This is a genomic window from Methanosarcina thermophila TM-1, from assembly GCF_000969885.1.
Taxonomy (GTDB): domain Archaea; phylum Halobacteriota; class Methanosarcinia; order Methanosarcinales; family Methanosarcinaceae; genus Methanosarcina; species Methanosarcina thermophila.
In genome coordinates, this window is the sequence record NZ_CP009501.1 from 2,479,876 (window position 1) to 2,537,546 (window position 57,671).

Sequence of the window (57,671 nt, forward strand, 5' to 3'; positions counted from 1 at the left end):
AGAGTTCTTGATTTAAAAAATACAATTCTTAATATCAAACAGGAGTTTTCAGAATATTTTAAAGAACGAGATGCTGAAATCAATGGGTCTCTTCTTGCACTCCTTTCCGGTGAACATATCCTCTTACTGGGACCTCCCGGGACTGCAAAGACCCTGCTTGCAAACAAAATCTGTGAAACCATTGAAGGGGGGAAATTTTTCCATTATCTTCTGACCCGTTTTTCGACGCCTGAAGAGGTGTTTGGACCGCTTTCCCTTAAGGCGCTTGAGAGGGACGAGTTCAGCAGGCGGATAGAGGGCTACCTTCCAACTGCCCATATAGCCCTGCTTGATGAGATCTTCAAGGCAAACAGCTCCATCTTAAACAGTCTGCTGACTGTGCTAAACGAGAGGAAGTACCATAACGGCAAGGAACTTGTGGATGTGCCTCTTTTTTCCGTTTTCGGAGCTTCAAATGAGCTGCCTGAAGAAGATGAAAGCCTCGAAGCGCTTTACGACCGTTTTCTGTTCAGGTATAAGGTGGATTATATCCAGCATGAGGAGAACCTTGAAGATCTTATCTTTAAAAACACCGATGATTTCGTACCCCGTACAAAACTCAGTATAGAAGACATAAAGGAAGTCCAGAAACGTGCAAGAGATCTACCCGTTGACCCCGAGGTTCGGGCAATTATAAAGGCGCTCAGAAGAGAACTTAAGAACTCCAATATTTTTGTCTCAGATAGGCGCTGGAAGAAAATTGTGAATATTCTCAGGGTAGCCTCAGTGGTAAACGGGCATTCCAGTGTAAACCGGATGACAGCAGTCCTGCTACAGCACATGCTCTGGGATGTGCCTGAACAGAGGGAAGCGATCAGGAAGATCATTCTGGATAGAGTTGTGTCAGGGGGAACGGATACAGGCAAATTAAAACTTGATATTCTTGACCTGAAAAATTCCATCTACAACTGCCTGCAGCAGGAACTCCCAGATCTCGTAACCTGTAACAAATGCTATGAAGAAGACCGCAAGACAACAGGCGGCCTGAAAAGTTCAAGGTTTTCAGGAGTCAAGATCCAGAGAAACCTCACATTTGACAATGCTCTCGACCTGCTGAAGCATCATACCGAGTTTCCAACTCACACTTACAGCTTCGGGCTTGACTACAGCAACCTGAACGGTTCACTGAATTTCGAATCCCTGGCAGAGCAATTCCGCAGGAAATACGGATTTGAGTTTAAGATTAGCCTCGATTACGGTGATAAGAAACTCTATGAGAAAGAGTACGAAAATCTGGAAGAGAAGGTGAACTATTTCAGAAGGCAGATCCAAGAAGAGGAAAAAGCACTTGAGGCCACATTAAGGGAAAACATCTGGGTCTCAGAGCAGGACAGCCAGGAAATTCTTATGAAATACCGATCGAAAAACACAGATATTTACGAGATTGTAAGCGCTTTGAACGAAATTAGGATTCTGCTGGAAAAGCCCAGGATATTTGATGTTGCGGTTGAAAAAGCAGGAGAAGTAGCCTGAAATTGATAATTTTTTGAGAAACAAAGATAACTGAAATAAAATCTCTAAAAGCTCATGAAAGTCTCTTAAGTAGGGAAATTTTTCGAAAAGGAGAAGTATGCAGGAATTAAAAAATCGAAAGAAAGGTTTTGAAGGCATTTCCGGGCAAGGCTCATCTCTACCATTTAGCCATGCTTTTAATCCTTCCACAATATTAAATATTGAGCTAAGGGACGTTCTGGCAACTCCAAGAAGAATTCCGAGGCAAATTAGGGAAGAAATAGCTGAAATCCTTGTTTACGAGCTATTCTTAGAGGATGGATATAAGATAAAAGATGAAAAGCTCTTTATGAGCAAATTCGGAGCTTTTTATCCGATCCTTCTGGGTTTGAGAGATTTCAGGATCTGGAGCGAAATAAAAGCTCTTGCCGGGACTAATCCCCTGGCAGGTGTTTTTATCCTTAGAACCCTGCTTGAGGAACTTTTTACACTTCTAGATAATTATGGAGCAAAAGAATCAAAGTTTTCAAAAAAGTCTGCAAAAACGCTCGAAAGAGGTCTTAATGCTCTAAGAAACCTGATCGATGAAACCCTAACCATATGGGAAAGAAACAGAATAACAAATTCGGAGAATAATTTCCTGCTGCAAGAAAATCTGAATGTGCCCGCTCAGCAGGCAATTGAAAACGGAAAACCGGAGTACGCTTTTCAGCAGGAAAAATCTATCAAACAGGATAACTCCTTCAAACCGGAAAACTCCCTTGAAGAAGCGGAATACGAGATCAGAAAAGATCCATATCAAGAGGCTGGAAAAGCTTCAGGGTCAGAGAAACTCGCCTCAATGACTCAGAAGTTCATGTCAACAGAAAAGGCAGGAGAGGCACTGGAGTCTGTTATAGAAGAGAGTGTGATTGCAAAGCTTGAAGAGCTTATTCCTGTTCTTGAAGACCATCTCGAAGTACTCGAGATTCTTTCAATGCTCTTTCCGGGCAGAGCCTGGGATCACTCCTTGAGGGCTCTTCACAGGGAATATTTCGGAAACCTTGAGAAATATGCCTCATTTCTCAGGAAGAGTTCCGATCTTCACAAGATTCTTGAACAGGTAGGCAGGATAGAGCTTGAATACGGCTCAAAAAAGATGAATCTCTCACCGTACAGTAGAAGTGAGGTTCACTCGGTTACCTTTTCAGGTGATATCCGGACGCTGCTGCCGGCAGAAGCCGTAAAGCTGAGAAATCCTCTCCTGAGGCGTAAATTCTATGCTGATATGCTTGAAGGAAAACTCCTCACGTACCAGTTAAAAGGGGAAAACTGGAATTCAGATACTGCAGGAAAAAAGAGAAAAGGACCTGTGATCGCTCTGGTAGATACCTCGGCATCAATGCGGGGAATTTCCGAGCGTCTTGCAAAAGCCGTGCTTCTTGCAGTGACAAAAAGAATGCTGAAGGAAAATAGAGACGTTAAAGTAATCCTCTTTTCCTCGAAGTGGCAGACTGTTGAATTTGAACTTACAAATAAAAAGCGTATGGGCAAAGAGTTTTTGGAATTTCTAAAATTTACTTTCGGCGGCGGCACCGATTTCAATACTGCACTTCACGCAGGTCTCAGAACTATGAAGAAGGAAAAAGCCTTTGAGGGGGCTGATCTCCTTTTCATTACCGATGGAATTTCCGAACTTTCAGAAAGGCCACTTATCCGAGAATGGAATGAGATAAAAGCCGCAAGAAGAGCCCGGATATTTTCCCTGATAATCGGAAACTGCGATGCTGGTGGCTTGGAACAGGTTTCTGATTACACATATCTCGTAAAAAACTCCGAAAATTGGAATGTTGTAGAAAGCCCTGCAAGTTTTGTGAAAGCTATAAGTAAACCTTACAGGTTTTAATTCCTCTGAGTTTTAATTTCCTGAAAAATTAATTTCATAAGATATCGGATTCCAGAGTATTTTAGACATCCGTTCTTCATATTTTTGTTATGATTCAGCGCCCTCGCTTGAAAATTTTCTGCAGACCTTCTGCGAAATCCTCCAGGTCTTTTCTTGCTGGGGTTTGATGCCTGGATATACTCGACATGACCGCAAAAGCTGCCCGTTTACTCCGGCTTGCTCCTTTGAGCAGTCCGATTTCAATCATAGCAATTATCAGTTCGGAAATGATTTTGCGGTCTCTTGGACTCAGGTTATTCCATTTTTCATTGAACTTTTTTGAGGAATCCATTATTGATTCTTTACCGCAGGATGCTATTGAAGAAGCCATTGAGGAAGCGGTTTTTGAGGCGCTTACTATGTGCTTCCTTCCGTAGGAAGCCATTTCCAGAAAAATTTTGAGAGCATCCTTTGAGATTTCTTTTATTCTTGCTCTTTGATTTATAGGGATCTCCTCTCCCGACGCATCCCGGAAATTACTTTCAGAACCTCTGCTTTCCAGAATTTTACGGACTTCCTCAAAGATCTCTGAAATTTCCTCACGCGATATTGTTCTAAGGTACTCTATGAAATTTTTCAATGTTTCTGAATCAATTGATTCTGAACCCAGTTCCGAAGATGAATCCGGATTACGGGAAAAATCCTCATCTATCTCAACAAAATCAGCATCAATTATAGGGCTGGACCCAAAAGGAGATTCGTAGAATAAAGCCTTTCTGGATTCCGATTTCTTCCTTACTCTGAGACCTGCATCTGAAAGCCTGTCAAATACTTTCTCTTTAAGCAAGAAAAACGCACTCCTTCATGAAAACAAATGACTTCCTTCTTAAAACAAAAAATTTTGTTTGCTCGGAGTAATTCGTATTTCAAGTAACTTTAGTATCAACTCGCTGTTACATATATATTAATTTAATTATCTCGATCTTAATCCAGTTGATTATTAGTTACTTATAAAAAGCTTAACTTTGAGACATGACACATTTTCTGCTCCTCATTTTACTAAAGTTTAAACTTCCATATCTGGCAGACAAAGCTAAAATCAAGATAATAATTAACCAGATTTTAAAAAAATGTATTTTAAAGTATGGAAAATGAAAATAAAGCTTTTTAATCTCTTTATTTCTTAAGATAACTTCAAATCAATTCGTAGTTTAGGAAATTATTTTATAAGTTCCATGCCTTAGTAAATAATATGCGAGGTAAAAAATATGAGTATACTGGATACTAAGGCATTAAAAGGAATAGTATGTGGGTTTCTTATTATAGCGGGGATTTCGATTGTTTGTGCAGGAGCAGGAAATGGAGATACTGCCGTGACTGCAAAAGAAGACGTACAGCCAAAAGTCGGGGTAAGCATTGAATCATCTTCGATTTATATCGCGGATTATTTCCCCGAATTTGAAAAGATCAAGATTGATCCGGCTTACAAATACCTGGAACTTGAACCCGGAGACAGTGATAACTTTACCGTAACTGTCGAGAACCGGGACAATAAGACAATTGAGTTAAAACCGGACCTTATAATTACTCCTTATACTGAAAATTTCATGGATGAAAACTGGACGATTATAAGTCCCTCTGAGAAGACCCTGAAGCCTGGTGAAAAGCAAGAGTTTCAGGTAAAAGTTAGCATACCTGAAGACGCCTACCTTGGAAACTATGCTGCACTCATTGCTTTTACGGAAAAGGTGCCTGATAGGGATGTAGCTGGCTATTATCCTAATTTCCCGGGCACGATGCAGCTGAATATACAGGTATGGGTCAGGCCTTCAGTCCAGATTCTTACACCTTATGTAAATGACCTTGTGGAAGCCGGGAAAACTTATACTTACGAAATAAAACTCAGAAATACAGGCGATAAAGACATTGCAATTTCTCCTGAGCTTACCAGAGAGGGAGGTATAATTTACGCTGAAGACGTGGTTTCCTCTACAGGAATGCCGAAGCAGACTTTTGGAGATGATGCAATAAGTGTGGAAGCTCCTGAAAAAATAAAAGCCGGAGAGACAGCTGTCATCGAACTTACACTTGCAATTCCGGCTGATGCAAAAGGCAGCTACAGCGGCAGTCTTGACCTAAATATTGACGACCCCGGGATTCGTGATTATGAGGAGCTTGTTTCCCTGAACTTCCGCATCCTGCCGGTTCCTGAAGAGCCTTATGAGAAAATTTTTGAAGCCGAAACCGATGGACCCATCACCCTGGAAATTAAAGCTTATCAGTATGGGTACGGTCTTTATACAACCGGAGGAAACAGGGATCTCACGCCTTCCTTTAACGTGAGTCTGATTGACCCTTCAGGAAATGAGGTCACTCCTACCCTTGTTAACACAAAATACAGCGGCTCGATAAACATAGTGGATGACACATTTTCTCAGCCGCCGTATCCTATCCCATACATAGCCTCAAGAGCTGCAGGCGGTATGGAGACCTATAACCAGGGGAATTATCAGGGAGGAGCTACAACCTTTGTGAATACCTATTCTGCTCCCGGAGCTGCTGGAGAATGGACACTCTCAATCCTTCCCAGAAATACTGAGAATTTTGAGTATACAGTGACAATCGGAGCTGCTGAAGAATAAGCAGCTTCTTGCTTTTTTCTTTTAATTTCAGGCACTATTGACAGGATAAGAATTCAGATTTCTATTTAATTCCTGAAAGCATGGAAGTCTCAAATGGTTTTAGGAGCTTTAATAATTTGAGAGCTCAGATCGATTGAAGATTCTAACAGTTTAGACTTTTGAGACTTTCTCAATCCTCTTTTTTTCTTAATCGTTTAATTATTCTTACTTTTTTACCGCATTTCTGTAATATATAGAAATATAGCTCAAGAGCAAATATACCTAGAGCCAGAATTCCTAGAGCCAGAGTAACTAGGGTCAGATAACTGAAGAAGCCAGAGTAACTAGAGCCAGATAACTGAAGAAGCCAGAGTAACTGAAACCAGAGTAAAACTCAACAACTATTATACTGGTTAATATATAATTTGATTGGGGTACAATTTTCGGGATTCCGGAAAAAGTAGAATGTACAATGTCAGTGCAGGCATACTTATTCATATAATAAAGATAGTAAACCCGAAGGAATAAAATAGTCTGAGGATAAGATGAAGCTTTCATACGATATAGAGAAAATCTATACTCTCAAAGGATAAAGAGAAATTTATAATATCATAATTTTAGTCCCATATTTTTGCTGGAGGTAAGAGATATATGAGAGATGGTCCTGACCCGTATGGGGTAAGAGATACTATTGAAACAGCTGCCGGAAGCGCTAGGATCTACAGATTGGGCAAACTGGAAGAAAGGGGTTTTGAGGGAATTTCCCTGCTCCCTTACTCCATAAGGATACTGCTGGAATCCTTGCTCAGAAATGCGGACACTGAAAAGCGTTTAATAACCGCTGAGGATGTGGAGGCTCTTGCCCGCTGGAATCCTGAAAATGTAAGTGGTAAGGATATTCCGTTCATTCCGTCAAGGGTAATTATGCAGGACTTCACAGGCGTTCCGGCTGTAGTAGACCTGGCAGCACTCAGATCGGCAATGCAGCGTCTGGGAGGCGATCCTTCAAAAATAAACCCCGTTATTCCTGTTGATCTTGTCATTGACCATTCCATCCAGGTTGATTCTTATGGTACGGCTTATTCCCTTGAGGAAAATGAGAAAAAGGAGTTTGAGCGCAACACGGAACGTTATTCCTTCCTGCGCTGGGCACAGAAAGCCTTTGACAATTTCAGAGTTGTGCCTCCTGGAAGAGGAATCATCCATCAGGTCAATCTTGAATATCTGACCCCTCTTGTGCATCTTAAGGAGGAAAATGGGGAGTTATCGGCATTTCCTGATACCCTTGTAGGGACAGACTCCCATACAACAATGATCAATGGGATTGGAGTACTCGGTTGGGGAGTCGGAGGCATAGAAGCAGAAGCTGTAATGCTCGGACAGCCTTATTATATGCCTGTACCCGAAGTAGTGGGCTTCAAACTCTACGGAAAGCCTGCACAGGGCGTCACTGCTACCGATATTGTCCTGACAATCACAAAAATCTTGAGAAAAGAAGGAGTTGTCGGCAAATTCGTGGAATTTTACGGGCCAGGATTAAACTCACTGAGCCTTCCGGATAGGGCGACAATCTCCAATATGGCTCCGGAATATGGGGCAACCCTTGGATTTTTCCCGCCTGATGCCGAGACTCTCGACTACCTGAGAAGGACGGGCAGAAGTGAAGAACAGGTTGACCTTGTGAAAAAATATTTGGAAGCCCAGGACCTTCTTTACTCAGTTTACAAGCCAGAGCCTGTATACAGCCGCACCCTGGAACTTGATTTGAGCACTGTAAAGCCCTGCCTCGCAGGCCCGAAACGTCCACAGGATCAGCTCTTTTTTAACGAAGTACCTGAGAGCTTCCGTGAAATTATGCGACAGACCTTCACCCGAAAGAAGGAATCAGGACTTGAACTCTCCAGAGACCCTGCTTACCAGCGCTGGATAGGAGAGGGAGGAACACCTGTAGGAGAATCCGAGATTCCTGGCATAGAAGAGGAAATAGTAGAGTCCCCAGAGAATTCTTTCAGGGTAACACATGGTTCTGTAGTAATCGCAGCAATTACTTCCTGTACCAATACCTCAAACCCTTCAGTTCTGATAGGAGCAGGGCTGCTCGCAAAAAAGGCTGTCGAAAGGGGACTGCGCGTAAAGCCTTTTGTAAAAACAAGCCTTTCCCCTGGCTCAAGAGTGGCTACGGAATATCTAAGAGCTGCATGCCTTTTGCCCTATCTTGAAGCCCTTGGTTTCCATCTGGTCGGTTACGGCTGTACAACCTGTATAGGAAACAGCGGACCTTTACCTGAAAGCGTTGCTAGAGAAATTCAGGAAAATGATCTTACTGTTGCAGCCGTACTCAGTGGTAACCGAAACTTCGAAGGGCGGATTAATCCTCTTATAAGAGCGAACTACCTGGCATCTCCGCCTCTTGTTGTCGCTTATGCAATTGCAGGTACTGTGAATATCAACCTTGAGACTGATCCCCTTGCTTATGATCCCAATGGGCGTCCTGTTTATCTCAGGGATATCTGGCCTTCAGAGGAGGAGATCAGAGAGGTTGAAAAGAACAGTATCAAACCTTCAATGTTCGAAAAGGAGTATTCTGGTGTTCTGGAAGGTCCAAAGCTCTGGAGAGAACTGGAAGTTCCATCAGGGACCCTTTATGAATGGAATCCGATGTCCACATATATTCAGGAGCCTCCCTATTTTGTGGATTTCCCGCTTACTTCGCCTTCGCCAGAAGATATAAAGAACGCAAGGGTCCTCGCTCTTTTCGGAGACAGCATTACCACGGATCATATCTCACCTGCAGGAGACATTCCTGCAGATAGCCCAGCAGGCAGATACCTGATCTCCTGGGGTGTGAGCCCTGAAGATTTCAATTCCTATGGGTCTCGCAGAGGTAATCACGAGGTTATGATGCGCGGAACCTTTGGGAATATCCGGCTCAGGAATAAGCTCGTGGACAGGGAAGGAGGCTGGACTTTATATCATCCAAGGAAAGAGGACTTCCCGGAGGAAGCTTGCGGAGGAATCCCTATTTTTGAAGCAGCTATGCTTTATGCAGAAAATAATATTCCTCTGATAGTTATTGCAGGAAAGGAATATGGAACAGGCAGTTCCAGAGACTGGGCAGCCAAAGGTACATTCCTGCTCGGGGTAAAAGCCGTTATTGCCGAATCTTTTGAGCGTATTCACAGAAGCAACCTTGTAGGCATGGGAGTCCTTCCGCTGCAGTTTAAAGAGGGCGAGAATGCCGAGACTCTGGGACTCACAGGAAAGGAGAGCTATGATATCCTGGGCATTGAGTATCTGGAGCCTCACGGAGAGCTTACAATAAGGGCAAAAGACGAAAATGGACTAGAGACTCTGTTCCAGGTAATTGTGAGGCTGGATTCGGCTGTGGAGGTAGAATACTACAGGAACGGCGGGATTTTGCATAAGTTCCTGCGGGATTCGCTGAAGAAAAAATAATACGCTGCAATACTAAAATTACACATGGAAAACTTTTTAAAAGGTTTCACAAGCTTTATACAAAGCTTTTTATTTTTTTGAAACCTTTTTTAGTAATAGGAAACAAAATTATTTTAATCATCTTACTTGTTTTGAGAAAGACAGTGTTCTGAAAATAATAGTTTTAAACTTAATATAACTACGAAATTTAGAGCAGCAGCTTATTTATGATGGAAAATAATTATAAAGCTCTTGAGATACAATTTCAACAAATTTAATATACTTATTCGATATAATAGGAATGCAGTGTCACCCTATTTTTGGGTCTTATAAGGCCCTTCGTGTTAGACTCTTCCACGTATAAGCAGAGGATTCCCCAAACTTCAAAGTTTTTTGAAAATCCTCTAGGCATAACTGTGAGGTAGAAAATGAGTAAAAATATAAGTTTCATTGACGGGTTGGAGGGCATTCTGAAGTACAGGGAGATAGACATTAACCAGCTGGTTGAGCTTCCTTATGATGCAGTTTCCTATCTGCTTATCATGGGAGAACTCCCTGGAGATCAGGAACTTGCCGATTATTCAGCCCGCCTGCGTGGGGAACGTGAGATCAACAGGGAGGCGATTGATGTTATCCGTATGTGCAATTTCAACATTGACTCTATGGAAGCGCTGCGTACAATCGTTTCTTTCATATCACAGTTCGATCCGGATATTAACGACAACTCCCCCGAAGGAAATATGAGAAAAGCCATACGGTTAATTGCCAAGATCCCAACCATAGTCGCTGCTTATCATAGAATAGCAAATGGGAAAGAACCGGTGCCTCCTGATCCCTCTCTCTCCCATGGAGCTAACTTCCTCTACATGATAAGAGGAAGCAAACCAAGTGATTTGGAGGCTGAGGTCATGGAAAAAGACTTTATCCTCAGCGCCGAACACGAACTAAACGCATCTACTTTTTCTTCAAGAGTTACTGCCTCCACCCTTTCTGACCTCTATTCTGCTGTTGTTTCTGGACTCTGTACCCTTAAAGGCCCTCTCCATGGAGGGGCAAGGGCAGAAGTTATGGCTATGATTGATGAGATCAGTTCCCCGGAAGACGCAGAAAAATACGTTCTTGAGAAACTTGCAAAGAAAGAAAAGATCATGGGTTTCGGGCACCGCGTATATAAGACCTATGATCCAAGAGGCGTAGTGTTCAAACAGCTCTCCAGGCAACTTGCAGAGGCAAAAGGGAATATGTACTGGTATGAAATTGCCGAAGCAACAGAAAGAACAGTCATTCGCGAGCTTGTAGAAAAAAAAGGCAAGCCAATCTACCCCAATGTCGATTTTTATTCGGGAGTTATTTATAAGTATCTGGATATTCCCCCCAAACTTGCAACATCTATATTCGCAATCGGCAGGGTCTCAGGCTGGATAGCTCATTGCTTTGACCAATATGAGAAGAAAAAGATCATAAGGCCCAGAGCCTTCATGCTTGATGAATGTTGAGATAATCTTTTGGTCAAGTGAAATCGTTCCCTAAACCATTGTACTGCGACCGTTGAGCCGGTAGATTCCCAAATGTTGCGTCACTTGACCACGCCGTCACGCCGTTTTCAAAAAACCTTTTTTCAAAAGGTTTTTGATCAAACTTTTTCCTAAAAAGTTTGCGCTCAAGCAGTTTTTTGAAAAGGCTTGTGGGCAAGCAATTTGTTAAATGGTTGTCAGACAAACTTTTTATTATCTGACAGCTTTTTGATATCCAGATACCCATGAGTTTTAGAGCTTTTATTGACCAGTTAAAGGAAAATGGAAAACTGGTAGAGATTTCTCAGCCCGTTTCTCCGAGGTTTGAAGCTTCAAGAATCGCAAAAACCACAAAAGCCCCGGTTCTTTTCCATGATATCTCGGGTTCGAAGGTCATTATGAACCTGCTTGGATCAAGGGAAGAACTGGCTTCAATGCTAGGAGTTCCTAAAGAAGAAATCATAAAGAGGCTTTCCGAAGTTTCTCCAGAAGGTGAGGTGAGGCTGGTTTCAGAATCTCCAACCCTTGAGGTTATAGAAGATGAGGTTGACTTGACAAAACTTCCTATCCTTACACATTTTGAAAAAGACGGAGCCCCTTATATAACCGCGGGGATTGTAGTTTCCGAGTACGAAGGTACAATTAATGCTTCCATTCACCGCCTTATGCTTGTAGGAAAAGATAAGCTCGCAGCCCGACTGGTTCCTCCGAGACATACTTATCTACTGTATAAAAAAGCTGCTGAAAAAAGAGAACCTTTACCTGTTGCAATTGTGCTTGGCTGCGACCCTATTATTATTTACGCGACCTCAACAAGAGTTCCCGTTGGAAAAGAATTCGAATACGCAGCCGCCCTGAGAGGAGCTCCTGTGGAGCTTTTTGAGTGCTCAAACGGAGTAAAAGTTCCTCATTCGGAAATCGTGCTTGAGGGTTACATTGATCCAGTGGAAAAGGTTGATGAGGGACCTTTTGTAGACATTACGGGAACCTACGACGTGGTGAGAAAAGAGCCTGTTATCCATATAACCCGAATTATCCATAGAAAAGACCCGATATACCATGGAATTCTGCCAGCAGGCCCTGAACATCTCCTGATGATGGGGGTGCCTTATGAGCCAAGAATCTACAGAGCTGTCGGAGAGGTCACTACCGTAAGAAACGTGGTGTTGACAGAAGGAGGATGCTGCTATCTTCATGCAGTCGTTCAGATCGAGAAGCAGACTGAAGGAGATGGGAAAAATGCAATTATGGCAGCCTTTGCAGCTCACACCAGCCTTAAACATGTGGTAGTTGTGGACGAAGATATAAATATTTTCGACCCAAATGATGTTGAGTTTGCAATTGCTACGAGAGTCAAAGGGGATATGGATATTCTTATTATTCCTAATGTCCGGGGTAGTTCTCTGGACCCGCGAGGAGCTCCTGACGGAACGACCACAAAAGTAGGGATTGATGCAACAAAGGTTCTTACCGAAAAAGAAAATTTTGAAAGGGCGGTAATCCCTGAAGTTAACGAGTGAATCTCAATGTATCTTACAAAAGAAGAAGAACAGATCCTGAATGGTGAAGCAGGGGAGACTCTAAGGCAGGCTATCGGGATTCTGGTGGCTCTTGGAGATATTTATGGTGCAGACCGTCTCATACCAATCAAAAGCGCACAGATTGCAGGAGTTTCTTATAAAACTATAGGCGACGCAGGTCTTGAATGGATTTCAGACCTCCAGGGTAGGGTTAAGGTTCCTGCGATCCTTAACCCTGCAGGGATGGATCTTGAAGACTGGGAAAGGCTAAGGATCTCCCCCGAGTTTGCAGAAAAACAAAAACTGATTATCCAGACATATGCAAAACTGGGTATTCGCTGCGAATGTACATGCACGCCTTATACCCTTGAGGGCTTTGACACTAGTTACGGCGATCATCTGGCATGGAGTGAGTCGTCAGCTGTTTCTTATGCAAATTCCGTGCTTGGAGCCAGGACAAACCGTGAAGGAGGACCATCAGCCCTTTCGGCGGCGCTTCTAGGGAAAACTGCAAATTATGGGCTCCATCTGGACGAAAACCGTGTGCCTGAAATCTCAATTCATGTAGAATTCCCACTTAAAGGATCGGATTATGGGGCACTCGGATATATAGTCGGTAAACTTGCAGGAAGCAAAGTACCCGTTTTTCATCTCAAAACTACCCCTGACGTAGATGAATTGAAAGCGCTTGGAGCTGCAATGGCAGCTTCAGGGGCAGTTGCTCTTTACCACGTGGAAGGGGTCACGCCCGAGATTCGCAGGCTGAATTTTGAAGATCCTGAGGAAAAGATAACTATTGAGAGAAAACAGCTTGATGAGGTTTATGAGACCCTGAATAAAGCTACCAGAGAGCCCGAATTAATAACTATAGGATGCCCTCACTGCTCGGCAACTGAACTCGAAAAGATAGCCAAACTCCTGAAAGGAAAAACTGTTTCGAAAGAACTCTGGATCTTTACTTCAAGGGAACTTGTAAAACGCTATCCTGAGTATATAAAGACTATTGAAAAAAGTGGAGCTAAAGTCGTCTGTGATACCTGTATGGTAGTCTCTCCTGCTACCAATCGATATTCCTGTGTTATGGTAAACTCAGGAAAAGCTCTTGCTTACGTGCCAGGGATGTGCGGGGCTGAAGCCGTATATGGAAATATGGAGATGTGTATTGAAGAGGCAGTGGGCGGCAACACAGCAAAGAAAGAAGGTGGTTCCCATTAAACTTAAAGGTAGGGCAATTTCCAGAGGATGTGCAAAGGGGGAAGTACTGCTTTCCAGAGACCCTATTTCCTTCCTTGGAAGTATAGATCCGAAAACCGGGGTCGTAGTTGAGGAAAATCACGCCCTTGAAGGAAAATCAATTCAGGGTAAGGTTCTCGTTTTTCCTCACGGAAAAGGCTCTACAGTCGGCTCGTATGTTATGTATCAACTGAAAAAAAACGGAACTGCGCCTGCAGCAATAATAAATCTGGAAACTGAACCTATAGTTGCAGTTGGAGCCATTATTTCCGAAATCCCGCTTGTTGATATGCTCGAAAGAAACCCTTACGAAGTTTTAAATAACGGAGACCTTGTTCTGGTTAACGGAAACGGAGGATATATTGAACTTCTCAAATCGGAAACTGGTAAAACTGAAATAAATAAGACTGAAAACATGTAAAACTGAGGGCAGGCAAATTAAAAAGTTAATTGCAAAATGAAAAGTGAGAGTTCAGTTCTAAAAGCTGAATATGAATAAACCCGAATATTAAATCTTAAGCTGGGAGTAGGAACTCCAAAATGAACCGGGAAGACCGCAAGAAAGATAGAGGAAAATTCAACGCTGAGGAAACAGTTTCGCGTTTATATCCTTTTATAGTCAGAGTATTTGACGTGTATGAGATCCAGAACTCCGGAGAAACCCTTTATTTCTACGGAACTCCTAAAGTCGATGCTGAGACTCTCACCGGGGAACTTTGGGAGCCTTTACAACGCTTTGGGTTCGGATGTGTGCTGAAGTACGAGCTTGGGGAGTATATACTGCAAGTCTCTCCTGAAAAGAAGGCAAAGGAAAAAATCTGGCTAAACCTTGTCCTTTTTATAGCGACCTTTTTTACAACTATGGTCTGTGGAGCCTGGATGTTTGGAGTGAACCTTGAAGAGGAACCTTTCCAGCTTTTCAAAGGATTATCTTTTACCCTTGCGATAATGGCGGTTCTCGGTTCCCATGAGATGGCTCACTATGCTATGGCAAGGTATCATGGAATGAAGGCATCCCTTCCGTATTTCATTCCTTTTCCCACTTTCATTGGCACTATGGGAGCGGTGATTCGCTACAAAGGACCTGTACCCAGCAGGAAAGCACTTTTCGATGTGGGAGTCGCGGGACCTCTGGCAGGTCTGTTTATGTCAGTTGCTGTTACTATTATAGGGCTTAACCTTGAGATGCCGGCAGTAGAACCCCTTCCTGGTTCTATGATGTTTGATCTTGGGATGCCCCCCCTTTTTGTATTTATCCAGACTCTTGTTGGAGCTACAGGGCAAAATCTGCATCCTGTAGCTTTTGCGGGTTGGGTAGGAATGTTTGTAACCCTACTTAACCTTCTTCCGGCAGGGCAGCTTGACGGCGGGCACATCCTCAGGGCAATGATGGGAAAAAAAGCTGAAAAAATCTCATTTCTTATGCCGCGTATCCTGTTCCTTACAGGGATTTATGTAATTTACTGGCTGAAAGAAGACGGTGTTATATGGATTTTCTGGGCTCTCCTCCTCTGGGTTTTTTCAGCAGCAGGGCATCCTTCCCCTCTGCATGACAAAGTAGAACTTGACAAAAAACGCATCCTTCTAGGGATCATTACCTTTATCCTGGGATTTCTTTGCTTTACCCTGATTCCCTTTAAACCGATTTCTTGAAAGAAGACCTGAAATTTTAAAAAACGGAGGAAAAAAATGGACATACACTTCCGGTACAACAAGAAGAATTCTTACAGCTTTGCAGTCCTTTCTCCTTTACTGCCGGAAGCCGATTTTGTAGACAAGCCTGTAAACGGAATAATGATCTACAGTTTTACAACACGCCAGGCAGCAAAAGTTTTCATGGAAGTGAAAAATGCAGGCACGAATTCAATTTTCATCGCAGGAGGTCCTCACCCATCAGGGGCTCCGGAAGAGACGCTTGAATATTTTGACTATGTTGTGATTGGGGAAGGAGAGGAAACCCTTCCAGAACTTATAAAAGTAATCCAGGAAAGAAAAAATCCGGGAGAAGTACCTGGCATTGCGTACAGAGATAGAGAAACGGGTTCAGTTGTTATAACTCCGAAAAGAGCTTATGCAAATCTTGATTCTTACCCCTGTTTCGACCCTGCGAAACTTCTGGCTCCGATTGAAATTAGCAGGGGATGCCCCTGGGGTTGCAAGTACTGCCAGACTCCCAGGCTTTTCGGAAGAGAAGTAAGGCACAGAAGCATAGATTCCATTGTAAAAAACGCAAGGCATTATAGTGACCTCCGCTTTATAGCTTCCAATGCTTTTGGCTACGGAAGTGATGGGATCCATCCAAGGTTTGATAAGGTGGAGAAATTACTCTCGACACTTTATAAACTTCCTGATAAGAAAATCTTTTTCGGGACGTTCCCTTCTGAGGTGCGTCCGGAATTTGTGACTGATGAGTCGGTTGAACTTGTGAGGACGTACTGCGCAAACAATACACTTAGCCTTGGGGCTCAGTCCGGCAGTGACCGAATTCTAAAAGAGATTCGAAGAGGACATACCGTGGATGACAGCATTTCAGCAGTTGAGTGCTGCCTGGAGCATGAAATTATCCCTGCAGTTGATTTTATCTTCGGCCTTCCCACTGAGACCGAAGAAGATCAGGAAAAAAGCCTTGACCTTGTCCGCTGGATCTGTAAGAAAGGAGGCACGGTAAGAGCCCATTACTTTACCCCTCTGCCAGGAACTCCATATGAGTCGGCTGTTCCGACAGAGGTTAGCGACCGTGTAAGGCGAGAACTCGGAAAACTTGCCCTCAGCGGCAAACTCACAGGATACTGGGAAAACCATTCAAAGCCTGAAAAAAAGGTCAAATTAAGGAGATAAGGCTGAAAGTCAGTATCTTGAATCAGGGCACCGTCTTTGAAACCAGACCTCATCTCTGATTCGTAAACTGCCTGTAAACGATTTGCACAAGTTATTTATTTTAGAGGTTTCTGCATATGTTGTCTTGCTTTTGATCTGTCAATGATCTGTCAGAATCCTAGCTATCAACTCCATTAACCTGAGTTCGGATTCAGGTTGGTATTTTTCTATTTTTTTCCAGTTTGTATTATTGTCTTAGGATATGCTTTATTTACTCCTGAATTTTTACTGAATTTATATCTCCCAAATTAATTTACTTGTCTTTCAATTTTTTGACCTTGTATTTTCGATTGATCTTATGTTTTTGATCTGTTTTTTTCGATTGATCTTGTGTTTTTGATCTGTTTTTTTTCGATTGATCTTGTACTACCAGCTGTTCTTTTAGTCAAACAACATCTCGAGTTCGTTGTAATTTTTTCAGTATAATGTGCAACGTTTTGAGCTTAGGAGGCTCTCATACTGACATACTTATATAAAGGAAGATTCTTCGTTTTTTGCCAATTTGTAATACTGTAATCAATGTATTTATAATTTGTTGCTACGAATTTCTAATTAATACTTACATGTCGACAGTTAATCTTGCAAAATTGAGCTCTTCTGCCTGAATCACATCTTGGAAGTGTGCGTTTTTTTCCTAGGGATACAGGAGATAATTTGTTAACTTTCAATTTTGCAAGTTAAAAATATTTTTTAGGGCTGTTAAATGCCTGATAAAACTTCCGCTATTCACATTGACTATATGAGTTAACCAGATTGACTATATGGATTATTCACATTAACTTGGGTTATCCACATCAGCTGTATAGGTTGTCTATATTTCTGATGGGTGCAGAGCACACATACCAGAAAGTCTGTGAAAAATATAAAAAATAAGACGGCACAGCTTTGATGTAGCTGTTTTCCGTGGTATTAGGCAATTAATTTGAATCTTTATTCTGGGGTTTTGCAGATCAGTTACAGAGTTATTCACTGTTTATTTGGGGGCTGAAGCTTTTTCCGCTCTTATAACCATTTGCAAGCCTTCTTGCATGAGTTCCTCGGCTCTTTCCTGCTTTTTTGCTTCGGCAAAGATTCGGAAAATCGGTTCCGTACCTGAGGGGCGGATAAGAACCCAGCCGTCTTCGTACCAGATTTTGACTCCATCGATAGTGTCCATCTTATATCCAAGACCAGAAGCCTCTTTCTTAACTATCTCCATCGTAGTCTGGGTATTTACAGAGGGAATTTTGGTTTTTGCATTAAAATACTGAGGCACACTTTTAGCAAGTTCGGAAAGCTTGTTTCCTTTTGCCAGAATTTCAAGGATTTTGGCACAGGTCATTGCACCGTCCCTGCAATATTGATGTTTGGGGAAAATAAGACCTCCATTGCCTTCACCTCCGAAAACCGCGCCTACTTCCATCATTTTTCGGGCGACATTGATTGAGCCGACCGCTGTCCAGTAAAGTTCAACACTTGCTTCTTTTGCTACGTCAGCCATGCGTTGTGAAGAGCTAACAGGAGTTACTAAAGGACCTTTTTCACATTCAAGAATATATTTTGCCATCATAGCAAGCAAAACTTCCTCATTTAGAAATTCGCCGTTCTCATCTATGAAGACTATTCTATCCGCATCCCCATCATGGGCAGCTCCTAAATCGGCTCCAGTCATCTTCACAAGCTTGGAGAGTTCAGTTAAAGCATCGGGAGTAGGTTCAGGATTTCTCCAAGGGAAAGTCCCATCGGGTTGAGCTCCAAGAGTCAGCACATTGCACCCCAGTTCCCTGAGCAGGAGAGGAAGAGTTAGCGAGCCGGCTCCGCAGCCGGTATCAATAACTACCTTTAACCTGCGGCTACGGATGGTTTCGGCATCTACCGAGTTGATAATGTTTCTGATATAATAATCATTGGCTCCAGGATCAGTTCTGAAATTGCCAGTCTTTTCCCAGGATACAATGGAATATTTCCCTGAATAGTAAATCTTTTCAATTTCTTTTTCCCCATCCCTGGGAAATTCCGTGCCATCTCCGGCTATTAATTTAATTCCATTATATTCTCTTGGGTTGTGGGAGGCGGTAATAACAATCCCTGCATCGGCAAAGTCGCGCACATAAAGCTGAATAGAAGGAGTAGGTAATGTTCCCACATCAATTACGTTCAAACCTGTTGAAAGAGCCCCGGCAATTGCAGCGGATTTCAGCATCTGCCCCGAAATCCGGGTATCACAGCCTATAGCAACTGTGCCTTTCGATTCCATATACGTACCAAGACTTCTAGCTAAATTGACTGCCAGTTCTGGATTTATATATTCGTTGGCGATACCACGTACACCGTTAGTTCCAAATAATGCCATATAAGGTCTCCTTCCTTGTGATTTGAGTGGATTATGCCATTGAGGCAGATTTGCTTTTTATTTGAAGTTATTATGTAAACAAAGCTCAGCTTCTCATCAGAGCTCTTGCATAGAATTATTAAAACGATTTTAAAATGTGCTTTTCCTGAAAATTCTAGAACTATGAAATATTAAGTATTCAACACACTGATATTTTTCCAATCATGTAAGGTAGCTGACTATAGGCTTGGCAAATACATATATCTTATTAGCTAAAATCCGTTACTAATGGTTACTGAAAAGATTGAACTGATAAAGGAGGCTATAAAAGCCAGAGGAAGTGCAGTTGTTGCATTCTCAGGGGGAGTAGATAGTACAACTCTTGCAGCCCTTGCTTTTGAAGCCCTTGGGGAAAAAGCAGTCGCTGTGACCATAGATTCCCCACTCTTTCCAAGGAGACAGCTTGAAACAGCTGTCAAGACTGCCTGTGAAATCGGAATTGAGCATAAAATTCTTACTTTCTCTCAGCTGAGCCTTCCTTATTTTTCAGCAAATACATTAAACAGGTGCTATTTCTGTAAAAAAGCCCTGCTTGAAACCCTTCTGGATTTCGCGGAAAAAGCGGGATACAACGTTGTGCTTGAAGGCACAAATTCCTCCGAACTGCAGGGAGAATACCGCCCTGGCTACAGGGCAGTACAGGAAGCGGGAGATAAGGTTTTTTCTCCTTTTATGGAATTTGATGTAACAAAAGAACAAATCAGGGAGATTGCATCAAAGCTTTCTCTTTCAGCAGCCAGCCGACCTTCTGCAGCCTGCCTTGCTACACGTTTTCCTTACGGGCAGCCGATAACTGTCGAATCACTTCAGAGAATCGAAAGAGCCGAAGATTTTCTCTATTCCCTGGGTTTTTCCCAGTTCAGGGTCAGGATGCATGAATACCTTGCCCGGATTGAGGTAATTCAGGAGGAATTTGAGGATGTTCTGCGGAAAAGAGAAAAAATTGTGCGTCGTTTAAAATCCCTGGGCTTTGACTACATTACCCTTGACCTTGAGGGTTTCCGGAGCGGAAGCATGGACGAGCCTTACATCCGGGAAAAAGAGATAATAAGGCATTGAGAGTCTCATCCTGATAAGATAAAGGGATTTTGTGAGATTAATCTGGGAAAAGATAAGCAATCATGAGAAGATTAGAGAAAATCTAATTGTTAGACGTTTTATTGAAAAGATATGAAAGAAATTCTGATTAGAAAAGCTGGTAAATCAGATCTGCAAGATATTCAGAGGCTTCTCTCAACTTATTTTCTCGATATGGAGGGGCTCAAAGCTGAAGATTTCTTTGTAGCTGAAATTGATGGACAAATTAGAGGATGCGCTGCTCTTATAATGTCCGGGTCTCAAGGCAAGAGATTTCTGGAACTTCATTCCATTGCTGTCCATCCCAACTTTCGGGGAAAAGGTATCGGAACCAGGCTTGTTAAGCATCTCCTGACAACAATTGACGAACCAGCCAGTGATCTCTATGTCAGGACGACTGCGCCCCAATTTTTTGAGAAGCTTAATTTCGAGAAAATTAAAAATCCCCAAAAGTTACTGCTCTGGGAAGATTGCAAAATGTGTGAGCATTTTGAAAAATGCACGCAGTTCACAATGAAATATTCCTGCAACTAGACTTTAATCTTAAGTTTTTATTCTCCGAGTTAAGTCTAATTGGCAATCCTTAATATAAGTTTGATAACTCATGTTTTGAGAATAGAGAGAAAGCAAGTCTTACCAGAACTGGCAGGACGAAACATTATTTATGCAAAAGCACATGAGGCAGCATATGCTTACCCTTGGAATAGTAAATACCTACGATAAGATTAAAATTCTCGATGCTCATTACCGTGCAATTGCAAGAGCTGCTCCGATTTGCCATGCTTTTGGATTCCACCTTGCTCTTTATGATTTTCCATTTAAAATGACTGTAGAAGAACTGGTAGCTTACGTGATGGAAAAAACCACAATAGGGGAATCGGGAAGTTATCTAAAGATCCTTTATGAAAAGAGCCACCTGTCGGTATCCGAACTTCCAAAAAAAGGTTTCCCATCTCATTTTGGAGAAGTCGTAATTACTACCTCAAAACCTAGCCCAAAAAAGCAGATTACACCCATAAAGATCGCCGAAGAAGCTTTTAGAAACCGCTCTTTTCTATTTCTTGTAGGGCTGGGGCACAAAGGGCTTCCGAAAGAGCTTTTCGAGAGAGGAAAATATCATCTTGACATTACCGGCAAAGGTCTTTCTCTTGAGACCTGCACTGCAATTGGGGCGATTCCTGCCTATCTTTCAGGGCTCATGGCGAATCTTGAGACTAAAAAGTGAACTTCCATCATAAGTTTTTGAAGTAAAATACAGGAGAATTACTTCAATCATTTACTTAGAATATTTGGTTTCGCTAAAAATTACGGGATAATTTAAAAGAAATTCCGGACTGAATAATTTTAAAAGAAATTCCGGACTGAATAATTTTAAAAGAAATTCCGGAATGGATATATATTACGATTGACAATTAGTACTTGTTGTGGGTAAGTACAACGCTAGTCGCGCTATTATGGGGTCTTTAGCCCAGAGGAAATAGAATTTCGGCATGCTTTCAGGTTTTAATCCAGAAAAATCGAAGTCTCTGACCTTAACGCAGGATTTTGTCTTCAGGGATTTAGAGAATGAATTTTTCTGTAATTTGTTTGAAAGACTTGGAATTCTAACCTGCACTCAACGCCCCATGTGAGAAGGCTGGGAACTTTAACCCGGATTGCAGGGCTCTCGTATCCAGAAGGACTAACTCTGACCCTTATGTAAGCGCAAGATTTGAAGAGACAGGAGGGAAATTATGAGTGAATTAAAGCGCGAAAACAAGAAAAAAAACGAATATAGAAATAAGTACCAGGAAAGCAGTTATCATGCCGTGGTAAAAGGCTGTACTGACCACCTGGACTCAGACGAATTAGACCTTTACCGCTTTATGATAGGCGGGATGCAGGGGAAATAACCTTGCACAACCTTTTTTTATTCTTCGTTCTTAAGAAAAAGCATGTACGATGTATATGCGGTCCGTGAAGATTTCCCTGTTTTAAAAGAAGTCGTGTACCTTGACAGTACGGCAACTACTCAGACACCAGTACCTGCAGTTGAAGCCATGGTCGAGTACTTTTACAAGTATGCTGGCAACCATGGGAGGGGTGCACATCGTTTAGCTAGGGAAGCTACAAATCGTTATGAAGATGCAAGGGAAACTGTTGCGAGTTTCCTGGACGCAGAGCCTTCAAAGACCGTTTTTACGAAAAATACCACTGAAGGTATAAATCTCATTGCAAACAGCTATCCCTGGGAAGCTGGAGACCATATTATTACGACCCTGCTAGAACATCATTCAAATCTCCTTCCCTGGCTGCGCCTCCAGAAAAAAGGAGTAAAAGTTACGATTATAAGTCCTGACAGCGAGGGAAAGATCGATATCTCTTCTATAGAGGAGGCTTTTACTGAGAAAACAAGACTGGTTGCCATAACTCAGGTTTCAAACGTCTTCGGTTCCATTCAGGATGTAAAAAATATCACAAGACTTGCCCATCGAAACGGCATAAGAACCCTGATAGACGGGGCTCAGTCCGCAGGACATATGCCAGTTAGTCTTAAAGATCTGGACTGTGATTTCTTTGCAACTGCAGGGCATAAAGGACTACTTGGACCGCAGGGCACTGGCGTACTTTATATCAAAGAACCAGACATACTCGATAGCGCCTCAGTGGGAGGAGGTACAGTTTCGGATATTGAAGGGTGCAATTATGTACTGGAACCTTCTCCTGCCTGTTTTGAAGCTGGCACCCCAAACATTCCAGGAGTTATAGCCTTAGGAAAAGCAGTCGAATATGTAAAAAAAATAGGAGTTTCGGAAATAGAGTCACACGAAATAAAATTGGCAACTGAAACTGCAAAAAGACTTTCCGAACTAGAGCATGTAGAGGTTTACGGGCCTGATGATAGGGCAGGAATAGTACCTTTTAATGTAAAAGGGCTTCATGCCCATGATGTTGCCCTGATTCTTGACCAGACCAGGAAAATCTGTGTAAGAAGCGGACATCACTGTGCAATCCCAATTGTACGCTTCCTGAAGGTGGACAGCACTGTAAGAGCTTCTTTTGCATTATATAATACAGAAGAAGAAGTGGATATACTGGTAGATGCAGTTGCCGACCTTAAGGCTCTCGTTTCTTAAAAAACGTTTACAATTTTCTCATTTTTCTAATAACATACTCCTTAATTTTATTATTCGGTTTTTAATTCTGTTCTCAGTAAGAAAGAATACCCTCTTATCCTTTGACTGTCTTCCTGACAGGAGACTCATATAATTCTTTTAACAAAAATCTGCACTTTTTTGCATGAAAGCTTATAATTTTCCACCAGATAGTTAAGTTAATATTCATATAAAAATAATCTAAAGACAAATGAATAATTTTTTGAAAGTTTTCGCTATTTGGAAGGATTCTAAGCACAGCGCAATTAGAGAGTTCTGATGGCGGAGCTGGAATCCCGAAACATATTCCGCATGTCTACTTTCATGAAAGTATTTACGCAGTCAATGGTACTGTGCAGATTGTCCATGTCGGGGGAGAAGCTATTGATAAATCCGCAATCAATGTAATACTTTCCGGCAACTATGGGACACCAGATGAGTTTCGCAGGACTTATAGCATGTCCGACTCCCAAGTTAAAATCCTGAAACCTGATTCGATGACCCAACTGATGATCAACCTGAGTATATAAAAAATATCGACGAACTTGAAAAACTCCGGGTCAGGTTCTCAGCCTCTGGAAATGCAAACGAAAATAGTGGAAAATTGCTATGGTTGATTATGTGGAAGTTTACATAGAATAGTTCTTGAAGAACTCTAACTTATGAATTAGAGGTTGAGGCGGAGAGTATAAAAAAATTAAAATTCTCCTTCTATTGTTCAAAAAGATCTGAGGAATACTTTATGAAATAGTTTTCTAAATTAATTGCCCTCTTACGCATTATCATAAGCTTCTTTAATCCGAAACAAGACCTGTTTTTTGATACTTTTAGCTTTCCTTATAGAAAGAAGGTAACTGATTACCTCTCATTAATCCATCACCCCCTTCGGTAGAATATGTATTATGCAGGGAGCTTGATCGGATTTAACTTCAAAGCCAACTCCTTAAAATATATTTATGCAGCCATGAACAGTAGAAAGTTTTTATAAATAGTTAGTTCTATATAACTTCGTCAGAAAACAGGGGAAGAGTTTATGGTCGAAGTAAAACAAACGCCAGCGAAGAGTAAGTTTATTTCGAGGTTATTGGGGAAAAAAGATAATTACACCTCTATTTCAGAGGTCATAAAGAAGGTTAAAGTTTACTTTGACAAGCCACTGAGAACTCTGCCAGCTTATGATCCTAAAAAAGATGGACCTCTTGTAGATTTTATAGTGCCTGATGGATTCAAAGAAATCGAAAGGTACTGGCTTCAGGAGCCTTACAACTTTGTATCAATTCTGGAAGATCGCAGAACAAGGTACTATAGACTTATCGAACCTTCGCTTACAAAGTTTGAGAAAGAGCTTCTTGAACGGATTTATGAGGATTTCCAGGATATCCTGGTTCTGGGTTCTACAAATTCAATCTCCGAAAAGGATGCGTTTCTTGTGGGTAAGGCTCTCTTCCTTCTTGAAAATTACAGAGCTGAAATCTCAAACGCAGCCCTTCATAAAATAATATATTATCTTAAAAGAAATATGCTAGGTTACGAGAAAATTGATCCGCTTCTTTATGATCCTTATATAGAAGATATCTCGTGTGATGGAGCAGATATCCCACTTTTCATTTATCATACAAAGTATCTCAATATTGAGAGTAATATTTATTTTAAAGACGACGAGCTTGATGCCCTTGTAATTAAAATGTGCCAGTTAAATAACAAGCACGTATCTGTAAGCCAGCCAATTGTAGATGCAAGACTTCAGGAAGGATCGAGGCTTCAGGCTATTTTAGGAAGGGAAATTACTCCCAGAGGCAGTTCTTTCTCCATCCGTAAGTTCAGGAAAGACCCCATTACTCCGATAGACCTGCTTAGCTATAATACGTGTGATCTTGACATGCTAGTATACCTCTGGCTGGTCATTGAGAACGGTCACAACATTCTTTTTGCGGGAGGAACAGCATCGGGGAAAACTTCTATGCTCAATGCTACGTCTCTGTTTATGCCCTCAACAGCCAAGATAGTCTCTATAGAAGATACGCGGGAACTCCTGCTCTATCATAATAACTGGGTTTCTGGGATTGCGAGGCAGAGTTTTGCCGGAGACTCAACGGGAGAAATTTCCATGTTTGACCTCCTGAAAGCTGCTCTCAGACAGCGTCCCGATTTCATCATTGTGGGTGAAGTGAGAGGTAGTGAGGCTCTGACTCTTTTCCAGGCAATGTCAACAGGGCATGCAACAAGTTCAACTATGCACGCAGGAGATGTACAGACTGTTATAAACAGGCTTACGCACGAACCAATAAATGTACCAAATGTAATGCTGCAGTCTCTTGATGTGCTCTGTATTCAAAAACAAGCATACATCGGAGAGAAAAGAGTTAGAAGAACCCAGAGTCTCGTGGAAATTCTTAATGTTGACCCTGAGACAGGGGATCTTGGCATAAATGAACTTTTCAACTGGGAACCTTCTAAAGATTATTTCATCAAAGTGGGAGAGTCCCACATCCTTCCGGAGATTATGTATTCTCGAGGTTGGGATACCACTCAGCTGAGAACTGAAATGGACAATCGAAGAAAAATACTGACATACATGTCTGAAAAAAACATAAGGGATTATATCCAGGTATCTATTGTAGTCCAGGCGTATCAGAGCTATCCTAAGATGGTTATGGAATGTATCGAGAACGATACCTTGCAAACTATGATAAAGGAAATGGCTGCTCAAGAGGGGGGAGCATAATTTATACTGCTGTGGATAAACTTGCATACAGATACTTTGGAGGTTTCTTTTACAAAAATAGAGAAAGCTTTAAAGATTTAAAATTAAAGATACGCCAATCCCATATTTCCATGACAGTGGATCAATACCTGGCTTCTGCCTTAATGTATTCTATAATAGTAGGAACTGCTGGAGGTATTTTCGGCTTATCGATGGGACTTAAAATTTTTGGTGACCCGGTTTCCCGCCTCAGCCTTTTCATGAATTCTACAAGTGCAGGTTATGCAGAAAAATATGTTTACCCTCTTGCAATTCTAACCGCTACTGTAATGCTCATTATATGTTCTCTAATTGTCTTTTTTCTGATATACAGTTATCCTTACTTTCAGTCAAATAACCGGCGAGCCTGTATAGATAGATCCATACTCCCATCAATAATCTATATGTATGCTCTGATGAAAGGAGGCATGTCGGTTTATGATGTGTTCAGATCCATTAGCATGTATACTCATATATTTGGTGCGAGCGCGGAAGAAATATCCTATATTGTGAGGGATATGGATTATCTTGGAAAAGATTTTATAAGCGCTCTCAATTCTGCAAAAGAACGTACCCCTTCAGACATTTTTAAGGACTTTATTGATGGACTAATCATTATTTCAAACAGCGGAACTATTAATGAGTATATAAAAAGCAAGGCTGATCAATATCAATATATGGCGGAACTGGCGAATAGGAGTCTATTGCAGAGACTTGATGTTCTTGCTGAAGTTTATGTGACTGCGCTGGTTGCAGGTCCTCTTTTTATAATGGTGACCCTTGTTGTACTGCAGTTCTTCAAACCTGCTTCAACCCAGGCTCTTTACATGCTTATCTATGTAATATTGCCTGTTGCAACCCTGCTCTATCTGGTAATTCTCGATACTGTGGGAGAACTTTCTTTCAACCCTAAGAAGGGTAAGGTCTCCAGTTTTTCAATAAACCTTGCCGACATCCCGGAAATCGAGTCAGGACTCACCAAAGAGAAGGAAGAAGAGAGGAGTAAGAAGTACAGGATGTACAGGCAGCTTTCCATTATCAAAGACATGCTGCTAAATCCCTACAGAACTCTTCGGGACGAGCCAAGATACACGTTTTTTATTACAGTTCCGGCTGGTCTACTTTATCTCACCAATCTTCCAGAAGGTATTGCAAATCGTCTCAGTTTTAGCCCTCAGTTGAACATAAATTTTGACCATGTCAGTGAAGGTGCTATCAAGCTGGCTACCACAGTTGATGACTATATTATTATCTTTACTATCATTCTCCTGATTCCCTTCATCATTTTTTATGAGATCAAAGCCTGGAGAATACGCCAGATAGATGAGAGGATGCCTGACTTTTTAAGAAATCTCTCCAGCATGAACGATTCTGGAATTTTACTTGCGAATTCTTTAAAATTAATAGCAGAATCGAAAATGGGCATTTTAAGTAAAGAACTCATGAAGTTAAAGGAGGATCTATCCTGGGGTACTTCCACTTCAAGAGCTCTCATGAAGCTTGAGAACAGTATCAGAACAGCTTCTTCAAGCAGGATTATTCATATTCTGGTAAAAGCAAACGAATCTACAAGTGACCTTACAAGTGTACTCTCTATCACTGCTGCACAGGCTAAGATCGAAGAGGGGTTGAAGAAAGAGCGCTCATCACAAATGGTGATCTACATTGTCACTATTTATATATCCTTTTTTGTCTTCCTTTTCATAGTCTATATTCTGGCTACCGACTTCTTCCCGCAAACCGCCTCGTTCACAGCGGCTGCCCAGGCAGGGGGAACCGGAGGAATAGGAAACAGCTATTTCAATATAGATGAATATAATATGCTCATGTTCCATTCAGCCCTAGTACAGGCTGTTACTTCGGGACTTATTGCCGGAAAAATGGGACAGGGTTCTGCGTATCTGGGCTTGAAATATAGCGTCAGCATGTTGATAATTGCTTATCTGGCATTTAATTTCTTTGTTTGAGCTTGTTTAGAGTGAGGGGCTTTATTAGGAAAGCCCTGGTCTCACTTTTTTATCTGCCGGAGCAAATGGTTTTTCAAAATCATCTGCGTAGAAATAAGGCTGCATAGAAAATAAAAATCTGCGAACTGTTATAACCATATTATTCCGCCGCCTTATAAGCGATTTCACCATTTACCAAAACCATGTGAGTGGTAGAAAATGTATCAAATGGGTGACCATTCATAATGACAATGTCAGCATCCTTACCTTTTTCAATACTGCCAACTCTGTCATCTATACCCAGTATTTTTGCTGGATGTATGGTTATTGCTTTGAGAGCTTCATATTCATCCATTCCATATTTAACAGACAGCGCCGCGCAAAGAGCAAGATACTGGATTGGAATTACAGGATGGTCTGTCATAATTGCAACCATTATGCCATTTTTTGATAATAACCCCGGATTTTTAAAACTTAAGTTTTTAAGCTCTATCTTTGTCCTTCCAGCGAGATTGGGTCCAACTATACATGGATACTTTTCTTTTTTAAGTTCATCAAGCATCAAATATCCATCAGTTACATGTTCTAATATAAGTTTCAGGTTGAACTCTTTGGCGATTCTAATTGCGGTATAAATATCATCAGCCCTGTGTGCATGAGCTTTTAATGGGATTTCATCTCTCAGGACTGGAATCAGGCTTTCATACTTTATATTATATTCAGGTCCTTCTTCATTTTTTTCAGTAGATCTCTCTTTTTTAGACATGTATTCAGCTGTCTTAAAAAGGATATCTCTTAACATAGCTGCTGTAGCCATCCGAGTTACTGGGGTCTTGTTTTTTTCTTTATAATTTCTTTTTGGATTTTCTCCAAAAGCGATTTTCATTGCAACAGGTGCTTTAATTATCATATTGTCTATTCTTGTGCCATAGGTTTTTATTGCAGCAAACTGCCCACCAATAACATTGGCACTTCCCGGACCTGTTGCTGTTGCAGTTATTCCGGAGCTTAACGCTTCACTGAAACAAATATCGAGAGGATTTATTCCATCAATTGCTCTGAGATGTGGTGTCACAGGATCAGTATTTTCGTTACCGTCTGCTCCTTCAAAACCCATAGAATCTTCAAAAATTCCTACATGTGAGTGAGCATCTATAAATCCAGGGAAAACAAGTTTACCGGCTACATAAATTATCTCGTCTGCTTCTACATCTTTTTCATTTATTGTGCCTATTTCTGCTATTTTACCATCCTGTATCAGTATGTCTGCATTTTCTAATATCCCAGCTTCTGACATTGTATAGATTTTTGCGTTTTTAATTATTTTTTTCATAAATATTCCCCTCCCATGATTATAGAATTTATATTAGCTCGATTAAATAAATTAATACAATTTTCTAGTAAAATATAAAATTAAATCTTCTTTCAGCAGTAAAGAAAAAAATAAGTTTTAAGAAAGCTCAATGCAAATTTCTAATATTTCCAACGCATTAATATAATTATGAGATTTTCACAGCTGACTGCTGCGATCTTCGTCCTGACCCTGGTACTCATTGCAGCCGGGTGTGCGGACTCAGAAGAAACTCCTCTTGAAGCAGTTTCGGAGCAAGCACATCCCTCTACAGTAACTGCTCAAAATACTGTCACTGTATCAGGCCAGAACCTTACCGTACATTTCCTGGATGTTAGTCAGGGTGATTCAATCCTCCTGGAGTTTGGTGGAAAATCCATGCTAGTCGACTCAGGAGAAAGGGACCAGGGAAAAGTTGTCACAGCTTACTTGCAGAACCAGGGAATTTCCACACTGAACTACGTAGTTGCAACCCATCCGCATTCAGATCATATTGGCGGCATGGAGGATATTCTTAACAATTTCCAGGTAGAATATTTTATTGACTGCGGATATCCCCATACCTCAAAAACCTATGAGAATATGCTGATCACTATTGATAAGAAGAATATTCCTTTTGAGGTAGTTCAGGCTGGTCATAAAATTGACTTTGACCCTGCCGTTGATATAGAAGTGTTAAATCCTGCAAGCGCTTACTCCGATGAGCTGAATGAAAACTCAGTGGTTCTCAAAGTGACGTATGGCGAAACCTCGTTTTTGCTCATGGGAGATGCAGGTCTGGAATCAGAAGAAAATATAATGGAGGCTGGTTATGATGTAGATTCTGATATCCTCAAGGTCGGACATCATGCAAGCAGATCAGGCAGCGGAAAAACCTTTATTTCAGCTGTAAGTCCTGAAGTAAGTATAATCGAAGTTGGAGCAGGAAATGACTATGGGCATCCTCATGCCGAGGTTCTTGACAGGCTGCAGAAGGTCTCAACAGTATATAGAACAGATCTGGACGGCACAATAGTAATTACAACCGATGGATCAACTTATACTGTAACAACTGAAAAAATCAGGAATACCTCCAGCAGAAATGAAGCTTACGCTTCTACAGATTCAACAGCAGAGGTACAATCCGGAGAATATGTGGATTCAAGCTCTACTGAATCAACTGTGTATGTGAGCGGCCTGAATCTTCAGGACGAATGGGTTCAGATATCAAACACAGGGGTTTCTCCCGTTTCTCTGAACGGCTGGAAGATTGAAGACGAAGGCAGTAAACATACCTATACGTTTCAGTCTTACACCCTGAATGCAGGAACAACAGTAACTGTGTTTACCGGAAAGGGTACGAACTCAGCTACTGAGCTTTACTGGCAGTTAGACAACCCTGTATGGAATAACGATGGTGACACAGCATATCTCTACGATGATAGTGGAAAACTTGTTTCAAAACAGGAGAGCTGAAGATGGAGAACTTCAGAGAGAATTTCAAAGTTACCCTTGACCGCATAGAAGAAGGCAATGCAGTGCTGCTTGTAAGGGATGACGAGTCAGTAAAAATTAATATACCTCTTTTTTTGCTGCCTGCTGAAAGTAAAGAAGGTGATATTCTGGATATTACCATCACAAGAGATGTGCAGGAAACAGAGGATGCTAAGGAAAGAGTATCAGGTTTGCTTGAAAAGCTTAAGAATAAGAATCAAGGAACTAAATAAAACGGTTTATTAGATTTGTTTCTCTGATAATAGCTTTGGTTATAGTAGTTGAATTGAGACTTTAAAGTATCTATTCCAGTCTACATATAAATTCGAGATAAGACTAAATTCGAGATAAGACTCGCAAAAACAATGATTACAATTTCTTATCTTCATCAGTAATCTCACGAATAACCCTGCAAGGATTCCCGACAGCGACAACCCCTGACGGAATATCTTTTGTCACAACACTTCCAGCGCCGATAACAGCGTTATCTCCGATAGATACGCCGGGCAGTACAACAACATTGCCGCCTATCCATACGTTGCTGCCGACTTTAATCGGATAAGCATACTCCAGCCCTGCATTACGGCGCTCTGCGTCAAGCGGGTGTCCAGCTGTATAGAAACCGCAGTTTGGACCGATCATTACATTATCCCCAAAAATAACCTTTGCTGTGTCAAGAATTATACAGTTGTGATTTACATAGAAATTGCTGCCTATTTCGATGTTGTAACCATAGTCGCACATAAATGGCGGCTCAATAAAAAAGGGACCTCCTATTTTGCCAAAAAGTTTCTTGATTAAAGCGGTTTTTTCCTCAATTTTTGCTGGATGGAGCTGATTATATTCGTAGCAGATTGCTTTACAATAAGCCCGTTCCTCGATCAGTTCTTTATCATACATTGCATTATATAATAATCCCCGAGCTGCTTTCTCTTTTTCAGTCATTTCAGCCATTATTATTTCCCTCCTTAGTAAAATGGTAATTCTGTTTATTTAATTGCTTTTGAGAAAGTGCTTGGTTAATTGCTCTTGAAGAAGTGTTTAATTGTGAACTTAAAATCACACAATTCAAAGAAAAATCTGACCTTAAAATAAGAATTAAAATATAGGAAAAGAAGGTTAAGCTGAAGATCAGAAATAGTGATTTGAAATCGATGAGCTGCAATTCAATCTCCAGTATAACCTCAAGGTCATACCTTTTTACCTGGAATCATTGTTTACATTATTTTTCCAAAGATCATTGAGGATATTTTTATTAGCACGTAAGCTATTGGCAAAGATGCTAGAAACAAGTACAGAAAAAATCCAAGTGAGCGAAGACATTTCATTATACGAACTTCAATGCTGTTCCCCCCGCGAATTACAGCACCATCATAACCTATTGCGTTGTCAAACCGCCTGAAATATGGATCATTCTGTTTCATGTATTTACCCCACTGTTTTTCTCCCCACTGTAAAGTTCTCTTTAATTTACTTTAATAGTAAATACAGATACTTCCTATAAATAGTTATCTTATTGAACTAATGTTAGTTCAATAGTGTTTCAGAGATATTGATAATACTAAATTAGTCAAATGGGTACAAAAAGCAGGCAAAATAGATGATACTGTCTCATTTACGTATTGTTTTTGGTCTTCGCCACAACATCTATTGAGGAACTTTTCCAAAAATTATTCTTAAAGTTTTAATCAATAACTTTAATTAGTAGCTTCTTTATTTTCAGCCTTTAGAGAGGCTATTCCTTCAGGATAAGAGATAAGGCATGCTTAAAGTTTCACAACCAGAATCTAAATCCGACCTTGAAGTAAGACTTGAAGCACTAGAAAAAAAGCTTTATACACACTTAAAATCAGAAAATAAAAATAATAAAAATCAGAGTGGGCCCGCTGAGATTCGAACTCAGGACCTCCGCCGTGTGAAGGCGACGTCATAACCATCTAGACCACGAGCCCATGAATTGAAATTGAAAATTAAAAGGGCTAAGCAACCATAAAATAGAACTTCCTATGTATAAGCTTATCGCTTGTTAATGATGCTCAGGGCTGCCTCCATGCGGTATGAAAGATTTTTTATATTTTACTCGATCTGATTCGGTTTTTATCCACGTTTTATCCACTGCCCAGCTTTTTTTTCACGCCGGCTGAACCAGCATTAATAATCTGAGATTCTATCTGTTTTGCCGGAGAATTTTTTCTCAGTGTCAATAAAGTAAATAAGTAATAAATGTTAATAAATGTTAATAAATCTAAAGACACTAATCTCAGTAAAGGGTTATAAATGATAGAAATCCTCAAAATTCTCTTCAGCATGCCTTTTTTGCTGTATTCATGTTATTCCGATCTTGAATCCCGCATGGTTTCAAATAAGGTCTGGAAATACATGCTTACAGCAGGCTCGATATTTATATTCTATGAGCTTTTTACCGTGGGGATTTCATATCTTATACAGCTTGTTTTTTCAGGAGTCATTGTTTTTACTGTCGTTTATATTCTTTTCCAGTTCGGGGCTTTCGGAGGCGGGGACGCGAAGGGGTTGATAGTGCTTTCAATCCTTTTTCCGACCTACCCGGTTTTTAAGATCTCAGGAGAAATATATCCCCTGCTCGGGCTTCCGCCTGTGGGGCTTTTTACTTTTACGGTGCTCGGGAATGCTCTCCTGCTGACAACAGCTGTCCCGCTAGGAATGTTCTGCTACAATCTCCTTCATTTCTCGCCCGAAATGGTCAAAAAACCGCTTTATATGTTCATAGGCTACAGGACTGAGATCTCTTCCCTGAAAAATAAGAAGCACCTTGGCCTGCTTGAAAAATTTGAGCTTAACGAAACCGGAAGTCTCAAAAGAGGGTTCGCCCGCACAGGACTTAATTTCGATGCAGACCAGAAACCTGAACTCGAAGAATATCTGAAAAAAGGGTTGATCGGGAAAGATGTCTGGGTTACTCCAGGTCTGCCGTTCATGCTTTCAATTACAGCGGGCTTTATAGCCGCAGTTATTTTTGGAGATTTGATCTTTTATACGGTTATACACCTTATAACAGGTTAACAGAGCAATTATTGTTTTCACTCGATTTAGCCTGCTGCTAGCCAGATTCATTTTAAGAGAATCTCTTTTTAGAAACTTACCTCTTCTGTACAACAAGCAGTCCGTAAAGCATTGTCTCAGGGACAGGCGGATTTTCAGGCGTGCCTCTTGCAATCCTTTCTTCAGGATAGCCCAGGTTTTCGCAGGTATAGAGTTCGGCTTCAATGCCCAACTCCTTCAGGACTTCCGCGACCTCAAGCGAGCCGAAATTCTCATCCGGCAGAAGAAATATATTTCTTCCATTCTTCAATTCCCGGATTAGTTCGGCTTTTGCAGGCTCGGGGTCTCTGCCATGGGCTGTAATTGCACAGAGATTTGTCAGGTTCACCCTGGTACGCGCACAGGCTACCTGCATTGAAGAAATTCCCGGAATCACCTTATCCTTCTCCCCTGCGAATTTTCCAAGCCCTGAAAACATTGGATCGCCTGTGGACAACACAACTGCATCTGCTGGCAGGAGATGAAGCGATTTGTAGTCCTTAATCGGTTTTGCTTCACAGTTAATGTATTTCTCAGCAATTTCAAGGGCTCTTTTTGAGCCATAAACCACAGAGGCTTTCCTTATGGCTTCTATTCCTTCTTCCGTGAGCATCCCCGGTCCAACTCCGACTCCTACCACAATCATTATTTTTCCCCTTTACCTGTCTATTTTAAGCTTTTCCATTCTTTCGTTTTAATTTTTCAGTAATTCCTGCTTAACTTTCTCTTTTGCTGTCCATGAGGACCGAGCCATCCCTGTCAATTACCACGATTCTTGCACCCTTCCCTTTTTCTATAGCCATCTCGAAGGCTTCTTTCAGGCGTGGGTGTTCAGGCTCTTTCTCAAGCATCTCGACAACAGTTGCATATCCGCTGCCTTCAAGCATATCAGGGTTTCCCCATTTAAGGGCAAGACCGGGAAGTCCACAAATAATTACATCGCCAGAGGCATATTCAAGCCCTTCCGAAATCCTGCTTCCGACCATAACAACGGTGTAATCAGGGAAAAGCATATGGGAATAGCGCATTCCTACCCTGCCTGTGGTCAGGACAACTTTATCTGTACAGCGAATAAGGTCTCCTTTCATCTCTCCAAGATGGTCATTCCAGGGCTCAACAAAACCTGTGCTCCCAAGTATGGAGATTCCGCCTTCCACACCTATCCTGCTGTTCAGGGTTTCCTTTCCGATCTTTTCCCCATCCGGAATTGAGATTATAACCTCGGCTCCTTTCAAACCCAGCTCATCTACGGCTTCCTTCACTGCTGCCTTTATCTGTTCCATTGGCTTCGGGTTAATAGCTGGCTGACCTTTTGGAACCTGGAGCCCGTCCCTTCTAACAATTCCTATGCCTTTTCCTCCGAGAATGCGGATTCCTTCGGATTCCCTGGCTTCGCCCACAAATTCAAGTCCCCGGGTAATGTCTGACTCATGATCGTTCTGAATCTTTTTTACAACTGCACGCCCCTGTGAGGCTTCGCTGACCTCAAGCTTAGCTCTCAGTCCAATAGGGGTGGGGACGGACACGCTGTCAACTGTTTTCCTGAGAGAAAGAACAGCGGCTTTTGCAGCAGCACTTGCTGTGGTTCCTGTAGTGTATCCTCTTTTGAGAACAGATCCATCACTTAGAACCACAACCATCCCGGATGCTACTTTTTTTTCAAGTTCTTCCCTGGGAATGCCGGCGCGGAGAATCCATTCCTCAGGAATCTTGAAATTGTTAACAGGATCTATCATGGAAGAATACTCGGAGGTTTTTTATTATAAATGTATTGACGTGAAAATCAGAAATGATATCAACTAATTTCCGGGAGAAGCCTTGCCGTACTTCAAAAGGAAGATCACTGAGTCTCGTCAGAAGCTAAACCCTGAACCAATTAAAAGCTAAAGAATCATAGAAAAAACCTGAACCAATTAAAACTAATGAATCATAGAAAAAAGTGTATAGAAAAGAGGTGGCATCATTCCAGGATCGGGGGATTTGTTTTTCGGAAATGGGGTTTTATCCTGGATTCTGGAACGATTGGGGGCGTTCCTTTCGGGATTTTTGGGGTTGGTGTGTGAAAAATAGCCTTGTGGAATGATGCCTATTCGGATGCCAGAACTTACCTGACACCAAGTACTAAATCATAAGTTATGTTATATAAATTTTAGGGAACCCAGAACATTTTTTTATATAAGAGTACATCAGCTGATTATTGAGATTACACTTATATGTTATTATATACTTGTGTAGATCAGGTTTATGATTATGTTTCTAACTCGACGGAGCAGATATCTCTTTAGAATCCAGTTACCTTACTTAAAGTAATTTTACTGGATTCTTGCAAACATGCGGTCCAGTTCTTCTTTCGTAAATGTGATCACAGTTGGCCTGCCGTGTGGGCAAGAGTAGGGGTTTTCAGCCTTTTTAAGCTGCTCTATGAGTTCCTCCATCTGCCCTGGGCTGCAGGCTGCTCCCGCTTTGATTGCAGCCCTGCATGCAAGGGTTTTGCAGACTCTTTCCGAAATTCCTGTATCCTTTTTAACTCTCCCTGAGGCTAGAAGATCAGAGATTACATCATGAATAATTTCCGAACCTTCGAGCCGTCCGAAAACCTCAGGCACGAAGGTAATCACATATGTATTATCTCCAAACTCTGAAATCCCGAAACCGTAGTCTTCAAGATAGGGAATATATTCTTCCATAAGCACTTTTTCTTTAGGGGTAAGATCTATTGTTACAGGTGTGATTAGCTCCTGCACCCTGGATTTTTTCATTCTTAGGATCTGCTCGTAAAGAATTCGTTCATGAGCAGCATGCTGATCAATAAGCACCAGGTCTTCCCCTTTTTCGGCAAGAATATACAGCCTAGAGAATTGCCCAATAACCCGCAAGTCTTCAAGAGAACCCTTATTTGTTTCCGGTTCTTTCCTGTTTTCAGGATTTCTATCGTCCGGAATTCCCTGTATTCCATCCTTAGAGGTAAAGTTCAGCAACCGTTCAGATTTTTTCAATTTCCTTTCAGTATCTTTTACTGGATAGGAGTATCTTTCAGCTTTTTCTCTCAGAGCTCCGCCGCTTTCAGGAAAGTTGGAGATCTCATGAGTACACTTTGTCTTTCCGGTCGCGCTTTTTCCAAAAATTTCCGCAGCTTCTGAGACCTGCAATCTATCCGAAGATTCTGAAATTTCGAAGGTTTTTTGAACCCGATCTTTTCTTTTCCTGATCTCGGGTACAAGATTACTTTCAGAAAGCACCTTCTCAATTGCAAGTGTGATCGCATCTCCAATCTCTTTTTCCCGGCTGAAGCGCACTTCGGCTTTACGGGGATGAACATTCACATCCACTTCCCTGGGATCAATAACAAGCGAAAGCACTGCCACCGGATAGCGTTCTTTTGGAATTCTGGTGTAATATCCTTCACGGACAGCTTTATTGATAGCTCTTGAGATCACCGGACGGGTATTTACGAAAAAGAAAAGCTGGTCACTATCTCTTCGCGTGATTTCGGGTTTTGAGATATATCCCCTGATCTCAAAGTCTTCTGTCCTGTACTCCAGGGGAAGCATTGAACGCGCTGTATCTGGTCCAAGCAGGTTTACAATACTTTTAAAAGGGTCGCTTGAACCCGCATTTCTTATGACTGGTTTTCCATCGCTCAGCAGGGTGAAAGAAATCTCCGGGTTTGCCAGGGCAAGACGCATGACCGTATCGGTAATATGGGCAAGCTCAGTACGGTCGCTTTTGAGATATTTCTGCCTTGCAGGTGTATTGTAAAACAGATCTTTTACATGTACGGATGTACCCGGAGCCGTGCCCGCATCCGAGGTTTCCAGTACTTTTCCCCCATGGATCACTATCTTTGTGCCTGTAATTTCTTCCTGCTGCCGGGTAAGAATTTCTACTTTTGCAACGGCTGTAATAGACGAAAGCGCTTCTCCCCTGAAACCCATTGTGGAAATAGTATCAAGGTCTTCGATAAACATGATCTTGCTCGTTGCATGTTTTTTATATGAGAGCAGGGCATCTTCCCGGCTCATCCCGCAGCCGTTGTCTCTGACAAGGATCGAACGTTTTCCACCTTTTTCAATTTCGATGCGGATTTCCGTAGCTCCAGCATCGATTGAATTGTCTATTAATTCCTTTACTACTGATGCAGGACGCTCTATTACTTCTCCTGCTGCAATTTTATTTATAGTATCTTTATCAAGGATTCGGATTCTATTTCCCTGAACTTTTTCCTTCCCTTCAGGATATTCTTTCTTCATTGCTTTACTCCGTCCAAATTAGAAAGGTTTTATCGTGTATCCTTTAATCGACCCTTCAATAAGCAGCTTTTCAGTTCATTGGGTTTACTCAGAGTTTTTTCAATTGAGTAATTTTTTCAGCTCATAAAGCTTATTCAGAGCCTCTATTGGTGTTATTTCTTCCACATTCAACTTTTTTAGAGCAGCTTCTACGGGGCTGGGTCTGTTTGCTTCTAATTGATTTCCACTGCTGCTTCCGGGATCAAAAAGCAACATCTGGGTATAACGTGCGGATGATCTGCTTTTTCTCTTTTTCCCATTCTCGCCATCTTCGGCTTCTTCAAGCACGTTTTCTCTTTCGAGTTCCTTAAGAATCTCATTTGCTCTTTCGATCACCTTTTCCGGGACGCCAGCAAGCCTTGCAACATGGATTCCGTAACTCTTATCTGTTGCACCTGGCACGATCTTTCGCAGGAAGACAAGTTCGTGACCCTCTTCTTTTACTGCAATATGGTAGTTTTTTACCCTTTTTAATTTCTTTTCGAGCGATGTAAGCTGGTGGTAATGGGTTGCGAACAGTGCCCTCATTCCAACTTTTCCTCTGTTATGCAGGAATTCCACAACGGCTTTTGCGATGCTGTATCCGTCATAGGTACTTGTTCCCCTGCCGATCTCATCAAGCAGCACAAGACTTCTTGGGCTTGCATTATTCAGAATATTTGCAAGCTCTACCATTTCTACCATAAACGTGCTCTGCCCACTTGCAAGGTCATCAAAAGCCCCTATTCTTGTAAAGACCTGGTCAATAATCCCTATTGAGGCATAGGATGCAGGGACAAAGGAACCTGCCTGAGCCATAATAGCGATAAGCGCAGTCTGTCGCATGTAAGTGGATTTACCTGCCATGTTCGGGCCTGTTATCAGCAAAAACTGGTTTTCCTTACAATCCATTTCGGTGTCGTTAGGCACAAAGCCGCTAGACACCGTTTTCTCAACTACTGGATGCCTTCCGTCCCGTATAAGGATTCTGCAATCGTCAGTAAGCTGGGGTCTTACATAATTGTTATTTTCTGCAGTTTCAGCGAAAGCCGCAAGGACATCAAGCAAACCTGTTCTCTCGGCAACCTCCTGAAGTTCTCTTGAATGGGCTGACAGCATATGCACGATTTCGGTAAAGATTTCATATTCGAGAGCTATAGCTTTTTCATTGGCAGTCAGGATAAGGCTCTCTTTCTCCTTGAGTTCTGGGGTAAAAAAACGCTCGGCATTTGCCATGGTCTGCTTTCTGATATAGTCTTCAGGCACCTGGCTGCTATTGGCATTTGTTACCTCTATGTAATATCCGAAAACCTTATTGTACCCCACTTTAAGGGATTTTATCCCGCTTCGTTCCCTTTCTTTCTGCTGGAAATTTGCAATCCACTGCTTGCTGCTGCTAGCGATATCCCGCAGCTCATCAAGTTCTGCACTGTACCCCGGCTTTATCATACCTCCTTCACGGACCGAGACAGGCGGGTCGTCAACAATTGCTCGATCTATTGTTTCAGTCAGGTCTTCAAGTTCAGAAAATGATGCAAGTCCGACTGCAATCTCCTTTAAAAGATCAGACTTGGCTGTCTCCATGAGGGAATCGCGGATAAGAGGCAGGACATCAAGTGATTTCTTCAGGGATATAAGATCCCTTGCGTTTGAGTTCCCGTACACTATCCTGCCTACGAGACGTTCTATATCCCTTACCTCGGAAAGCCAGCTCCGCAGGTCGTAGCGAAGCAGAGGATTTTCTACCAGTTCTTCCACAGCATCGAGGCGAAGGTTGATCTTCTCTACGGAAAGCAGAGGCTTCAAAAGCCACTTTTTCAGAGTACGGCTTCCCATTGGCGTTTTTGTGCAGTCCAGAATGCGATAAAGAGAATTTGCGTCCCCCTCATCCCGCACGTTTTTTACAATCTCAAGATTCCGCAGGGTTACGGAATCAAGAATCATGAATTCGGAGTTTGAGTAGGTTCTCAATGTATTGATATGTGAAAGCTCCCTCATTTGCGTTGTCTGGGCATATTCAAGAGCAGCCCAGGCTGAATAAATTGCAAAATCCAGTTTCTCACAGCCCATGCCTTCAAGGGTTGCAACTTTGAAATGTGCTTTCAGTCGCTCTGCGGCTTCCTCGATTTCTGAAACTTGAGGAGCAAATTCTTGCACAATAGTCTGAGCTTTCAGTCGGTCTGTAAGGTCGGAATTTCCATAAAGGGACGGAGGGAGGATGCATTCGGAAGGCCGCATGCGGGCAAGCTCGCTTAGAAGCTTTTCAAAGTTTTCCGAGTCCTGAAACTGCGTTGTAAGGAATTCTCCTGTCGAAATGTCCAGAAAGGAGACCCCAAGTTCTATTTCTTTTTTCGCATTCCTGCTGGACTTTCCGATTTCCCGCCCTGCAACTGCCATCAGGTAATTGTTAGAGGCATCCGAAAACATGGAAGAATCAATTGCCGTGCCGGGTGTGACCACCCTGACAACTCCCCGCTTTACAACTCCCTTTGCCTGCTTCGGATCTTCAAGCTGTTCGCAAATTGCCACTTTGTACCCTTTATTTATGAGCCTCGGCAGATAGGTGTCAATTGAATGGTAGGGTATTCCTGCAAGTGGCATTCTCTTTCCAGACCTGTCTTTCCCCCGGGCTGTAAGAGTGATTTCAAGTTCTTTTGCAATAATTTTAGCATCTTCTCCGAATGATTCGTAAAAGTCCCCCATACGGAAGAAGATCAGGGTGTCAGGATATGCTTTCTTGGCTTCATAATACTGACGCATTGCAGGGGTCAACGTTTCTTTCATTTTTTACTCACTGTAAGCCTTGAATGTTTCTGCATAAAGTTGTGAATTTTACAAAAAGTTCCGGGTATTTCAGGACTCCCTGAATACAACCTTATCCTATCAGGGTTTCCTGAAAAATAGCTAGTACTCTCTGGTGCTGGATAGTCAGATGCTATATTTTTTATTAAAATCATCCTTCTTATATATATTTAACAATTCGGTGTTGCAAGCCGTCTCGAAGGAGGATTTGCTCTGGAAAGGGAAAAACTCATTGAAGTTTGCCCTGTATGCGGAAACGCAGATTTATACTATGAAGTTGGCGGGTATGCTGGTACAGTTTACCATTGCAAGGAGTGCGGGTATATAGGAGCTTTCGTTATTGAGGCTAATGAAGAGATGATCGAAAAAATTCGGGAGAAGTATAAGCGTGAAAGATTAATGAAATGAGCAAAGATAAACAAGACTAATAATATTTATTGATATATAAATCATATTAATATATAAAAACACTGATAAATAATATTGATATATAAAATATTGGCATGTAAATAATACTGATATTGATAAATAATATTTTACATACTTGGAAAAATTTAACAGTGAGCTAAAAAGCCAATAATGTCGAGAATAATATGGGACAATGAGTAGAGATGTGTCAAAAATAAGACCTAATAAAAATTTTGGTGGGGCCGCTGAGATTTGGACTCAGGTCGCAAGACCCCCAGTCTTGCAGGATGGACCAGGCTACCCTACGGCCCCGCAGAGCAGGTTATACTTCTCAATGGCAAATCTCTTTCTTTGTTTGCCATCGTCAACTATTGTAATCAAATATGTAGTATAAATGAGTATCGGTAGAAGAAAGTCAAGATATTCTCTTTAACCTTTCTTCGCTTATAATTCGGAATTTACAGATATCACTATCTCTGGCTTTTCTAACATTACCTGCGCTGTCAAGGTTTTTGAAAATCAGCTTCGGAAGGCTTGCTCAGTATACTTTTTGCCCGCAGGACTCTCTGGATAATGGTAATGTGGGAAAATACGGCTATCAAAACTAGAGCCCAGCCAAGAAAACCTGAAAGCCCTCCCAAAGCCAGGATAATCATCCTTTCCGTGCGTTCGGCAATACCGACAGACAGTTTCCGGCAACCTGCGGATTCTGCGCGGGCACGGGTATAGCTTACCAGGAAGGAGCCAATCAGGGCATAGCCTGCCCATAGCCAGACCTCTATTTGCAGAATTGGGGGGAGAACAAGCCTGCCGTTAACCGCACCTGCGATTATCCCCAGGAACACTATGCCATCAGAGTAACGGTCGCAAACCGAATCAAGTACGCCCCCAAAAGGTGTGATCCGATCTTTTGCCCTTGCAACTCCCCCGTCAAGAACATCAAAGATCCCGCTGAAAAGGATCAGAAGCCCTCCCGCAAAAGGTTTTCCCAGTGTGAATGCTGCTCCTGCAGCCAAGCTAACGGCAAAACCCAGTAAAGTAAGGGTATTTGGAGACAAGGGAATCAGGCAGGCAAGGGGTATTATCAATTTTCTTGCGCTGTTCTTGAGTTCGTCAAAGATTTATATCCCATCCTTTTGCCAACTACATATATAGCTACTTATAAACTACATATATAGCTACTTATAATGATGATATCGTTGAACATTAGCTTATCTTTTGGAAAAATCTGCCAAGTTATTTTAATTTTCCTTCTGAAGATTTCTCACAGTCTTAGAGACAATTTTCTGCACAGAACACATATTGGACAGTGAAAAAATCCCATTCAGACCGAGAATTTTAGTAATTACCCTATATTACCCTACATGTTTCTGGTAGTTTCCCGACGATTTCTTATTAGAAAGAACCTTTAAGATTTCATGTTAGAAGGAATGCTTAGTGATATTCTATCAAAAAGGTAGTTTCAATGACCGTATTTGTTTCAATGACTGTATTTAAAAGGGACCTGTTAAGATAGAATAAACTTCACTAGCTTAAAATGATACGGAGTTGAAAAATGGAAATAGTAGAAAAGCACAGATCAAATTGTACGGAATGCGGACAATGCCTTGAAGTCTGTCCTCGCTACAATGATCTCTGCTTGATTGGCCGGCTTTACAGTTACCTTGAGGGGAAAGCAGAGATTGATTCCAAGTTCCTGTTGCGTTGCCTGACCTGTGGGCTCTGTGTGGATGCCTGCCCCGAGAATCTGGGAATTAAAATGCTTATTTCTCCTGCCAGACAGAAATGGGTTAATGAAAACGGGCTTACCGATAGGCAGACAATGGTAGATCCCGAGTCTAAAAACAACCTTTTCAGGAAAATTGCCGAGCTTGATGAAACCCATATATATAAGAAAAGCCCGGGATCGGTAGTGTATTTTCCCGGTTGTGCAGGAACATATATCAACAAAATCATGGCGCAGTCTACTGTTGCCCTGCTGGAGAAAGCAGCAGTCGATTATACTGTTCTTAGCGGGGTTGAGTACTGTTGCGGAGCCGTGTCCGCAGGTGCAGGCGATCCCGGACCTATGCGCAGAAATGGACAGCTCAATATTGAAGAAATTAGAAGAAGAGGAGCGAAAATTCTTATTACTGCCTGTCCGGGCTGCTTCAAAGCGTTTAAAGATATCTATCCGAGAATGTTTGAGAATCTTGATTTTCAGGTGCTGCATGTTTCCCAGTACCTTGAGCTTCTGGTAAGGGAAGGAAAACTTATTCCTGAGACTGTTCTCAAGCATAGAGTCTTTTATCACGATCCCTGCCATCTGACCAGGGCAATGGGCGTAAATCAGGAAGCGAGAGATGTGCTTAAGAGTATACAGGGTACTGAACTTGCCAACGAAACCACAGAAAATTCAGCCTGTTGCGGTTTCGGAGGTGGGGTAAGGGTTAATTACCCATCCGAGTCGCTAGATATAGCTTCCGATCGCTACAGGGCTGCTGAAAAATTGGGCTGCGATGTAATTATCACAAACTGTGGAGGCTGCATGCAGAATCTTATTGAAGCCGGGAAGGGTGAAATAATAAAAGTTTTCGACCTTGCAGAATATCTTTCCCTCGCCTGTGGAATAAAAATCGAGAGAGACGATACAAGAATGCTTGAACTCGTCAACAAAGCTTACAGGCTCTGCGTCTCAGGGTACGGAAAATCTGATGATTGCTGAGAAATATGTATATATATTTTTTCATTTTTAGGAGATTTCAATTAAGTAGCATAAAATAATTGAATAAATTAAATATGTCCCTCTTAAAAAAATAAACTTTGAAATTCTTCTAGAATATATAAATAACGATAAAATCAAATTAGAATTAAAACTAGCAGCTATCGCCTTGTTTATTCTTCAAAATGTTTAGGAATTAACAGGATGTCAGTTATTTATTCACAATAATTCTTGATTTATTGTATTTACTTCTTATAAAGTTCATATTTTTGGATTTACTTGAGGAAGTTTATAAAAGTCCGTTTTGATTATCTATTATTTATATTTTTTGATAATTTTATTTTGATTTCTTCCTCAATATACTTATAAAATGGGTAATACCAAAAAATATATATACAACCCCTAGTTTTGGTTTAGTTTTTTTAAAAAAATATATATAGAAGAAAAGTTACCTGTTTATTGAGACATCTAAAAGATGATAATCAGACGGGACTGATGAGGCATAAAAACACTACATTGTTAAAATGCTCATTAATCTCTGTCAGCATAATCATGAGTTTCTCATGATTTTGTCTCGCTTATGGTATCATGGTTTCCCACCCATGATACTCATGAGCTTCTTCCTGTACATTTCATGGTTTCATCCTGTGGCATGAGTCCACTACTTAAATATCACATATAATCATGATATTCAGGAAGAAGTGTCTTTAAACTTTAAAAACTAAAACGGAGGATGCAGTATTAGCAAAGAAGAATTGCTTCAGGAACTTGCAGACGCTATAATCTCCTGTAAGAAAGATACAGTACTCGCTGCTGTTGAAAAAGCTAAAGGAGAACTGGAGCCTTCCGAAATAATTGAAAAAGGGCTCGCTGCAGGTATGAATGAAGTAGGTATCCTTTTTGAGAGAGGAAAACTTTTCCTTCCACACGTAATGATGGCTGCCGATGCAATGACTGCAGGAGTTGAAGTTCTTAAGGATCTTATGCCTGAAGGGACTTCCGGCTCAAAGCTCGGTGTTATTGTGAACGGTACCGTAGAAGGTGACGTTCATGATATTGGAAAATCAATCGTGTCCACAATGCTCCAGTCTGCTGGTTTTGAGGTGCATGATATCGGACGTGACGTTCCAATCAGGAATTTTATTGAGAAGGCAAAGGAAGTCAATGCTGATATGATTGGACTCTCAGCCCTTATGACCACAACCCTCCAGGGACAGAAGGACGTAATCGAGCTTCTCAAGGAAGAAGGGCTCAGGGACAAAATAAAAGTCATGGTCGGTGGTGCACCTGCAACCCAGGCATGGGCGGACAAGATTGGTGCAGACTGCTATGCTGAAAACGCAAGTGAGGCTGTCGCAAAGGCAAAAGAGCTGCTGGCTTAAATTATTCTTATTTGGAGGCTAAAAAATGGCAAAAACTAATGCAGTTGCAGGATTTAATGCACTTAATGGCGTAGAATTAAACCTTTTTACTAATGAAGAACTCAAAGCAATACACTATGCTACCATGGAAGTTCTGATGAACCCCGGTGTTCAGGTTTCTGATCCCGAAGCAAGGCAGATCTTCAAAGAAAATGGCTGCGAAGTCGACGAGGAAACCAAAGTTGTAAAAATCCCTGAATATATTGTAAGAAAAGCTCTTCAGCTTGCGCCTTCCAGATTTGTCCTCTGGGGTCGCGATAAAAAATACAATACTGTACAGGAATGCGGCGGTAAAGTGCACTGGACCTGCTTTGGTACAGGAGTAAAGATGTGCAAATACCAGGACGGCAAGTATGTAACAGTTGACTCCGTTGAGCAGGACATTGCAGACATCGCAAAACTCTGTGACTGGGCTGAAAATATTGACTACTTCTCACTGCCAGTTTCTGCAAGGGACGTTGCAGGTCAGGGTGCACAGGATGTCCACGAGACTTTCACACCGATTGTAAACACATCTAAACACTATCATCACATAGACCCAGTCGGCGAAAACGTCGAATATTACTGGGACATCGTAAAAGCATACTATGGCGGCGACGAAGAAGAAGCAAGGAAAAAACCAATTTTCTCAATGCTGCTCTGTCCAACAAGCCCGCTCGAGCTCAGTGTAAATGCCTGTCAGGTCATAATTAAGGGCGCTCGCCTCGGAATCCCAGTTAATGTCCTGAGTATGGCAATGTCAGGGGGGTCGTCTCCTGTTTATCTTGCAGGCACGCTTGTAACCCATAATGCCGAAGTGCTCTCAGGAATTGTGCTTGCCCAGTTGACTGCTCCTGGAAGCAAAGTATGGTATGGAAGTTCCACAACGACATTTGACCTGAAAAAAGGAACTGCTCCTGTCGGATCTCCTGAACTCGGCTTGATAAGCGCCGCAGTCGCAAAACTTGCCCAGTTCTATGGCCTACCATCCTTTGTGGCAGGTTCCTAGTCTGATGCGAAGATCCCGGACAGCCAGGCAGGACATGAAAAAACTATTACCACCTTACTTCCAGCCCTTGCAGGAGCAAACACTATCTACGGAGCTGGAATGCTCGAACTCGGAATGACATTCTCAATGGAGCAGCTGGTAATTGACAATGATATTATTAGTATGGTCAAGAAGGCTATGGAAGGGATCCCTGTCTCAGAGGAAACCCTGTCAGTGGAATCAATCCAGAAAGTAGGCATCGGAAACAATTTCCTTGCCCTCAAACAGACCAGACAGCTTATAGACTATCCTTCCAGCCCAATGCTCATCGATAGGCGTATGTACGGAGACTGGGCAGCATCTGGTTCAAAAGATCTTGCAGCAGTCGCACATGAAAAGGTCGTGGACGTTCTTAAGAACCACCAGGTAAAACCAATTGATGCAGACATCCTCAAAGATATGCAGGCTGTTGTGGACAGGGCTGATAAAGCCTTCAGAGGCATGTAAAAACAGGAGCAGGAGATCTAAAAATGGCAAGCAAAGAAGAGATTTTAGCAAAAGCAAAAGAAGCGATTACTGAGTTCGATGAGGAAATGGCGGCTGAAGTCGCAGAAGAAGCCCTTGCTGCAGGGATTGATCCTGTAGAACTTATTGAAGAAGGATATACTGCAGGCATGCAGGAAGTAGGAGAGAAGTTTGAACAGGGATCTCTTTTCCTGCCTCATGTGATTGCAGCCGCAGAGGCTATGAAAGCAGGAATAGATGTCATTACACCGGAAATGGAGAAGCGTAAATCCGAGACAAAGAACCTCGGAACTGTTGTTATAGGAACCATAGAAGGTGACATTCACTCCATTGGAAAGGACATCGTAGCCTCCATGCTCAACATCGCAGGTTTCAAAGTTGTGGATCTTGGAAGGGATGTTCCTATTAAAACCTTCGTCGAAAAAGCAAAGGAACTCAAACCCCAGGTTGTCGCATCCTCCGCTCTTATGACAACCACAATGGTCAACCAGATTCAGATTGAAGAACAGCTGAAGGAAGCAGGCATCCGCGATCAGGTTAAAACCATGGTCGGAGGCGCTCCTGTAACCCAGGACTGGGCAGACAAGATCGGCGCAGACATCTATGGTGAGAGCGCTAACGATGCAGTCGCTAAGGTAAAAGCAGCCCTGAAAAGCTGAGAAACAGCCCTGGTAAACGGTTTAAACTGTAGAAAATGTGATCTTCGGAACACATTTTCTGCCACAGTTTATTGTGCAGTTTTTGCGGATTCTTGATGTTGATATAAGCAAGAAATATCTTGCAGACATTCGCAGGCTGCACCTTCTGGCTGTGGAATTGGGACTGGGAGATCCCCCATCCCTGAGGGAGTTCCACAGCATTCTGAAAAATGGAGGGACTTTTGTGGATTTAAAAACTTTAAAAAAACAGGAAAATAAAAGAAAAATCAGTAAAGGGTATATGTGGGCCCTTTTTTGTGCTGTTTTCTGGGGTCTCTGGTATCTGCCAGGAACTGTTGTCTGGGTACTCAACCCGTTCGATGAGATGTATGCCGCCATTGCCAAAGCAAGTGGAGACGGCATGTCCCTTGTTGTTACTGCTGTTCTGATCACTGCCTTCAATGCACTCACTGTTATGCTTGCGCTTATGGTCTGGAATGGAGTGCTTGGAAAGTACGGGGAACTGGGCAGGACTCTTAGGGAATTCCACCCCTGCTCCAAATGGTTCTTCCTTGCCTCGATCTTCGGTGGCCCGATAGCAATTCTCGGTTCTTTTATTGCTATGGGCTTTATAGGAGGAGCATTTGCAGCCGTTGCTGGCCTTCTTTATCCTGTTATAGGTTCGATTCTTGCCTATTACTGGTACGGAGAAAAAATCTCAAAGAGAGCAATAATCGGCATTGGAATCATTGTCCTTGGAGGTATTTCTATTTACGGCGGTGGAGTTCTGACAGAACTTTCTTCAGGTAACATCCCCTGGATAGGATATCTCGGAGGTTTGATGGCTGCTGCCGGCTGGGGCATTGAAGGTGCAATTGCAGGTAAAGGACTTGACATCGCAGAGCCGGATGCTGGGCTCACCCTTCGTTTCCTTGGAGAAAACATAATCTGGTGGGTTATTATCGTGCCGATTCTGGCAATCCTTGGCTTCCCGATGTACTCATTTGCATTCCAGGTTTTCGAGCCTTTAACTCTGCTGGTCCTAGTCTTCGCAGGTATCACATTTGGTTTCTGTTATGTTACCTGGTACAAGTCTTTCCCGCTTATAGGAGTTGGAAGAGGTCAGGGCATTGGAAACCTGTACGGGTTCTGCGCTGTTATATTCATATTCCTCTTCTTCGGAGACATGCCAGAGTGGACTATTATTTTAGGCGGTTTGCTCTGTATCATAGGGAGTTTCATCATGTTTACTGAAGATACAAGTGCACTTGAAACCCTGAGAGGTGAGTGAATGAGCCAAAGACGTCCTATTAAGTTCAGGATCCTAGAACTTTTCCTTGATGGGAAAGAGCACTGGAATTACGAGATTGTTTCGAAGATCCAGGAAGAATATGACATGAAGAGCGACTATGGCAGGGACAGCATCAACTTCGATATTATCGAACTGGCATCCGGAGGGATGTTGAAAGACCTGGAGCAGAAAGTTGACGAGAGCGGAATCTACAAAAAAGGTTTCCTTCTGCACAGGTACAGGATAACTGACTTCGGAATAACCAGGGCATCCGATGCCTGCCTTAGAGGCTTATAATCTCAAGGAGGGAAAACATGACACAAACAGCAGTGGCTCTGGAGGCTTACAACAATTACTGGGCGAATTCCTTCATACCGGCAGCCGATATCATGTGGATAGTTTTTATCCTGATTCTGGCAATAGTAGCCCTCTGGCAAGCCAGAACCTTTGTATCCAAATTCTGAACCCCAAAATACAGCTTATTAAATTGTATTTAAGATAAATGAAAAGGTGAGAAAAATGGCAACCGAATATTCTTTGCGTATGGGAGACGGGAAGAGAATCTTCCTTACAAAAGATAAGATCATGGAGGAGATTGAGGCAGGTACTGGAAATGCTGCCGACCTTGGTGAAATCCCTGCTCTGAATGCCAATGAAATCGACAAGCTTGCTGAAATCCTCATGATGCCCGGCAAGGCTGTGAGTGTGGAACAGGGCATGGAAGTTCCTGTAACGCACGATATAGGTACTATAAGGCTCGACGGTGACCAGGGCAATAGTGGCGTTGGAATTCCTTCAAGCCGTCTTGTTGGGTGCATGATGCACGAGAGGGCTTTTGGTGCCGACACAATGGAACTGGGACACATTGACTACAGTTTCAAGCCTGTAAAACCTGTTGTTTCAAACGAGTGCCAGGCAATGGAAGTCTGCCAGCAGAACATGATTATTCCGCTGCTTTACGGTGCAATGCCCAATATGGGACTCTATTATACCCCGGATGGTCCTTTCGAGAACCCTGGTGACCTTATGAAAGCTTTCAAGATTCAGGAAGCCTGGGAATCAATGGAACACGCTGCAGAACACCTGACAAGGGACACGGTCTGGGTTATGCAGAAACTCTTTGCCTCAGGAGCCGATGGGGTCAATTTCGACACAACAGGTGCAGCAGGAGACGCTGACGTGTACGGTACCCTCCATGCGGTCGAAGCCCTTAGAAAAGAGTTCCCTGATATGTACATTGAAGTAGGAATGGCAGGGGAAATGGTGCTTGGCATGCACGGAAACCTTCAGTACGATGGGGTGACCCTTGCAGGTCTGTGGCCTCATCAGCAGGCTCCTCTTGTTGCAAAAGCCGGAGCAAACGTTTTCGGTCCTGTCTGCAATACAAATACCAGCAAAACCTCAGCCTGGAACCTTGCCCGTGCAGTTACCTTCATGAAGGCAGCTGTGGAAGCTTCTCCAATTCCCTGCCACGTTGATATGGGCATGGGAGTCGGCGGAATCCCCATGCTTGAGACTCCTCCGATTGATGCAGTTACGAAAGCAAGCAAGGCAATGGTCGAAATTGCAGGCGTCGACGGCATATAGATCGGGGTCGGCGACCCTCTGGGTATGCCGATCTCCCACATAATGGCTTCTGGTATGACAGGAATTAGAGCTGCAGGCGACCTTGTTGCAAGGATGCAGTTCTCAAAGAACATGCGCATAGCCGAGGCAAAAGAGTACGTGGCAAAGAAACTCGGGGTCGATGTCATGGACCTTGTAGACGAGCATATCATGCGCGAGCTGCGTGAAGAACTCGATATCGGTGTAATCACCTCAGTCCCTGGAGCCGCAAAAGGCATTGCTGCGAAAATGAATATCGAAAAGCTGCTCGATATAAAGATAAATTCCTGCGACGTCTTTAGAAAACAGATAGCCTGAGGAAAGAGTTCAGGCAGCAAATTAAATGTTCCTCCACAGCAGGGGTAAAAAGACCTAAAAGAACAAACACACGCCACTAAAAAGAGCTATAAAAAACCAGCGAATCCCGAGGCAGGTTTGAGAAGTTTATCCTTGAAAAAAAACGGCAATTATCTCCCCTGCTGTTGTTCTATTTTTTAATTATTTCTTATGCACTTTTTAATTATTTCTTTATAGCTAGCAGAATTCGACTCTGTTCTATTTTGTACTCATATCTCAGTCATTTCCTGTACCACTTTTATAAAAAATAAATAAGACTTATTCTTTTATGATAATGAGTGTATTTTATAATGGACGATTTTATATATTTTATATACGGATTATAATGCGAAAAATAAAGCTATAATTATGAAAATTAAACGTAAAAAATTTTTATATAAAATTAAAAATAATAAGGATTTGGGGGCGGATTTGGGGGCGAATCACTTCTAATTGAAATAAATTTTGTTTAATCTATGTTTATATTCAGGAAGTTTGTCAATGTATTATATCCGGTAAATAAGGCTAAATAAACATAACGGACGGAAGATTCTAAAAATACCATGAGAGTGGGAAGAAAATGAAAAAATTAAAATACTGTAACACAAAACAAAAAATATACAGAGGTATTTCATATGAAGAGAACACTATTCACAATATTAATAGTTAGTTTATTAGCAATTAGTGTTGTTGGCTGTACATCTACGGAGAACGCGACATCGGTACCTGCTAATGAAGCAGCATCCCCTGCAAATTCTGTACCCTCTCCCGCAGATGAAAATACTACCGGCACGAATATTATCACTATGGAAGAAGCAAAGGAAATAGCTCTTACTCATGCCGGACTTACAGAAGCTGATGTTACTTTTATTAAAACAGAGCTTGGCATTGACGATGGTAGACAGGAGTATGAAATCGAGTTTTATAGCGGTAATAGGGAGTATGATTATGAAATTGATGCGTCTACCGGAAAAATTTTAAGTTATGACTCTGATGTGGAAAACTATTCAATATCAGGAAATAGGCAATTAAGCCAGAATAACACGTATATTGGTGAAGAAAAAGCCAGATCCATTGCACTTGCAAGGGTTCCAGGAGCAACGGAATCCAATATTCGGCTTCATCTGGATACAGAAGATGGAGTAGCTGTATATGAAGGATCTATTGTTTATAACAATGTGGAGTATGAATTTGAAATCAATGCATCTACTGGAGAAATTGTAAAATGGAGCTCTGAATCTGTTTTTGACGACTGATCCTTGCAGCATATTAATAATTTAATCGCTAATAGGCTCCTACAACTGCCTGCTTTGCAGGCAGCCTTTTATTCCTTGATATTTAACTAGTCATATACTGAATGAATTTTTCTTCAACATTTTTGAGCAGTACCGTATTTTTTCCTGGATTTCATAGCTGTTAACCTGTGCCTTAACATTTTTCTCGGAATAGCTTACATTTATATTGTTTTCATCTAGCTTGTTCTATCAATTTTAATCCTTCTTCCCATATCCTACCCATTTCGAAATATTTATATATTTTTACGTGCTCTTATATGTTGGTAAATCAAGTTTGCTTGATTTGTTTTGTATAGTGCCATATTAAATCTCCGTAAATCTGCAGACTCCGGGATAATTTGCCTTTGAACCTCCATTAATTTTCCTTCTTTTTTATTTTTTATCTGGCTTTTCTTTACTGCTATTTCGTTTTTGCCAAACATACAAAGTAAGAGTAAACTTCGCTTCCCTGCCTCCGAGCCCAAGGTTTATTAATTGATATGATAATTATGAAGTGAATTCAAGCTTCTAATCAAAACTTTGCTGAAAAGGTTTGCGTATGCCGCTGCACTGGTTTATCACTAACCATTGCGCCATTTGACCACGCCGTCAAGCCGTTTTCGATAAAACCTTTTCTCAAAAGGTTTTTGATCAAACTTTTTTCTAAAAAGTTTGTGATCAAGTTTTTTTAAAAAAACTTGCGTTTGTAATTTTGGTGAGAAACATGGCTGATACAATTCACTGGGCAGACGTTATAGCCGAAGACGTATTAAAAAAGGGTGACAAACACCTTGTTGCTACAGGCATCACTCCATCAGGGCACATTCACATAGGCAACATGAGAGAAGTCGTGACTGCCGATGCAGTTTATAGATCGCTTGTTGATAAAGGTGCAGATGCTAATTTCATTTATATTGCAGATAATTACGATCCCCTGCGCAAAGTTTATCCGTTCCTCCCCGAGAGTTATGCTGAATACGTGGGAAAACCAATATCTGAAATTCCCTGCCCCTGCGGGAACTGTGCAAATTATGCCGAGCATTTTTTGAAACCTTTCCTGGAAGCCCTCAGGCGCCTGGGAATCAATCCGCAGGTTTACAGGGCAGATGAAATGTACAGGGCGGGCAAATACACCGAAGCAATAAAAACTTCCCTGGTTAAAAGGGATGCTATTGCAAAAATCCTTGAGGAGGTCTCAGGGAAGACCGTAGCACCGGATTGGAATCCTTTCAACCCAAGATGCAACCAGTGTGGAAGGATTACAACAACAAAGGTTACGGATTTTGACCTTGAGGCTGAAACCGTGGATTATGTCTGTGCATGTGGGCATTCAGGTACTGTGCCAATGGCAGGAGGAGGAAAACTCACCTGGCGCGTAGACTGGCCTGCTCGCTGGGCGGTTTTAGGGGTAACAGTCGAACCTTTTGGGAAAGATCACGCTTCAAAGGGTGGTTCTTACGATACTGGAAAGAGGATAGTAAAAGAGATTTTCGGGCACGAACCTCCTTATCCTATTGTCTATGAGTGGATAATGCTTGGAAAGCAGGGGGCAATGTCCTCTTCTACTGGAGTTGTCGTCTCGATTTCGGATATGCTTGAAGTTGTGCCTCCTGAGGTTCTTCGCTATTTGATTATACGCACAAAACCTGAGAAACACATCCAGTTCGATCCTGGACAACCGCTCCTAACCCTTGTTGACGAATACGAAAGGCTCAGAGCACAGTTCAGGGAAAATAATCCTTCGCTTGGGGCTTTTCAAAGTCGAGTTTATGAGCTTTCCAGGGCAACAGGCATCTGCCAGTCTGAAATTCCTTTCAAGCAGATGGTGACAATCTATCAGGTAGCAAGAGGGGACTTTGATCAGATATTGAAAATTGTAAAACGTTCAGGCTTTTCAATTGAAGATAAAGAGTGTATAAAGGAACTTACAAAAAATGTATCTAAATGGCTTAAGCTCTATGCTCCACCTTTTGCCAAGTTTAATGTGAAAGAAAAGGTGCCTGTGCAGGCTGCAACCCTATCCGAACTCCAGAAAGCTTTCCTTTCAGCCTTTGCAGATCTTATAGAAACCAGAGGGGAAATTAGCGGTGAAGAATATCATATGCTGATCTATTCCGCAAAAGATGAGGGTTCAGAACTGAACAGGCTGATTGCAGAAAAGTTAAATAATCCTGCCCCGCAGGTGGACCCCAGGGAGCTTTTCAAAGCAATTTATATCTCAATACTTGGGCAAAACTCAGGTCCAAAAGCCGGGTGGTTCCTGTCTTCCTTTGAGAAGGAATTCCTGGTAGAGAGATTCAAAGAAGCCTCAACCTACAGCCCTGAAAAACAGGAATAAATATGCATAAATCGGATGCTTACAGCCTCTCAAGTTCTCAGGTAGCACCTGCAAAAAATCACTTTTTTGCCTGGGACAGGGAATATGCCCACCTGAAATGGGGCGGGCCTGCACCTGTCCGGAATATACAGGCTTATCTTCTGCCCGGGTATAGGGTGCTTGATGCCGGATCAGGAGGTGGCAGATACCTTGGTGAACTTGCAAGGCATTACGACGCAATTGGAATTGATATTTCTTTAACTGCACTTAAAGCTTCCAGAGCTCAGCTTGCAAGGAGCGGCAGGTTTGCAGAACATCTCGGGGCAGATGTGTCAAAACTTCCTCTCAAAGCCCACGCTTTTGACGGGATTCTCTGTTATGGAGTGCTCCAGCATCTTTTCAAACAAGAAAGAGAATCTGCAGTCAGGGAGTTTCATTACATACTCAGGAAAGGTGGGTTTGTTTTTTTTGAAGCCTTCGGCTGTGAGGATATGCGCTGCGGGGGGGAACCTTCAAACCCTTATGAGGAAAGGACTTTTTCCCGACAAAGCGGTATAATTTATCATTATTTTACCAAAGAGGAAGTAAGGGCACTTTTCGGGAGATTTGAAGTCATCGAGCTGGAGGAGATAACAAAAGAAAAAACATTCAGAGGAGAAACTTATAGAAGGCATCTGGTGAGAGGAATCTTTCGGAAGCCCTGAGATTATTTCATACAGGAAATCCTGAGTTTTTCCTTTCCTGAAGCTTTCAAGAATTTCTCTAGATTTGTATCCCCCAATAGCTTTCAGTCACCTCTGCTATTTTTGCCGTTTACCTGTCATATGAAAGCTATTCCCAAATAGTTTAACACAATTATGGCAAGCGCTCCGAAAATGCCACCTATTGCACAGATAATAACTTCCACCAAAGTAATTGTAATGTTAAGTCCAAGTAAAACTTTTGCTGCGAGCAGGACTAAGACCCCGAGTACTGCATTTATTGCAAGGCTAGTTGCGGTCTTCAGGACTTTATACAGGAGAAAGGCCACTACAATTGCCAGAGCCAGTACTAAAATTTCTATAACTTCAACCACCATAAGTCATAGATAGGGTCTCAACTTATTTATAATTATCATTGAGTGTTATAATTCCTTATAATACCTGTGCAGAGAGTAAAAGCTCACATTTCAGGTTTAAGCAGCATATTTAATGGTTTTTCGTTTAGAACAGAGGTTAATATAGATTTTTCTCCTCAGAAATTCTTTATAAATTCAGTAATAAGATTTTTGAGTGAGATTTTATCTGAATAAGCCCTTGCCTCAAGCAAAGGATCTGGATTTCCGAGCACCATTGCCGAAACTGCTGCGTCCGGATTATAGAGACAGAGCACAGGAATTTTACGGACAAGCGCCCTGCAGATTTCGTAACCCACCCCGGTAGAAGGTACAGTAACCTCTGCAATCAGAGCATCACTTCTTGCAAGCAAATCCATATCTCTGGCATAAATCTCTTCTTCTGTCATCCTCATCTCCACTTTTTCCAGCTCAGGGTCGGCAACGTGCCAGGTGAGCACTTCAGCCCCTGCTTCCTCAAGGGTATCAAATATAAACCTGTATGTCTCAAGCAGCTGCCTTCCTCCGCGGATAGAGCCAGAAAGAAAAATTTTCGGGCTTTGTTTTTCGGAAATTATTATCTTATCCAGATCTTCCATGTTCTTTTCACCTTTTAACTCGTTTTTCCGGCAATTCCAGCTTTTACTGCACACCTCTAAAATAGTGTCCTGTAGTAAAGCCCTGTCCAAGCTTTTCGCAGTTTTCCTTTCCATGCTTCCCGGTATCAATATATGCATCAATTTCATTTCTGTAAGCGCGAGTTACTCTTCTTATTTCGTCAGGATTCTCCATTCCCAGAGTTTCGATCCTGAGACTTGAAACTCTGCTTTCAAGGATTTCAGGAATATATTCGAGCATGCAGAGTGATCTTGAGTTAAGGAGGTGCATTCTGCATTCATAGTCCATAAGCAGAGGAAACTCGTAATTTTTCTCGTCTATTAGTGCAAATTTTCCCGACCTGCATGGAGCACTGCACAAACCTTTGTCGCCCCCTAGAAGCCCGCCTGTAAGGCAGTGCTCCGATTCCATGAGTTCAAGACGGCCGTGAACAATACACTCTGCAGGTCCATAAGAAACAACATTTTTTAACTCTTCAAGGGTGAGTTCGGGTGAAATTACAGCCATTTTGGCTCCTTCCTGCAGTATAAGGGCAAGAGTGTGACTGTTAAAGATATTAAGTGGACTATCTGCAATAAAAGGGATTTTTTCAGCTTTTGCAAGGTTCAGAGTGCCAAGATTTGAAACAACAACTCCATCAGCCCCCAGTTCTCTTACGCGGGAGAGGGTTCTTTCGACAGATCTCATTTCGGAGTCTTTCACAATTTTTGGGGTAATGAGATAAATTTTCTTGCCTGCATTTTGCGCCTCTGAAACCGCATTTTCAAAAACAGCGTCAAGTTCCTGTGCAGAGCTTTCTTCTCTCCCTGCAGTTTCTGGCTTTCTGAAGAGCCCTTCTCCGAAATATACCTGATCAGCTCCCCCCGCAAGCGCCGCTTTAAGTCCTTCAAAGGAATATACGGAAACCGAGAGCATAGGAAGCGTTGGAGTATTTTCTTTCACAGGTTTTCCCGTATCCAGGTCTGCTTTTTCCTCAGATTCAAAGAATTGCAGAGTATCGATAGGTTTTCGTTTCCATCTGGAGATCCGCAGGTTTTCAAGTTGCTCTATTGCCTTTGTCCTCAGTTCGTTTAACTGCCCGATTGGAATAAAAACGTCCCCTTCCACAGAGACATGAAGTTCAGAAACCTCAAAAGGCGTGTTTCCGAGTTTTGAGAGCTGCTTTTCTATCCGATCCTTTGAAGTAGGCTGCTTTTCAGCCTTCTCAACCATATACTCAGATTCAATTGTTACTGTGTTTGAATCTCTGTCTTTTACCTCAAATCTCACAGGCTTTCCAGGTGCAATGTCAGCCTTGATGAATACAGGGATTTTAGGTCTAAGGTTCCCGGATTCACTTTCTTTTTTGAGGGAGTCCATAAGCTTTTTTTCATGTGTCCTGTATACTGTGCTTCCTGCCGGAACCCTTGAATCGAAGGGAATCTCTACTATATCTCCAGTTCCTGCACTGTATACCAGGTTCTTTCCAGAGTACATCGAAAATATGATTTTTCCTTTATCTTCGGGCTTTGTTTCAGCGTTTTCAACCATTATTCCGTCTCCCAGACGAAGAGGCCGCGAGAGTTTTACACGAATACGGTTTGTACGCCTGTTATATCCTGTAACCGTACCTGCAGGAACTCCACGGTTGTGCGGATTTTCCCGGCTCATGAGCTCCCAGCGTGGACTTTCAAAAAAGTAACCTTGAGTAAAACCTC

General features: G+C 42.0%; 44 protein-coding genes, 2 tRNA genes and 2 pseudogenes (2 of these 48 only partly in view). 33 read left to right on the forward strand and 15 right to left on the reverse strand.

Going from position 1 to position 57,671, the window contains the following annotated elements; all coding sequences use genetic code 11:
* Window positions 1-1,512, forward strand: the 3' portion of a protein-coding gene (locus MSTHT_RS10755) for an AAA family ATPase (RefSeq protein ID WP_048167780.1). It extends 3 nt beyond the left edge of the window; the window shows 1,512 of its 1,515 coding nt (coding positions 4-1,515); its start codon lies beyond the left edge, outside the window; it ends in the stop codon at window positions 1,510-1,512.
* A 97-nt stretch (window positions 1,513-1,609) separates the two neighbouring features.
* On the forward strand, window positions 1,610-3,376 hold the full coding sequence (locus MSTHT_RS10760) for a vWA domain-containing protein (protein ID WP_048167781.1): 1,767 nt from the start codon (window positions 1,610-1,612) through the stop codon (window positions 3,374-3,376).
* A 94-nt stretch (window positions 3,377-3,470) separates the two neighbouring features.
* Here MSTHT_RS10760 and MSTHT_RS10765 read toward each other — a convergent pair whose 3' ends face one another.
* Entirely contained in the window at window positions 3,471-4,202 is a 732-nt protein-coding gene (locus MSTHT_RS10765; protein ID WP_048167782.1) for a hypothetical protein, read from the reverse strand.
* A gap of 421 nt (window positions 4,203-4,623) precedes the next feature.
* Here MSTHT_RS10765 and MSTHT_RS10770 point away from each other — a divergent pair, with 421 nt between their 5' ends.
* The 8 genes from MSTHT_RS10770 to MSTHT_RS10810 all read left to right on the forward strand — a co-directional run bounded on the left by MSTHT_RS10770 (window position 4,624) and on the right by MSTHT_RS10810 (window position 16,516).
* Window positions 4,624-5,997: a COG1470 family protein gene (locus tag MSTHT_RS10770; protein WP_048167783.1), complete on the forward strand. Its 1,374-nt coding sequence runs from the start codon at window positions 4,624-4,626 to the stop codon at window positions 5,995-5,997.
* A gap of 630 nt (window positions 5,998-6,627) precedes the next feature.
* Window positions 6,628-9,432 carry an aconitate hydratase AcnA gene (gene acnA / locus MSTHT_RS10775; RefSeq protein WP_048167784.1) on the forward strand — a complete coding sequence of 935 codons (2,805 nt, stop codon included), beginning with the start codon at window positions 6,628-6,630 and terminating at the stop codon, window positions 9,430-9,432.
* A 407-nt stretch (window positions 9,433-9,839) separates the two neighbouring features.
* On the forward strand, window positions 9,840-10,907 hold the full coding sequence (locus tag MSTHT_RS10780) for a citrate/2-methylcitrate synthase (RefSeq protein WP_048167785.1): 1,068 nt from the start codon (window positions 9,840-9,842) through the stop codon (window positions 10,905-10,907).
* Between the two features lie 263 nt (window positions 10,908-11,170).
* On the forward strand, window positions 11,171-12,445 hold the full coding sequence (locus tag MSTHT_RS10790) for a UbiD family decarboxylase (RefSeq protein WP_048167787.1): 1,275 nt from the start codon (window positions 11,171-11,173) through the stop codon (window positions 12,443-12,445).
* A 6-nt stretch (window positions 12,446-12,451) separates the two neighbouring features.
* Window positions 12,452-13,660 (forward strand): aconitase X, encoded by a 1,209-nt coding sequence (locus MSTHT_RS10795; protein ID WP_048167788.1) that lies wholly within the window; start codon window positions 12,452-12,454, stop codon window positions 13,658-13,660.
* Window positions 13,647-14,099 (forward strand): DUF126 domain-containing protein, encoded by a 453-nt coding sequence (locus tag MSTHT_RS10800; RefSeq protein WP_048167789.1) that lies wholly within the window; start codon window positions 13,647-13,649, stop codon window positions 14,097-14,099. The genes MSTHT_RS10795 and MSTHT_RS10800 overlap by 14 nt, the downstream gene beginning before the upstream one ends.
* Window positions 14,100-14,218: 119 nt before the next feature.
* Complete coding sequence (locus MSTHT_RS10805; protein ID WP_048167790.1) at window positions 14,219-15,331, forward strand: site-2 protease family protein; 1,113 nt, start codon at window positions 14,219-14,221, stop codon at window positions 15,329-15,331.
* A gap of 36 nt (window positions 15,332-15,367) precedes the next feature.
* A complete protein-coding gene (locus MSTHT_RS10810) occupies window positions 15,368-16,516 on the forward strand; it encodes a TIGR04013 family B12-binding domain/radical SAM domain-containing protein (protein ID WP_048167791.1) in 1,149 nt (382 codons plus the stop codon).
* Window positions 16,517-17,528: 1,012 nt separating this feature from the next.
* Here the strand turns inward: MSTHT_RS10810 and glmM are convergent.
* Window positions 17,529-18,887, reverse strand: coding sequence for a phosphoglucosamine mutase (gene glmM / locus MSTHT_RS10815; RefSeq protein WP_048167792.1), 1,359 nt, complete (start codon window positions 18,885-18,887; stop codon window positions 17,529-17,531).
* A 267-nt stretch (window positions 18,888-19,154) separates the two neighbouring features.
* On the opposite strand from glmM, the gene larE reads away from it, so the two are divergent.
* From larE to MSTHT_RS10850, 8 genes are all read left to right on the forward strand, one after another.
* Window positions 19,155-19,985 carry an ATP-dependent sacrificial sulfur transferase LarE gene (larE, locus tag MSTHT_RS10820; RefSeq protein ID WP_048167793.1) on the forward strand — a complete coding sequence of 277 codons (831 nt, stop codon included), beginning with the start codon at window positions 19,155-19,157 and terminating at the stop codon, window positions 19,983-19,985.
* Window positions 19,986-20,096: 111 nt separating this feature from the next.
* On the forward strand, window positions 20,097-20,537 hold the full coding sequence (locus MSTHT_RS10825; protein WP_048167794.1) for a GNAT family N-acetyltransferase: 441 nt from the start codon (window positions 20,097-20,099) through the stop codon (window positions 20,535-20,537).
* Window positions 20,538-20,679: 142 nt separating this feature from the next.
* Entirely contained in the window at window positions 20,680-21,228 is a 549-nt protein-coding gene (locus MSTHT_RS10830; protein ID WP_082086829.1) for a DUF531 domain-containing protein, read from the forward strand.
* A 508-nt stretch (window positions 21,229-21,736) separates the two neighbouring features.
* Window positions 21,737-21,895 (forward strand): hypothetical protein, encoded by a 159-nt coding sequence (locus MSTHT_RS14600; protein ID WP_156149754.1) that lies wholly within the window; start codon window positions 21,737-21,739, stop codon window positions 21,893-21,895.
* 42 nt (window positions 21,896-21,937) lie between these two features.
* Complete coding sequence (locus tag MSTHT_RS10835) at window positions 21,938-23,119, forward strand: cysteine desulfurase (protein WP_048167796.1); 1,182 nt, start codon at window positions 21,938-21,940, stop codon at window positions 23,117-23,119.
* Window positions 23,120-23,490: 371 nt separating this feature from the next.
* Window positions 23,491-23,667, forward strand: a complete 177-nt coding sequence (locus tag MSTHT_RS14605; protein WP_156149755.1) for a hypothetical protein — start codon at window positions 23,491-23,493, stop codon at window positions 23,665-23,667.
* 503 nt (window positions 23,668-24,170) lie between these two features.
* Window positions 24,171-25,862, forward strand: a complete 1,692-nt coding sequence (locus MSTHT_RS10845; RefSeq protein ID WP_048167798.1) for a type II/IV secretion system ATPase subunit — start codon at window positions 24,171-24,173, stop codon at window positions 25,860-25,862.
* Window positions 25,796-27,847, forward strand: coding sequence for a type II secretion system F family protein (locus tag MSTHT_RS10850; protein ID WP_231588081.1), 2,052 nt, complete (start codon window positions 25,796-25,798; stop codon window positions 27,845-27,847). Before MSTHT_RS10845 ends, MSTHT_RS10850 begins: the two co-directional genes overlap by 67 nt.
* A 139-nt stretch (window positions 27,848-27,986) precedes the next feature.
* Here the strand turns inward: MSTHT_RS10850 and MSTHT_RS10855 are convergent, their stop codons facing one another.
* Window positions 27,987-29,159: an amidohydrolase gene (locus MSTHT_RS10855; protein ID WP_048167799.1), complete on the reverse strand. Its 1,173-nt coding sequence runs from the start codon at window positions 29,157-29,159 to the stop codon at window positions 27,987-27,989.
* Window positions 29,160-29,327: 168 nt separating this feature from the next.
* Between MSTHT_RS10855 and MSTHT_RS10860 the strand changes: the two genes are divergently transcribed.
* Together MSTHT_RS10860 and MSTHT_RS10865 are read left to right on the forward strand one after the other, a co-directional pair.
* Window positions 29,328-30,632 (forward strand): lamin tail domain-containing protein, encoded by a 1,305-nt coding sequence (locus MSTHT_RS10860; protein ID WP_052721881.1) that lies wholly within the window; start codon window positions 29,328-29,330, stop codon window positions 30,630-30,632.
* Between the two features lie 2 nt (window positions 30,633-30,634).
* A complete protein-coding gene (locus MSTHT_RS10865; protein ID WP_048167800.1) occupies window positions 30,635-30,883 on the forward strand; it encodes a DUF3006 domain-containing protein in 249 nt (82 codons plus the stop codon).
* 136 nt (window positions 30,884-31,019) lie between these two features.
* On the opposite strand, the gene MSTHT_RS10870 is transcribed toward MSTHT_RS10865, so the two are convergent.
* From MSTHT_RS10870 to MSTHT_RS10880, 3 genes are all read right to left on the reverse strand, one after another.
* Complete coding sequence (locus MSTHT_RS10870) at window positions 31,020-31,604, reverse strand: sugar O-acetyltransferase (protein WP_197071749.1); 585 nt, start codon at window positions 31,602-31,604, stop codon at window positions 31,020-31,022.
* A 263-nt stretch (window positions 31,605-31,867) separates the two neighbouring features.
* Window positions 31,868-32,074 carry a hypothetical protein gene (locus MSTHT_RS10875; RefSeq protein WP_048167801.1) on the reverse strand — a complete coding sequence of 69 codons (207 nt, stop codon included), beginning with the start codon at window positions 32,072-32,074 and terminating at the stop codon, window positions 31,868-31,870.
* A 454-nt stretch (window positions 32,075-32,528) separates the two neighbouring features.
* A tRNA-Val gene (locus MSTHT_RS10880) sits at window positions 32,529-32,602 on the reverse strand.
* Window positions 32,603-32,927: 325 nt separating this feature from the next.
* Here MSTHT_RS10880 and MSTHT_RS10885 point away from each other — a divergent pair.
* On the forward strand, window positions 32,928-33,692 hold the full coding sequence (locus MSTHT_RS10885) for an A24 family peptidase C-terminal domain-containing protein (protein WP_048167802.1): 765 nt from the start codon (window positions 32,928-32,930) through the stop codon (window positions 33,690-33,692).
* A gap of 76 nt (window positions 33,693-33,768) precedes the next feature.
* Here MSTHT_RS10885 and MSTHT_RS10890 read toward each other — a convergent pair whose 3' ends face one another.
* Both MSTHT_RS10890 and MSTHT_RS10895 read right to left on the reverse strand, forming a co-directional pair.
* The gene (locus MSTHT_RS10890) at window positions 33,769-34,356 is read right to left on the reverse strand and encodes a cobalt-precorrin-7 (C(5))-methyltransferase (protein WP_048167803.1); all 588 of its coding nucleotides are present in this window, start codon (window positions 34,354-34,356) and stop codon (window positions 33,769-33,771) included.
* Between the two features lie 70 nt (window positions 34,357-34,426).
* Entirely contained in the window at window positions 34,427-35,446 is a 1,020-nt protein-coding gene (locus MSTHT_RS10895; RefSeq protein WP_048167804.1) for a cobalt-precorrin-5B (C(1))-methyltransferase, read from the reverse strand.
* A 186-nt stretch (window positions 35,447-35,632) separates the two neighbouring features.
* Here MSTHT_RS10895 and MSTHT_RS14610 point away from each other — a divergent pair, with 186 nt between their 5' ends.
* Window positions 35,633-35,773 (forward strand): hypothetical protein, encoded by a 141-nt coding sequence (locus MSTHT_RS14610; protein WP_156149756.1) that lies wholly within the window; start codon window positions 35,633-35,635, stop codon window positions 35,771-35,773.
* A 249-nt stretch (window positions 35,774-36,022) separates the two neighbouring features.
* On the opposite strand, the gene mutL is transcribed toward MSTHT_RS14610, so the two are convergent.
* The 4 genes from mutL to MSTHT_RS10920 all read right to left on the reverse strand — a co-directional run bounded on the left by mutL (window position 36,023) and on the right by MSTHT_RS10920 (window position 42,252).
* Window positions 36,023-37,960, reverse strand: a complete 1,938-nt coding sequence (mutL, locus tag MSTHT_RS10900; protein WP_048167805.1) for a DNA mismatch repair endonuclease MutL — start codon at window positions 37,958-37,960, stop codon at window positions 36,023-36,025.
* Between the two features lie 99 nt (window positions 37,961-38,059).
* Window positions 38,060-40,762, reverse strand: a complete 2,703-nt coding sequence (gene mutS / locus MSTHT_RS10905) for a DNA mismatch repair protein MutS (RefSeq protein WP_048167806.1) — start codon at window positions 40,760-40,762, stop codon at window positions 38,060-38,062.
* A gap of 660 nt (window positions 40,763-41,422) precedes the next feature.
* Window positions 41,423-41,500: transfer RNA gene (locus MSTHT_RS10915), tRNA-Pro, on the reverse strand.
* Between the two features lie 191 nt (window positions 41,501-41,691).
* Window positions 41,692-42,252: a CDP-alcohol phosphatidyltransferase family protein gene (locus MSTHT_RS10920; RefSeq protein ID WP_374756233.1), complete on the reverse strand. Its 561-nt coding sequence runs from the start codon at window positions 42,250-42,252 to the stop codon at window positions 41,692-41,694.
* Between the two features lie 491 nt (window positions 42,253-42,743).
* Between MSTHT_RS10920 and MSTHT_RS10925 the strand changes: the two genes are divergently transcribed.
* From MSTHT_RS10925 to MSTHT_RS10985, 11 genes and pseudogenes are all read left to right on the forward strand, one after another.
* Window positions 42,744-43,892 carry a (Fe-S)-binding protein gene (locus MSTHT_RS10925; RefSeq protein WP_048167809.1) on the forward strand — a complete coding sequence of 383 codons (1,149 nt, stop codon included), beginning with the start codon at window positions 42,744-42,746 and terminating at the stop codon, window positions 43,890-43,892.
* Window positions 43,893-44,629: 737 nt separating this feature from the next.
* Window positions 44,630-45,271 carry a dimethylamine corrinoid protein MtbC gene (mtbC, locus tag MSTHT_RS10930; protein WP_048167810.1) on the forward strand — a complete coding sequence of 214 codons (642 nt, stop codon included), beginning with the start codon at window positions 44,630-44,632 and terminating at the stop codon, window positions 45,269-45,271.
* Window positions 45,272-45,296: 25 nt separating this feature from the next.
* A pseudogene (mttB, locus tag MSTHT_RS10935) lies at window positions 45,297-46,784 on the forward strand ([trimethylamine--corrinoid protein] Co-methyltransferase).
* A 23-nt stretch (window positions 46,785-46,807) separates the two neighbouring features.
* A complete protein-coding gene (locus MSTHT_RS10945) occupies window positions 46,808-47,461 on the forward strand; it encodes a cobalamin B12-binding domain-containing protein (protein ID WP_048167811.1) in 654 nt (217 codons plus the stop codon).
* A 223-nt stretch (window positions 47,462-47,684) separates the two neighbouring features.
* Window positions 47,685-48,731: a DMT family transporter gene (locus tag MSTHT_RS10950; protein ID WP_048168547.1), complete on the forward strand. Its 1,047-nt coding sequence runs from the start codon at window positions 47,685-47,687 to the stop codon at window positions 48,729-48,731.
* On the forward strand, window positions 48,732-49,028 hold the full coding sequence (locus tag MSTHT_RS10955) for a hypothetical protein (protein ID WP_048167812.1): 297 nt from the start codon (window positions 48,732-48,734) through the stop codon (window positions 49,026-49,028).
* 17 nt (window positions 49,029-49,045) lie between these two features.
* Window positions 49,046-49,195: a hypothetical protein gene (locus MSTHT_RS14840; RefSeq protein ID WP_181952278.1), complete on the forward strand. Its 150-nt coding sequence runs from the start codon at window positions 49,046-49,048 to the stop codon at window positions 49,193-49,195.
* 55 nt (window positions 49,196-49,250) lie between these two features.
* Window positions 49,251-50,654: pseudogene (mtbB, locus tag MSTHT_RS10960) on the forward strand ([dimethylamine--corrinoid protein] Co-methyltransferase).
* 653 nt (window positions 50,655-51,307) lie between these two features.
* Entirely contained in the window at window positions 51,308-51,928 is a 621-nt protein-coding gene (locus MSTHT_RS10970) for a PepSY domain-containing protein (RefSeq protein WP_048167815.1), read from the forward strand.
* 742 nt (window positions 51,929-52,670) lie between these two features.
* A complete protein-coding gene (lysS, locus tag MSTHT_RS10980; protein ID WP_048167817.1) occupies window positions 52,671-54,284 on the forward strand; it encodes a lysine--tRNA ligase in 1,614 nt (537 codons plus the stop codon).
* 2 nt (window positions 54,285-54,286) lie between these two features.
* A complete protein-coding gene (locus MSTHT_RS10985; RefSeq protein ID WP_048167818.1) occupies window positions 54,287-54,967 on the forward strand; it encodes a class I SAM-dependent methyltransferase in 681 nt (226 codons plus the stop codon).
* Between the two features lie 116 nt (window positions 54,968-55,083).
* Here MSTHT_RS10985 and MSTHT_RS10990 read toward each other — a convergent pair whose 3' ends face one another.
* The 3 genes from MSTHT_RS10990 to MSTHT_RS11000 form a co-directional block, all read right to left on the reverse strand.
* The gene (locus MSTHT_RS10990; RefSeq protein ID WP_048167819.1) at window positions 55,084-55,341 is read right to left on the reverse strand and encodes a pro-sigmaK processing inhibitor BofA family protein; all 258 of its coding nucleotides are present in this window, start codon (window positions 55,339-55,341) and stop codon (window positions 55,084-55,086) included.
* 155 nt (window positions 55,342-55,496) lie between these two features.
* A complete protein-coding gene (locus tag MSTHT_RS10995; protein WP_048167820.1) occupies window positions 55,497-55,955 on the reverse strand; it encodes a nucleoside 2-deoxyribosyltransferase in 459 nt (152 codons plus the stop codon).
* 43 nt (window positions 55,956-55,998) lie between these two features.
* Window positions 55,999-57,671, reverse strand: the 3' portion of a protein-coding gene (locus MSTHT_RS11000) for a DUF3656 domain-containing U32 family peptidase (RefSeq protein ID WP_048167821.1). 868 nt of this gene lie beyond the right edge of the window; 1,673 of the gene's 2,541 nt are visible here — the last part of the coding sequence; its start codon lies beyond the right edge, outside the window; it ends in the stop codon at window positions 55,999-56,001.

Excerpts from the sequence above, each read along its gene's own strand:
- MSTHT_RS10760 (WP_048167781.1), top strand. The coding sequence starts at position 1,610 with ATGCAGGAATTAAAAAATCGAAAGAAAGGTTTTGAAGGCATTTCCGGG.
- MSTHT_RS10770 (WP_048167783.1), top strand. The coding sequence starts at position 4,624 with ATGAGTATACTGGATACTAAGGCATTAAAAGGAATAGTATGTGGGTTT.
- acnA (WP_048167784.1), top strand. The coding sequence starts at position 6,628 with ATGAGAGATGGTCCTGACCCGTATGGGGTAAGAGATACTATTGAAACA.
- MSTHT_RS10780 (WP_048167785.1), top strand. The coding sequence starts at position 9,840 with ATGAGTAAAAATATAAGTTTCATTGACGGGTTGGAGGGCATTCTGAAG.
- MSTHT_RS10790 (WP_048167787.1), top strand. The coding sequence starts at position 11,171 with ATGAGTTTTAGAGCTTTTATTGACCAGTTAAAGGAAAATGGAAAACTG.
- MSTHT_RS10795 (WP_048167788.1), top strand. The coding sequence starts at position 12,452 with ATGTATCTTACAAAAGAAGAAGAACAGATCCTGAATGGTGAAGCAGGG.
- MSTHT_RS10805 (WP_048167790.1), top strand. The coding sequence starts at position 14,219 with ATGAACCGGGAAGACCGCAAGAAAGATAGAGGAAAATTCAACGCTGAG.
- MSTHT_RS10810 (WP_048167791.1), top strand. The coding sequence starts at position 15,368 with ATGGACATACACTTCCGGTACAACAAGAAGAATTCTTACAGCTTTGCA.
- glmM (WP_048167792.1), bottom strand. The coding sequence starts at position 18,887 with ATGGCATTATTTGGAACTAACGGTGTACGTGGTATCGCCAACGAATAT.
- larE (WP_048167793.1), top strand. The coding sequence starts at position 19,155 with ATGGTTACTGAAAAGATTGAACTGATAAAGGAGGCTATAAAAGCCAGA.
- MSTHT_RS10825 (WP_048167794.1), top strand. The coding sequence starts at position 20,097 with ATGAAAGAAATTCTGATTAGAAAAGCTGGTAAATCAGATCTGCAAGAT.
- MSTHT_RS10830 (WP_082086829.1), top strand. The coding sequence starts at position 20,680 with ATGAGGCAGCATATGCTTACCCTTGGAATAGTAAATACCTACGATAAG.
- MSTHT_RS14600 (WP_156149754.1), top strand. The coding sequence starts at position 21,737 with ATGAGTGAATTAAAGCGCGAAAACAAGAAAAAAAACGAATATAGAAAT.
- MSTHT_RS10835 (WP_048167796.1), top strand. The coding sequence starts at position 21,938 with ATGTACGATGTATATGCGGTCCGTGAAGATTTCCCTGTTTTAAAAGAA.
- MSTHT_RS10845 (WP_048167798.1), top strand. The coding sequence starts at position 24,171 with ATGGTCGAAGTAAAACAAACGCCAGCGAAGAGTAAGTTTATTTCGAGG.
- MSTHT_RS10850 (WP_231588081.1), top strand. The coding sequence starts at position 25,796 with ATGTATCGAGAACGATACCTTGCAAACTATGATAAAGGAAATGGCTGC.
- MSTHT_RS10855 (WP_048167799.1), bottom strand. The coding sequence starts at position 29,159 with ATGAAAAAAATAATTAAAAACGCAAAAATCTATACAATGTCAGAAGCT.
- MSTHT_RS10860 (WP_052721881.1), top strand. The coding sequence starts at position 29,328 with ATGAGATTTTCACAGCTGACTGCTGCGATCTTCGTCCTGACCCTGGTA.
- MSTHT_RS10865 (WP_048167800.1), top strand. The coding sequence starts at position 30,635 with ATGGAGAACTTCAGAGAGAATTTCAAAGTTACCCTTGACCGCATAGAA.
- MSTHT_RS10870 (WP_197071749.1), bottom strand. The coding sequence starts at position 31,604 with ATGGCTGAAATGACTGAAAAAGAGAAAGCAGCTCGGGGATTATTATAT.
- MSTHT_RS10875 (WP_048167801.1), bottom strand. The coding sequence starts at position 32,074 with ATGAAACAGAATGATCCATATTTCAGGCGGTTTGACAACGCAATAGGT.
- MSTHT_RS10885 (WP_048167802.1), top strand. The coding sequence starts at position 32,928 with ATGATAGAAATCCTCAAAATTCTCTTCAGCATGCCTTTTTTGCTGTAT.
- MSTHT_RS10890 (WP_048167803.1), bottom strand. The coding sequence starts at position 34,356 with ATGATTGTGGTAGGAGTCGGAGTTGGACCGGGGATGCTCACGGAAGAA.
- MSTHT_RS10895 (WP_048167804.1), bottom strand. The coding sequence starts at position 35,446 with ATGATAGATCCTGTTAACAATTTCAAGATTCCTGAGGAATGGATTCTC.
- MSTHT_RS14610 (WP_156149756.1), top strand. The coding sequence starts at position 35,633 with ATGAATCATAGAAAAAAGTGTATAGAAAAGAGGTGGCATCATTCCAGG.
- mutL (WP_048167805.1), bottom strand. The coding sequence starts at position 37,960 with ATGAAGAAAGAATATCCTGAAGGGAAGGAAAAAGTTCAGGGAAATAGA.
- mutS (WP_048167806.1), bottom strand. The coding sequence starts at position 40,762 with ATGAAAGAAACGTTGACCCCTGCAATGCGTCAGTATTATGAAGCCAAG.
- MSTHT_RS10925 (WP_048167809.1), top strand. The coding sequence starts at position 42,744 with ATGGAAATAGTAGAAAAGCACAGATCAAATTGTACGGAATGCGGACAA.
- MSTHT_RS10945 (WP_048167811.1), top strand. The coding sequence starts at position 46,808 with ATGGCAAGCAAAGAAGAGATTTTAGCAAAAGCAAAAGAAGCGATTACT.
- MSTHT_RS10955 (WP_048167812.1), top strand. The coding sequence starts at position 48,732 with ATGAGCCAAAGACGTCCTATTAAGTTCAGGATCCTAGAACTTTTCCTT.
- MSTHT_RS14840 (WP_181952278.1), top strand. The coding sequence starts at position 49,046 with ATGACACAAACAGCAGTGGCTCTGGAGGCTTACAACAATTACTGGGCG.
- MSTHT_RS10970 (WP_048167815.1), top strand. The coding sequence starts at position 51,308 with ATGAAGAGAACACTATTCACAATATTAATAGTTAGTTTATTAGCAATT.
- lysS (WP_048167817.1), top strand. The coding sequence starts at position 52,671 with ATGGCTGATACAATTCACTGGGCAGACGTTATAGCCGAAGACGTATTA.
- MSTHT_RS10985 (WP_048167818.1), top strand. The coding sequence starts at position 54,287 with ATGCATAAATCGGATGCTTACAGCCTCTCAAGTTCTCAGGTAGCACCT.
- MSTHT_RS10990 (WP_048167819.1), bottom strand. The coding sequence starts at position 55,341 with ATGGTGGTTGAAGTTATAGAAATTTTAGTACTGGCTCTGGCAATTGTA.
- MSTHT_RS10995 (WP_048167820.1), bottom strand. The coding sequence starts at position 55,955 with ATGGAAGATCTGGATAAGATAATAATTTCCGAAAAACAAAGCCCGAAA.